General features: G+C 66.3%; 43 protein-coding genes, 2 tRNA genes, 2 pseudogenes and 1 riboswitch. Of the genes and pseudogenes, 27 read left to right on the top strand and 20 right to left on the bottom strand.

Features of this window, described 5'->3' with window-relative positions; genetic code table 11:
• The 3 genes from tssM to E4L96_RS07170 all read left to right on the top strand — a co-directional run.
• Positions 1–3460 (top strand): type VI secretion system membrane subunit TssM (gene tssM / locus E4L96_RS07180; protein WP_135206527.1); only part of this gene is annotated, 3460 nt, incomplete at its 5' end.
• Positions 3457–4416: a type VI secretion system-associated protein TagF gene (gene tagF / locus E4L96_RS07175; protein WP_135206526.1), complete on the top strand. Its 960-nt coding sequence runs from the start codon at positions 3457–3459 to the stop codon at positions 4414–4416. The genes tssM and tagF, both read left to right, overlap by 4 nt.
• Positions 4413–5180, top strand: a complete 768-nt coding sequence (locus E4L96_RS07170; RefSeq protein ID WP_135206525.1) for an OmpA family protein — start codon at positions 4413–4415, stop codon at positions 5178–5180. The genes tagF and E4L96_RS07170 overlap by 4 nt, the downstream gene beginning before the upstream one ends.
• A 72-nt stretch (positions 5181–5252) precedes the next feature.
• Here E4L96_RS07170 and E4L96_RS07165 read toward each other — a convergent pair whose 3' ends face one another.
• Positions 5253–6155, bottom strand: coding sequence for a LysR family transcriptional regulator (locus E4L96_RS07165; RefSeq protein WP_135206524.1), 903 nt, complete (start codon positions 6153–6155; stop codon positions 5253–5255).
• Between the two features lie 113 nt (positions 6156–6268).
• Here E4L96_RS07165 and E4L96_RS07160 point away from each other — a divergent pair, with 113 nt between their 5' ends.
• Together E4L96_RS07160 and E4L96_RS07155 are read left to right on the top strand one after the other, a co-directional pair.
• A complete protein-coding gene (locus tag E4L96_RS07160) occupies positions 6269–7495 on the top strand; it encodes an SGNH/GDSL hydrolase family protein (protein WP_135206523.1) in 1227 nt (408 codons plus the stop codon).
• Positions 7496–7498: 3 nt separating this feature from the next.
• On the top strand, positions 7499–8620 hold the full coding sequence (locus tag E4L96_RS07155) for an alkene reductase (RefSeq protein WP_135206522.1): 1122 nt from the start codon (positions 7499–7501) through the stop codon (positions 8618–8620).
• Here the strand turns inward: E4L96_RS07155 and icmH are convergent.
• Positions 8607–9368, bottom strand: a complete 762-nt coding sequence (gene icmH, locus E4L96_RS07150; RefSeq protein ID WP_135206521.1) for a type IVB secretion system protein IcmH/DotU — start codon at positions 9366–9368, stop codon at positions 8607–8609. The genes E4L96_RS07155 and icmH overlap by 14 nt on opposite strands.
• Positions 9365–10696: a type VI secretion system baseplate subunit TssK gene (tssK, locus tag E4L96_RS07145; RefSeq protein WP_135206520.1), complete on the bottom strand. Its 1332-nt coding sequence runs from the start codon at positions 10694–10696 to the stop codon at positions 9365–9367. Before tssK ends, icmH begins: the two co-directional genes overlap by 4 nt.
• Before the next feature lie 180 nt (positions 10697–10876).
• On the opposite strand from tssK, the gene E4L96_RS07140 reads away from it, so the two are divergent.
• From E4L96_RS07140 to tssA, 7 genes are all read left to right on the top strand, one after another.
• On the top strand, positions 10877–11434 hold the full coding sequence (locus E4L96_RS07140) for a tetratricopeptide repeat protein (RefSeq protein WP_167758622.1): 558 nt from the start codon (positions 10877–10879) through the stop codon (positions 11432–11434).
• 10 nt (positions 11435–11444) lie between these two features.
• A complete protein-coding gene (gene tssB, locus E4L96_RS07135) occupies positions 11445–11951 on the top strand; it encodes a type VI secretion system contractile sheath small subunit (protein ID WP_135206519.1) in 507 nt (168 codons plus the stop codon).
• Positions 11951–13444: a type VI secretion system contractile sheath large subunit gene (gene tssC / locus E4L96_RS07130; RefSeq protein WP_135206531.1), complete on the top strand. Its 1494-nt coding sequence runs from the start codon at positions 11951–11953 to the stop codon at positions 13442–13444. The genes tssB and tssC overlap by 1 nt, the downstream gene beginning before the upstream one ends.
• A 41-nt stretch (positions 13445–13485) precedes the next feature.
• A complete protein-coding gene (locus E4L96_RS07125) occupies positions 13486–13977 on the top strand; it encodes an Hcp family type VI secretion system effector (protein ID WP_135206518.1) in 492 nt (163 codons plus the stop codon).
• Between the two features lie 76 nt (positions 13978–14053).
• Positions 14054–14539 (top strand): type VI secretion system baseplate subunit TssE, encoded by a 486-nt coding sequence (gene tssE / locus E4L96_RS07120; protein WP_135206517.1) that lies wholly within the window; start codon positions 14054–14056, stop codon positions 14537–14539.
• Entirely contained in the window at positions 14499–17123 is a 2625-nt protein-coding gene (tssH, locus tag E4L96_RS07115; RefSeq protein ID WP_135206516.1) for a type VI secretion system ATPase TssH, read from the top strand. Before tssE ends, tssH begins: the two co-directional genes overlap by 41 nt.
• Positions 17124–17132: 9 nt before the next feature.
• Positions 17133–18038 (top strand): type VI secretion system protein TssA, encoded by a 906-nt coding sequence (gene tssA / locus E4L96_RS07110; protein ID WP_135206515.1) that lies wholly within the window; start codon positions 17133–17135, stop codon positions 18036–18038.
• Here tssA and phaP read toward each other — a convergent pair.
• A complete protein-coding gene (gene phaP, locus E4L96_RS07105) occupies positions 18032–18598 on the bottom strand; it encodes a TIGR01841 family phasin (protein ID WP_135206514.1) in 567 nt (188 codons plus the stop codon). The genes tssA and phaP overlap by 7 nt on opposite strands.
• 127 nt (positions 18599–18725) lie before the next feature.
• On the opposite strand from phaP, the gene cueR reads away from it, so the two are divergent.
• Positions 18726–19127 (top strand): Cu(I)-responsive transcriptional regulator, encoded by a 402-nt coding sequence (cueR, locus tag E4L96_RS07100; RefSeq protein WP_135206513.1) that lies wholly within the window; start codon positions 18726–18728, stop codon positions 19125–19127.
• A 4-nt stretch (positions 19128–19131) separates the two neighbouring features.
• Here the strand turns inward: cueR and E4L96_RS07095 are convergent, their stop codons facing one another.
• The 4 genes from E4L96_RS07095 to E4L96_RS07080 all read right to left on the bottom strand — a co-directional run bounded on the left by E4L96_RS07095 (position 19132) and on the right by E4L96_RS07080 (position 20518).
• Positions 19132–19512, bottom strand: coding sequence for a VOC family protein (locus tag E4L96_RS07095; RefSeq protein ID WP_167758621.1), 381 nt, complete (start codon positions 19510–19512; stop codon positions 19132–19134).
• A 90-nt stretch (positions 19513–19602) separates the two neighbouring features.
• Positions 19603–20061: an Lrp/AsnC family transcriptional regulator gene (locus E4L96_RS07090; protein ID WP_135206530.1), complete on the bottom strand. Its 459-nt coding sequence runs from the start codon at positions 20059–20061 to the stop codon at positions 19603–19605.
• 221 nt (positions 20062–20282) lie between these two features.
• Positions 20283–20367 (bottom strand) — tRNA-Leu (locus E4L96_RS07085).
• A gap of 66 nt (positions 20368–20433) precedes the next feature.
• Positions 20434–20518 (bottom strand) — tRNA-Leu (locus tag E4L96_RS07080).
• A 244-nt stretch (positions 20519–20762) separates the two neighbouring features.
• On the opposite strand from E4L96_RS07080, the gene rnr reads away from it, so the two are divergent.
• From rnr to E4L96_RS24285, 5 genes and pseudogenes are all read left to right on the top strand, one after another.
• Positions 20763–23249: a ribonuclease R gene (rnr, locus tag E4L96_RS07075; RefSeq protein WP_135206511.1), complete on the top strand. Its 2487-nt coding sequence runs from the start codon at positions 20763–20765 to the stop codon at positions 23247–23249.
• 107 nt (positions 23250–23356) lie between these two features.
• Positions 23357–24100, top strand: coding sequence for a 23S rRNA (guanosine(2251)-2'-O)-methyltransferase RlmB (gene rlmB / locus E4L96_RS07070; RefSeq protein ID WP_135206510.1), 744 nt, complete (start codon positions 23357–23359; stop codon positions 24098–24100).
• Between the two features lie 94 nt (positions 24101–24194).
• Positions 24195–24932, top strand: coding sequence for a serine O-acetyltransferase (gene cysE, locus E4L96_RS07065; RefSeq protein WP_135206509.1), 738 nt, complete (start codon positions 24195–24197; stop codon positions 24930–24932).
• 9 nt (positions 24933–24941) lie between these two features.
• On the top strand, positions 24942–25613 hold the full coding sequence (locus tag E4L96_RS07060; RefSeq protein WP_135206508.1) for a YceH family protein: 672 nt from the start codon (positions 24942–24944) through the stop codon (positions 25611–25613).
• Positions 25614–25748: 135 nt separating this feature from the next.
• Positions 25749–26033: pseudogene (locus E4L96_RS24285) on the top strand (cupin domain-containing protein); the annotation flags it as partial.
• Between the two features lie 108 nt (positions 26034–26141).
• On the opposite strand, the pseudogene E4L96_RS24280 reads toward E4L96_RS24285, so the two are convergent.
• Positions 26142–27005, bottom strand: a pseudogene (locus tag E4L96_RS24280) (LysR family transcriptional regulator); the annotation flags it as partial.
• Positions 27006–27020: 15 nt separating this feature from the next.
• A complete protein-coding gene (locus E4L96_RS07045) occupies positions 27021–27368 on the bottom strand; it encodes a GFA family protein (RefSeq protein WP_135206507.1) in 348 nt (115 codons plus the stop codon).
• Positions 27369–27466: 98 nt separating this feature from the next.
• A riboswitch (FMN riboswitch) is annotated at positions 27467–27637 on the top strand.
• A gap of 92 nt (positions 27638–27729) precedes the next feature.
• Between E4L96_RS07045 and ribB the strand changes: the two genes are divergently transcribed.
• Positions 27730–28410, top strand: coding sequence for a 3,4-dihydroxy-2-butanone-4-phosphate synthase (gene ribB / locus E4L96_RS07040; protein ID WP_135206506.1), 681 nt, complete (start codon positions 27730–27732; stop codon positions 28408–28410).
• A 171-nt stretch (positions 28411–28581) separates the two neighbouring features.
• Here the strand turns inward: ribB and E4L96_RS07035 are convergent, their stop codons facing one another.
• The gene (locus tag E4L96_RS07035) at positions 28582–29004 is read right to left on the bottom strand and encodes a nuclear transport factor 2 family protein (protein ID WP_135206505.1); all 423 of its coding nucleotides are present in this window, start codon (positions 29002–29004) and stop codon (positions 28582–28584) included.
• Positions 29004–29468, bottom strand: coding sequence for a VOC family protein (locus tag E4L96_RS07030; protein ID WP_135206504.1), 465 nt, complete (start codon positions 29466–29468; stop codon positions 29004–29006). The genes E4L96_RS07035 and E4L96_RS07030 overlap by 1 nt, the downstream gene beginning before the upstream one ends.
• Positions 29469–29516: 48 nt before the next feature.
• Here E4L96_RS07030 and E4L96_RS07025 point away from each other — a divergent pair, with 48 nt between their 5' ends.
• A complete protein-coding gene (locus tag E4L96_RS07025; RefSeq protein ID WP_135206503.1) occupies positions 29517–30176 on the top strand; it encodes a TetR/AcrR family transcriptional regulator in 660 nt (219 codons plus the stop codon).
• Here the strand turns inward: E4L96_RS07025 and E4L96_RS07020 are convergent.
• Genes E4L96_RS07020 through E4L96_RS07010 form a run of 3 tightly spaced genes read right to left on the bottom strand, consistent with a single transcriptional unit; the run spans position 30173 to position 32360 of the window.
• Positions 30173–31138 (bottom strand): hypothetical protein, encoded by a 966-nt coding sequence (locus tag E4L96_RS07020; protein ID WP_135206502.1) that lies wholly within the window; start codon positions 31136–31138, stop codon positions 30173–30175. The two genes, E4L96_RS07025 and E4L96_RS07020, sit on opposite strands and share 4 nt — an antisense overlap.
• Positions 31135–31995, bottom strand: coding sequence for an ABC transporter ATP-binding protein (locus E4L96_RS07015; protein WP_135206501.1), 861 nt, complete (start codon positions 31993–31995; stop codon positions 31135–31137). Before E4L96_RS07015 ends, E4L96_RS07020 begins: the two co-directional genes overlap by 4 nt.
• A complete protein-coding gene (locus E4L96_RS07010) occupies positions 31992–32360 on the bottom strand; it encodes a GntR family transcriptional regulator (protein WP_135206500.1) in 369 nt (122 codons plus the stop codon). The genes E4L96_RS07015 and E4L96_RS07010 overlap by 4 nt, the downstream gene beginning before the upstream one ends.
• 245 nt (positions 32361–32605) lie before the next feature.
• Here E4L96_RS07010 and E4L96_RS07005 point away from each other — a divergent pair, with 245 nt between their 5' ends.
• Genes E4L96_RS07005 through E4L96_RS06995 form a run of 3 tightly spaced genes read left to right on the top strand, consistent with a single transcriptional unit; the run spans position 32606 to position 36017 of the window.
• Positions 32606–34009, top strand: a complete 1404-nt coding sequence (locus E4L96_RS07005; RefSeq protein ID WP_135206499.1) for an aminotransferase-like domain-containing protein — start codon at positions 32606–32608, stop codon at positions 34007–34009.
• A complete protein-coding gene (locus E4L96_RS07000; RefSeq protein ID WP_229414276.1) occupies positions 34009–34749 on the top strand; it encodes a c-type cytochrome in 741 nt (246 codons plus the stop codon). Before E4L96_RS07005 ends, E4L96_RS07000 begins: the two co-directional genes overlap by 1 nt.
• Positions 34746–36017, top strand: coding sequence for a cytochrome c (locus E4L96_RS06995; protein ID WP_135206498.1), 1272 nt, complete (start codon positions 34746–34748; stop codon positions 36015–36017). The genes E4L96_RS07000 and E4L96_RS06995 overlap by 4 nt, the downstream gene beginning before the upstream one ends.
• A 3-nt stretch (positions 36018–36020) precedes the next feature.
• On the opposite strand, the gene E4L96_RS06990 is transcribed toward E4L96_RS06995, so the two are convergent.
• Both E4L96_RS06990 and arr read right to left on the bottom strand, forming a co-directional pair.
• Complete coding sequence (locus E4L96_RS06990; RefSeq protein WP_135206497.1) at positions 36021–36446, bottom strand: DoxX family protein; 426 nt, start codon at positions 36444–36446, stop codon at positions 36021–36023.
• Between the two features lie 66 nt (positions 36447–36512).
• A complete protein-coding gene (gene arr / locus E4L96_RS06985) occupies positions 36513–36968 on the bottom strand; it encodes an NAD(+)--rifampin ADP-ribosyltransferase (RefSeq protein WP_135206496.1) in 456 nt (151 codons plus the stop codon).
• 167 nt (positions 36969–37135) lie between these two features.
• Between arr and E4L96_RS06980 the strand changes: the two genes are divergently transcribed.
• Entirely contained in the window at positions 37136–37960 is an 825-nt protein-coding gene (locus tag E4L96_RS06980; RefSeq protein ID WP_135206495.1) for an alpha/beta hydrolase, read from the top strand.
• A gap of 375 nt (positions 37961–38335) precedes the next feature.
• Here the strand turns inward: E4L96_RS06980 and E4L96_RS06975 are convergent, their stop codons facing one another.
• The 3 genes from E4L96_RS06975 to E4L96_RS06965 are packed head-to-tail and all read right to left on the bottom strand — an operon-like array spanning position 38336 to position 40218.
• The gene (locus tag E4L96_RS06975; protein ID WP_135206494.1) at positions 38336–39094 is read right to left on the bottom strand and encodes a UDP-2,3-diacylglucosamine diphosphatase; all 759 of its coding nucleotides are present in this window, start codon (positions 39092–39094) and stop codon (positions 38336–38338) included.
• 24 nt (positions 39095–39118) lie between these two features.
• Entirely contained in the window at positions 39119–39607 is a 489-nt protein-coding gene (locus E4L96_RS06970; protein ID WP_135206493.1) for a peptidylprolyl isomerase, read from the bottom strand.
• 44 nt (positions 39608–39651) lie between these two features.
• Complete coding sequence (locus E4L96_RS06965; protein ID WP_135206492.1) at positions 39652–40218, bottom strand: peptidylprolyl isomerase; 567 nt, start codon at positions 40216–40218, stop codon at positions 39652–39654.
• Positions 40219–40463: 245 nt separating this feature from the next.
• On the opposite strand from E4L96_RS06965, the gene cysS reads away from it, so the two are divergent.
• The 3 genes from cysS to E4L96_RS06950 form a co-directional block, all read left to right on the top strand.
• Complete coding sequence (gene cysS / locus E4L96_RS06960) at positions 40464–41849, top strand: cysteine--tRNA ligase (RefSeq protein ID WP_135206491.1); 1386 nt, start codon at positions 40464–40466, stop codon at positions 41847–41849.
• Positions 41846–42508 carry a DNA-3-methyladenine glycosylase family protein gene (locus tag E4L96_RS06955; protein WP_370660731.1) on the top strand — a complete coding sequence of 221 codons (663 nt, stop codon included), beginning with the start codon at positions 41846–41848 and terminating at the stop codon, positions 42506–42508. Before cysS ends, E4L96_RS06955 begins: the two co-directional genes overlap by 4 nt.
• A 76-nt stretch (positions 42509–42584) precedes the next feature.
• The coding region (locus tag E4L96_RS06950) for a sensor histidine kinase (RefSeq protein ID WP_135206490.1) at positions 42585–44357 on the top strand (1773 nt) is incomplete at its 3' end.

Here is a 44357-nt window from a genome sequence, read left to right as displayed (position 1 = left end):
CCGCCAGGGCCGCCTGCTGGGCGAGACCGTCGCCGCCGCGCCGCCGGACGCCAGGCCCGATGTCGCCGCGCTGCGCCAGGGCTTGGCCGACGCCATCACCACCATCAAGACCTCCAAGCTCGGCCTGGCGCGCGGCGCCGCCGCGCTTTACGAGCTGCCGTGGTACATGGTCATCGGCCACCCGTCCGCAGGCAAGAGTAGCGCGATCGCCAGCTCCGGCCTGCAGTTCCCGCTCGCGGGCAACGCGGCCATGCGCGGCGTGGGCGGCACCCGCAATTGCGACTGGTTCTTCAGCACCGAAGGCATCCTGCTCGATACCGCGGGCCGCTATTCCGTGCAGGAAGAGGATCGCGCCGAATGGTTCGGCTTCCTGTCCCTGCTGCGCCGCTACCGCCGCCGCGCGCCGATCAACGGCATCATCATCGCGGCCAGCCTGTCGGACCTGATGAAAGGCCCGCCCGACACCAACATGGAACTGGCCCGCCACCTGCGCACCCGCGTGCAGGAACTGACCGAGCGCCTGGGCGTGCACGCGCCGGTGTACGTGGTGTTCACCAAGGCGGACCTGATCGCCGGCTTCACGGACTTCTTCCACGACGCAGATCCCGTGGAGCGCGACCGCATCTGGGGCGCGACCATCCGGTACAACCGCCGCCGCACGCCGCAGGATGTGCTGTCCTTCTTCGACGAGCACTTCGACGAGCTGCACGATGGCCTCAAGGAGATGAGCCAGGCGAACCTCGGCCTGTCCGGCGCGCGCAGGCCGGGCGTGTTCACCTTTCCGCTCGAATTCGCGTCCGTCAAGCCGCAGCTGCGCGCCTTCCTTGCCACCCTGTTCGACGAGAATACCTGGCAGTTCAAGCCGGTGTTCCGCGGCTTCTACTTCACCAGTGCGCTGCAGGAAGGGGAGGTGCACAACCTCTCGTCCGAACGCGTGGCGGCACGCTTCAACCTGACCTTCACCGATGGTGCGCTGACGGGTACGGAGCAGCAGGGCGGTTTCTTCCTGCGGGACCTCTTCCGCAACGTGATCTTTGCGGACAAGGAGCTGGTGACGCGCTTTGCCAATCCCCTGCACGACCGCCTGAAGCAAGGTGCCTTCGCGCTCTCCGCGCTGGCCCTGGGCGTGCTGCTGGCCGGGTGGACCTGGTCCTTCACCAACAACCGCCAGCTGATCGCCAGTGTGCGTGCGGACTTGGACAAGGTGGCGCACCTGCAGGCACGCGCCACCGGCTTGCAGGCGCGCCTGGAAGGCCTCGACATCCTGCAGGCCCGCATCGAGCAGCTTGAGACCTACCGCGACAGCACGCCTGCGATGCTGTCCTTTGGCCTGTTCCAGGGCGATGCGCTGGAGCGCAAGCTGCGCGAGGAATACTTCGCGGGCGTGCGCGAGGTGATGCTGCAACCCACCGCCGCGGCAATGGAGGCCATGCTGGCCGACGTGAACGCCCACGCCAGCGATCTCGATCCCGCCGCCAAACCCGCCGCCGCCGCGCCCTCCGCCACCAATGTCACGGACGCGTACAACGTCCTCAAGGCCTACCTCATGTTGGGCGACAAGGAGCATGTAGAGACCGGGCACCTGAACGACCAGCTGGCGCGCTACTGGCGTGGGTGGCTGGAGGCCAACCGTGGCGCCATGCCCAAGGAGCAGATGATCCGCAGCGCCGAGCGCCTGATGACCTTCTACCTCGCGCACGTGAGCGACCCCGCCTGGCCCCAGCTGCAGCTCAAGCTTGGCCTGCTGGACACCACGCGCGAGAACCTGCGCCGCGTGGTGCGCGGCGGCTCCGCGCGCGACCGCGTGTACGCCGATATCCGCGCGCGTGCCTCGACTCGCTTCCCGTCCGTGACGGTGGCGCGCCTGCTCGGTGAACAGGATCAGGCCCTCGTCGCGGGCAGCCACGCCGTGCCAGGCGCCTTCACGCGCGTCGCGTGGGATGGCTACGTGCAGGGCGCCATCCGGGATGCCGCCAGCAAGGAGCTGCAAAGCACGGACTGGGTCCTCAAGACCGCCACCAATGACGATCTGACGCTGGAGGGCAGTCCAGACCAGATTCGCAAGGCTCTCACCGACCTGTACAAGACCGATTACGTGAAGGAATGGAGCGCCTTCGTGCAGGGCGTGACGGTGCTGGAGATGCCCAGCTTCGACGCCAGTGTGCGCGCGATGAACCGCCTCGGCGATCCGCAAGCCTCACCGCTGGCCACGCTGATGAAAACCGTGTACGCCGAAACCGCGTGGGACGGCCCCGGTGGCGGCAGCGCTGTCGCCGCCAAGGCGGAGCGGGGGGTGATGGCCTGGTTCCGTGAAAAGATCCTGCGCCGCACGCCATCCGTGATGCAGTCCGAGGTGCCGCAGTTGGCCGGCGGCGACAAGGGTCGCATCGCGCAGGAATTCGCCGGCGTCGCCAAGCTCCTGTCGGCCGAGAAGGATGCATCGCTGATGAACGCCTATCTCGGCCAGCTATCGCGCCTGCGCTCGCGCCTTAACCAGCTCAAAAACCAGGGCGATCCCGGTCCCGGTGCGCGCCAGTTCATGCAACAGACTTTGGAAGGGAGCGGTTCCGAGCTCTCCGAGGCGCTGAAATTCGTGGACGAGCAGATGCTGGTGGGGATGAGCGACGCGCAGAAGCAGGCCTTGCGCCCCCTGCTGGTGCGCCCGCTGATGCAGACCTTTGCCGTGATCGTGCAGCCCTCCGAGGCGGAAATCAACAAGACCTGGCTGGCGCAGGTGGTCACGCCGTTCCGCTCCACGCTGGCGGGCAAATACCCGTTCGACCCGTCCTCGCGTATGGAGGCCAGCAGCGTGGAGATCGGGCAGGTGTTCGGGCCGGAAGGAGCCGTTTCCAGGTTCGTGGCCACGGCCCTCGGCCCGCTGGTGGTACGGCGCGGCGACATGATCGAGGCGCGACGCTGGGCGGACATCGGTATCTCGCTGTCGCCGCAGGTCATCTCGGCTTTCCCCGGATGGGTGGCACCGCTGGCCAACAACGGCGTGGCCGCCAGCGGCGGGCCGCAGACGGTGTTCCAGCTCCTGCCAGCCATCGTGCCGGGTGTGCAGGAGTACACCATTGAAATCGACGGGCAGCAGCTGCGCTACAAGAACACGACGCCGGTGTGGACCAACATGGTGTCGCCCGGCCCGGGCACGCGCAGTGTGCGCATCTCCGTTGTCACCTCGGACGGCCGCACGGTGGAGGTGTTCAACGAGGCGGGCGAATCGGCGCTGGAACGCATGATCACGGAGGCCGAAAAGCAGAAGAAGGCCGCCAACATCTGGAGCCTGCGCTGGACGAAGGGCAGTGTGTCTCTCAGCGTGGACCTCAAGAAGGTCAGCAGCCCCGATAGCAGCGGCAGCGGCGATGCGGGCCGCCGGGGCTTCGCTGGCCTGCGGCTGCCGGAGACCATCGTCGGCCGCCCTGACACCCGCGTCGCGGCGGCGGGAGGTGTGCAATGAAGCCGCACCGGATCGGCTACTTCGGCAAGCTCCCCAGTCGCACGGACTTCGTCAAGTCCACCCACGACGGAGCGGTGCTGGGCATCCTGGATGAATGGCTGGCCTCCGTGATGGCCGCGCTGCCTGCGGACGCGCGCTGGAAGTTTCACTACGACGCTATGGCGCCGCTGCATTTCGTCTTCGTCGGCCCGCAGCGCAGGCACGCCATCGCGGGCCACATCGTGGGCAGCAGCGACCAGTCGGGCCGGCGCTTTCCGTTCCTGCTGATGCGCACCGTGGACGTGGCGGAGCCGCGCACCTTCCTGCGCGAGTGCCCGCTGGTGTTGGCGCCGCTGTGGACGGGGATGGCCACGCTGGCGCATAGCGTCACCGCGGCCACCGACCCGACCGCACATCTGGCGTTGGCGCACGAGCAAAGCGGTGCGCTGGCGGAGCATTGCGGCACGGCGCTGGATGCCTTCCTGGATACTGGGACTATCAGCTCGCTGGCGGCCCTGCTGGGCCGCGCGGACACCCACCGGCTGATCCTCGCGCTTGGGCTGGTGCTGCGGCCCGTGCTGGCGCACGCGCCGGAGGATCTGGAAAAGAGCCTGGTGCTGCCGCTGCCGGAGAATGCGAGCGCGCGCTTTGCGGTGGCGGCGTTCTGGATGACGCTTGTGGCGCCGTTCCTGCGCGGACGGGATGTGGAGCTGGCGCTGTTCGTCACGCGGATCGGGCAGGAGCCGGTGCTGGTGATCGGGTTCGCCGGGGCGAGCGCGCGGACCATGCAGGCGATTATCGATCCGTTGCTGGCGCGCGACCTGCAGGTGGACTTTGGCGATACGGCATGGGTGGATGAGCAGCAGGGCGCAGGCATCGACTTTCGGGTGCTGGCGAGCTACCTGGAGCAGCCGCAGATGCCGCTGCGGTTGACACGTGATTTGTTCCTGCAGACCTTTGTGGGGGAGGCATCATGACGATCAAGCGACTCGTGCTGGCCGCGCTGGCGGCTTTCTTGCTGGCTGCGGCGCCAGCGCCCGCGGGCGAGACCGCGCCGGTGGTCGCCAGCGGCACCGTGCCGGATGAAGCCACGCGCGCGGCCCTGATCGCGCGCTTGAAGGAGGTCTATAGGGCCGATCGCGTAGTCGACCAGCTGGCGGTGGGCAGCGTATCAGCACCGCCGGGGTGGAGCGAAGCGGTGCGGCGGCTGGTGGCGACGGACCTGAAGCTCATCTCGCACGGCCAGCTCAAGGTGGATGGCAACACCGTTGCCGTACGGGGCGAGGTGGCCAGCGACGCGCATCGCCAGCAGGTCGCCGCACGGATGGCGGCGTCGCTGGATCCGAGCTACACGGTCAGCGATGGTTTGCGGGTCGCGGCGCAGGACCAGCAGGTCTTGGACTCCGCGCTGGCGAACCGCATCATCGAATTCGAGTCCGGCCAGGCCACGCTGACCGAGTCCGGGAAGGCGATTCTCGACCAGATGGCGGCGGCCATGCAGCAGGTGAAGGGCAAGCGCGTGCAGGTTGCGGGCCACACTGACAATGTCGGCTCCCGCGCCAGCAATCTCGCGCTTAGCCAGGCCCGCGCGCAAGCCGTGGTCGCGTACATCCAGTCCAAGGGAATCCCGGCCGACCGCATGACCGCGGCCGGCGAAGGCCCGGACCGCCCGGTCGCCGACAACTCCACCGCCGAAGGCCGGGCGCGTAACCGGCGCATCGAGTTCCGCATCGCTGACTGAGTAGAGCCGGAGCCGGGACGGCACCGGCGCATTGGCACATTGGCTTGTGGCCCCGGTGACGCTCCGCCGGTGTCAGCGCGCCGGCGAGACGCCGGGCAGCGCCGCCAGCCTGGCCGCGAGGAAGTCAAGGAACAACGCTGTGCGGGCCGGGCGGAAGCGCCGCGACGGCGTAAGCAGGTGGATTTCCTGCGCCTGGCCGGTCCACCGCGGCAGCACACGCTTCAGTGTTCCTCTCTTCATTTCCTCCGCCACCAGCCAGCGCGGACACAACCCCACCCCCGCACCCTCCAGCACCGCGTCCCGAATCGCGATCGCATGATTGACACGGTAGCGTCCCGGCGCCATCACGGTCTCGGTCCGGCCATCGGCCTTTAGCACCAGCTCCGCCGGAGACCATGCAAAGCGCACGTACTGGTGATCGGCCAGATCGCGCGGCTGGCGCGGTGCCTTGTGCTGCGCGAGATAGACAGGGGAGGCCACGAGGACGCGCTCCGATGCGCCGATGCGCCTGCCGATTGCTCCCGGCGGCAAGTCCGGCCCCAATCGCACCGCGACGTCCACGCCTTCATCCACCAGGTTGACCATGCGGTCATTGAAGATCAGCTCGACCTCTACCCCGGGATGTACGTCCAGGAACTCCCGCACGAAGCGGCTCACGTGCAGCTGCCCCAGGGCCACTGGCGCGTTGACACGCAACAGTCCCTCCGGTTGGTCGCGCAGCCCTTTCGCATCGGCGATGGCCTCGTCGTACTGCTCCAGCATTGGCTTGATGCGTTCATAGAAGCGCATGCCCTGGCTGGTCGGCATCACGCTCGTGGTGCTGCGCTCCAGCAGGCGCACGCCCATGCGCTGTTCGAGAGCGGCGAGCGCCTTGCTGACGGTCGGCTGCGACGTCGAGGCCTCGCGGGCGGCAGCAGAGAAGTTCCCCAGTTCGACGCAGCGGACGAACAGGTGCAGCGTGCGGATGTGGTCCATTCCGTTTGGAGCTCCATTCCGTTTTCGAATAAGAGATAGTCTATTTTGACAGCTTCTGGGCGACGATGGAATGACTTAAGGTGGCGGCTCATTCGTCAATTTCAGGAGACGTCATGTCGAATTTTTCAGCAGCCGCAGGCTTGGCAGCGGCCGCACTTCTCACGCTGGCGCCCGCTCAGGCACAGTGGATGCCGTCCTGGTACGCCAGCCCGCAGCCCGCATGGGACAGGAGTTTCGTCCTGCCGATGAATGTCCCTTCCGAGTTACGGGACGAGACGGTGTTCGAGCGCACGCGCGTCAGCGTGGGCGGGCCGGCGCTGCGGGTGGTCTACAGCAATCGGTATGGTGCACAGCCACTCAGGATCGGAGGCGCGTCCGTACGCGTGGACGGGCAGACTTCCGTGCACCGCGTGCTGTTTGGTGGCCGCCGCGCGGTCGAGATTGCGCCGGGCGCCGAGGCCGTGAGCGACCCTGTCCCGGTCGCGGTAGCGCCGCTGGCGAGCGTGTGGACGGCGGCCTGGTTCCCTGCTGCGACTCCGGTGACCACTTTCCATTGGGGCGCGCAGCAGACGGCCCTGGTGCAGGACGGCGACCACACCGGCCAGGTACCCGGCCGTAAAGCGCATGCCTTTGGCGGGCGCATGTTCCTGTCAGCGCTCCTGGTGTCGGCGCCGCGCAAGCCTGTGGTGGTAGCGCTGGGCGACTCGATCACCGATGGGAACGGGTCGACGCCGGAGCGGGACCGGCGCTGGCCGGACCAGCTGGCAGATCGCCTGTCCCCAACAGGCATCCCGGTCATCAATGCCGGAATCTCGGGCGGGCAGCTGCTGGCCGATGGCATGGGGCGCAGTGCGCTGGCACGGCTGGAGCAGGATGTGCTGGCGCAGGCCGGCGTCAAGACCGCCGTGATCCTGATCGGCACCAACGATATCGGCTGGCCGGGCGGCCCGTTCGCGCCGAAGGCACTGCCAATGACGCTGGAGCGGCTGGTGGAGGGTTACCAGCAGCTGGTCGCACTTCTGCGCAGCCACGGTGTACGTGTGGTGCTAGGCACCGTGCCGCCGTTCGAGCACGCCCTTGCGGGGACGCCATTGGAGGGGCACTACAGCGTGTCCAAGGACCAGGTGCGCAAGGCGCTGAACGACTGGATTCGAACCCGCGGCGGCGCGGATGCGGTGGCGGACTTCGACGCACTGCTGCGGGATCCGTCGCATCCAGCGCGGCTGCTTCCCAAATACGACTCCGGCGATCATCTGCACCCTGGCGATGCGGGTTACGCGGCGATGGCGCGGCTGCTGGATGACCGCCTGCTGTTCGGCGGTCCTGCAGGGACGGAGTGAGCCATGCTGTTCAACGCATATGAACTGGGCGGACTCACGCTGCGCAGCCGCGTCGTCATGCCGCCGATGACGCGGGCGCGGGCAAGTGTGGACGGAGTCCCGACCGCGGCCATGGCGCAGTACTATGCCCAGCGGGCTTCGGCTGGGCTGATCATCACGGAAGGTACGCAGATCAGCCAGCAGGGGCAGGGGTATGCGTGGACGCCAGGACTGCATACGCCGGAGCAGGAGCAGGGCTGGCGGCGGGTGACGGCCGCGGTGCATGCGGCGGGTGGACGGATCTTTGCGCAGCTGTGGCATGTGGGGAGGGTGTCGCACGCGTCCCTGCAGCCGCGCGGCGGAGCGCCGGTTGCGCCATCGTCCGTGGCGGACGAGCGTTTGCGCGTGTTTGTCGATGCGGACCGGCGTGGGCCGGTGGCGGGGAGAGTAGAGATGGTGTCTGCGACGCCGCCGCGGGCGATGACGGTGGACGAGATCGAATCGGTGCGGCTGGACTATGTGCATGCGGCGCGGCGGGCGTTGGCGGCCGGCTTCGATGGGGTCGAGCTTCATGCGGCCAATGGTTACCTGCTCAACCAGTTCATTGCGTCCAGCACGAACCTGAGGACGGACCGGTATGGCGGCTCGCTCGCCAATCGGCTGCGGTTGTTGCTGGAAGTGACGGATGCGGTGGTGGCCGCGGTGGGCCGGCAGCGGGTCGGCGTGCGGATTTCGCCACTCGTCACCTTGCAGGGAACGGCCGACGCCGCGCCGCTGGCCACCTACACGGTGGCTGCCGCGCAGCTGAGCCGGCGTGGCATCGCCTATTTGCATATTGCGGAAGCGGATTGGGACGATGCGCCGGACATGCCGACGGCGTTTCGCGAGGCGCTGCGGATGTCGTTTGATGGCGCGATCATCAGCGCTGGGCGCTATACGCTGGAGCGGGCGGAGGAAACCTTACGGCGCGGTTGGGCCGACCTGGTGGCCTTCGGCCGCCCCTTCGTCGCCAACCCGGACCTGCCACTGCGTCTCCAGCGCGGGCTCCCGCTGAATGCCCCCGATCCCGCGACCTTCTTCGGGGGCGACGGGCGGGGTTACACGGACTACCCGTTTTGGGATGACGAAACTGTCATGGAAGGGTGATGGTGACGCTGGCGGCCTTGGGCGGCAGCTTGACCAGGTCGTTGTAGCCGGCCAGTGAGTTGTCCGCGTCGCGGGAGAGGGTGTAGCGGAAGGCACCGAAGGCGCACAGCGCGGACGCCGCGAACAGTGCGGCGAGGATCATCAGCGAGCGGTCGCTGCGCAGCTTGTTGGAGACATTGTCCGGCCGCGCGGCATGCGGTGCGAAGGCGCGCGTCCGCCCGCGCATGCGGGCAATCTCCTCACCCAGGTGCGCGGTGAGGTACTTCAGCTTCTCCTGGCCCGACAGCGCGTACTTCCCCTGGAACCCCAGCAGAAGACACATGTGGTACACCTCCAGCACTTGCAGATGCGCCGACCCGCGGTGCCGCAGGTCGTCCATCTTTTCAAAGAAGTGTTCTCCCGCCAGCTGGTCACCGAAGATCCGCAGCTGCAAAGGCCTGGTCTCCCAAGCCTCGCGGACTGGGAACGGGGAGCGCAGCACGATCTCGTCCGCCGCCGCGCAGAAGGCATAGCGCGCCAACTCCACATCCTCCGCCGGAATCCCCGCCACGCGTGCCTTCTGGTCCACGTCCAGCAAGAACTGGGTGAGCTGCTGGTCGAAGCCCTCGCTGTCCTTGGGCGCGCACCCGCTGCGCAGCAGGAACAGCGCATAGAAGCCTTCGTACAGCAAGTCCGTCAGCGTACCCGCCACCGGCCGCGGTGCGGAGAGCAGGGAGGGCGCCGCGCGCCGTTCGATGTTCTGGGTCATGAGGCCACCGCTATCAGTTCGAGTTGGAGATCGCGGATCCCGTTCGGAACATAGATCGAAATCGCCTGCGCCTTCAGCATCGCTTCGTACAGGTTGCCCTTGTTCTCGATGGTGAAGTAGCAGGTCTCGGGCCGCACCGGCACCGCGGAGGGCACCTGCGGTGCGTGCCGCAAGCGGATACCGGGGAGCGCGGACAGCACCAGCTTGTCCACGTCGTCCGGCGCGCCGACTTTGAAGCGCAGCGGCACGATCTCCACCAGCTCCAGCGCCGGCATGTCCGCGCCGACGGCCAGGTACAGCGTGGTGGCCGCATCGATGCGGCCCGAGTCCAGTGCGCCCGTGTGATAGCCCGGCTTTTCCGAGGACAGCGCGATGGCGAAGTAGCGTGCCGATATCACGGTATCCAGCAGCTCGCGGATGATGGCGTCCAGCTTTGCGAAGGATTCCCCCGCCTTCTCGTGCTCGTACTTGGGCAGGTCCTCCAGCTTGTAGCTGCGCGAGTAGGCCATCAGCCCGCCGGCCACGCCCAGCATGGTCTGGAACAGGCGCTCGGGATGCAGGCCGGGATTGTGCAGCTCATGCAGCAGCGCCGCGTAGCCCGCGCTGGCCGTGTGCAGGAGCCAGAACGACGAAACATCGGTACCCCGCAGTTCGACCACGTTGCGGGATGGCTCGCGGTGGTGCCCGTACAGCGCGTGCACCTTGGCCAGCAGCTTTTCCATGAGCCGCGTGAGCTTCAAATGCAGGCTGCCCGCACCCGCGATCGACATGCTGGGTGGGATGTAGTCGCGGTCCTGCTCCCAGCCGCCGGTGGACAGGCGGCGCAGCCGGACCAGCGGGATCGATTCGTAGCCCTCCAGCGGTTCGAGATGTGTCACCAGCCTGACTTGCGGGCGCAGGTTGGGCGCCGGGGCGTCGGTGGCTTCGGTGTAGAGGTCCTGCACGGAGCGGCTCTCGCAGGTGTAGCGCGCTTCGGCGCCATCCGCGTTCTGGCCCTGTGGTTTGAGACGCGGGAGCACGGCATGCACCACCACTTCGGTGATGGTGGCCGGGACCTCGGCGAGCCTGAGCGGATGGGGCAGGGCATCGGGCAGCGGGGCGCGCACGATCTCGCCGTCGCGGAATACCAACGACAGTTCATCGAGACTCAGCACGTTGTCGCGCAGGGAATCGGCGTGCACGGTCACGGCGCGCACGCCCCATGCGTATGGGTGCAGGCTGGCGGCCATCTGCTGCACGCGCAGCTCGTGGTAGAGGTCCTGCTGCTGGAAGTGCTGGGGGCGGAGGAACAGGCCTTCACTCCAGAGGATTTTTCCGGGGGTGCTCACCAGTGGTCTCCAGGGGATGTCAAGAGAACCGACAGCATCGGCGGGTTTGGAATTCTGAACTTTGAGGTAGCTCAAGCAGTTTCCCCGCGTAACGGCGGGCTCGCAATGCTTGATCTGTCGCAAATTGGCGGTTTATTCGATCGCAATAATGACCTCTCGGAAATCGAACGGGAGGCACAAATGAAGCACATCAAGATGGCTGCGGGCGGCCTGTGTCTGGCGGCGCTCGCGGCCTGCCAGGCTCCGCAGGTGCAGGCACCGCCACCGGCCGTCCAGCCGATCGAGAAGTACCTTGGCGATGCCGACAATGCCCTGCGGGCCGGCCGCACCGAAGAAGCGATCAGCATCCTGCGCAAGGCCACCGAGCAGCATGACACGGACAAGACGGCGTGGCTGCGCCTCGCCCAGATCCGCTTCGACCAGTCCAACTACGGCGAGGCGATCACCTACTCCACGGAAGCGCTCAAGCGCGAGCCGGACAACCTGCTGGCCAGCAGCATCATCGCCGTGAGCGGCCTGCGCGTGACCAGCAAATCCCTGGCGGACCTCTCGAACCGCAACAACCTGACCGGCAACGTGAAAAGCGAAGCCGAGGAACTGGCGGAACTGCTGCGCGGCGCGATCGGCGAGCGCCGGCTGGTGGAGAAGCCCAAGACCACGGGCGGTCCGCGCATGAAGACCACCACGGCCGCGAATCCGCCTGCGAAGGGCGGCAGCGCACTCGATATCCTCAAGTAAGGAGCCCACCATGGCCAAAAGCGAAAGCGCCCAAAAGCGCCTGCAGAAGGTTCGTCCGCCGCGCGTGCAGATGACCTATGACGTGGAAATCGGCGACGCGATCGAGAACAAGGAACTGCCCTTCGTGGTTGGCGTGGTCGGCGACTTCGGGGCGAACGCGGAGACCGGCCGCAAACGCCTGAAGGAACGCAGTTTCGTCAACGTCGATGCCGGCAACTTCGACGAAGTGCTGGAAGGCGTAGCCCCCACCACCAGCTTCAAGGTCAAGAACGAACTCACGGGCGAGGGCGAACTGGCCGTGGACCTGGAGTTCAAGAAGATGGAAGACTTCCGTCCCGAAGCGGTGGTCGAGCAGGTCGACCCGCTGCGCCGCCTGCTGGAAGCGCGTACCAAGCTCGCCGACCTGCGCAACAAGATCGCCGGGAACGACAAGCTGGAAGACCTGCTCGCCGAAGTCCTGGCCAACACCGAGCAGCTGGACCAGCTGCGCATCGACACGCCCAAAGAGGAGAAATGATGTCCGCTCACGCATCCGCCGCCGTGGCGGCTCCCGCTCCCAACGCCGCACAGCATGACGATCTCCTGGACCGCATCGTGGAAGAGAGCCGCGTCGCGCGCTCGTCCAGTGAGCATGAACGCGCCCGCGACATCATCGCGGAGCTGGTGCGCCAGGCCACCGAAGGCAGCATCGTCTACTCGGGCAACCTGTCGGCCACCATCGATGCACGCGTCGCGGAGCTGGACCGGCTGATCTCCGCCCAGCTCTCTGCCATCCTGCACGCGCCCGAATTCCAGAAACTGGAGCGCAGCTGGACCGGCCTGCAGTACCTGGTCAAGGGCAGCGCGGGCGAGCAGGGCGTCCAGGTCCGCATGTTCAACGCCACCAAGCGGGAATTGGTGAAGGACTTCCAGGCCGCGCTGGAGTTCGACCAGAGCGCGATCTTCAAAAAGGTGTACGAGGAGGAGTTCGGGACCTTCGGCGGCGCGCCCTACGGTACCCTGATCGGCGACTTCGAGATCACGCGCCAGCCCGAGGACCTGTACTTCGTCGAGCAGATGTCGCACGTGGCGGCGGCCGCGCACGCGCCTTTCATCACCTCTGCCTCGCCCGAGCTGTTCGGCATCGACAGTTTCAGTGACCTGGGCAAGCCGCGCGACCTGGCCAAGGTGCTGGACACGGTGGAGTACGCGCGCTGGAAGGCGTTCCGCGAATCGGAAGATGCGCGCTACGTGGGTTTCACGCTGCCGCGCTTCCTGGGCCGGCTGCCCTACAACCCGGTCAACGGCACCGCCGTCGAAGGCTTCAACTTCGTCGAGGACGTGGACGGCACCGACCACTCGCGCTACCTGTGGTGCAACGCGGCCTATGCCTTCGGTGCGCGCCTGACGCATGCCTTTGGCGAATACGGCTGGTGTGCGGCGATCCGCGGCGTGGAGGGCGGCGGCCTGGTGGAAGACCTGCCGACCCACACCTTCAAGACCGACGAGGGCGAGATCGCGCTCAAGTGCCCCACCGAGCTGGCGATCACGGACCGGCGCGAGAAGGAGCTGTCGGACCTCGGCTTCATCCCGCTGGTCCATTGCAAGAACACCGCGTACGCCGCCTTCTTCGGCGCGCAATCCGCGCAGAAGGCGCGCAAGTACAGCAGCGAAGCGGCCAACGCCAACGCGGTGCTGTCCAGCCAGTTGCAGTACATCTTCGCGGTCTCGCGTGTGGCCCACTACATGAAGGCCATGATGCGCGACAAAATCGGCAGCTTTGCGGCGGCCAGCAATGTCGAGGACTACCTCAATCGCTGGATCATGCGTTACGTCCTCCTGGACGACAACGCGAGCCAGGAGCAGAAGGCGCAGTTCCCGCTGCGCGAAGCCAGCGTGCAGGTGTCCGAGGTGCCGGGCCGGCCGGGCGTGTACCGCGCCGTCTCGTTCCTGCGGCCGCACTTCCAGCTGGACGAGCTGTCCGTGTCCCTGCGGCTGGTCGCCGAACTTCCGCAGGGTTCGAAGTCCTGAGCACTTTGCATTCCCTCCCCACATACCCATAGGAGAACACCATGGCAATTGACGTGTACATGCAGATCGACGGCATCAAGGGCGAGTCCAACGACGACAAGCACCGCGACTGGATCGAATGCACCTCGGTGCAGTTTGGCGTGATCCAGCCGAAGTCCGCGACGGCGTCCACCGGCGGCGGGCACACGGCGGAGCGCTGCGAGCACGAGGACATCACCATCACCAAGCTGGCCGACCTGTCCTCGCCGATCCTGCTGCAGACCTGCTCCTCCGGCAAGACCATCCCGAAGGCGAAGCTGGAGTTCATGCGCGCGGACGGGCAGGGGGAACGCATCAAGTATTTCGAGGTGGAGCTGGAAAATGTGCTGATCGGCGCGATCCACCCCGCCGTCAATGAAGGGAACATCCTGCACGAAAGCGTCGGCATCAAGTACTCGAAGGTGAAGTGGAAGTACACGCAGCAGAAGGTTGGCGGCGGCTCGGGCGGCAACACGTCCGGCGGCTGGGACCTGGCGGCCAACAAGATCGCATGATGTATTTTGCGGCCACCGCGCGCCTATGCTTCAGTGATGGCGCCGGTGGCTCTCCCGAAACACACAGCCGCAGAGCATGAACTCCCTCCGACCCAGCCTGTTCGACCGCCTGTTCGGCTCCGCCTCGGACCAGCTCACGCTGGAGCAGTACAAGGACAGCGTCGCGCGCGACCTGGAGGCGCTGCTCAACACCCGCCTCGCCATCCTGCCCGAGATGCTGGCGCCGTTCCCGCATTGCCAGAACTCGGTGCTGCACTATGGCCTGGTGGACTTTGCGGGCCTGTGCCTGTCCAGTGACGACGACCGCAAGAAGGTCTGCGCGAGCCTGAAGGACGCCATCGAGCGCCACGAGCCGCGGCTGGACAACGTGCAGGCCACGCTGGAAGCGCAGGAAGGCTCGGTCAACCGTCTCAGTTTCGTCATCACCGCCACGCTCAAGGACACGGGGCTGGCCGAGCCGGTCAACTTCAACGCCGTGCTGCAGCCATCCTCGCTGCGCTACTCGATCACAAGGAGCCGCCATGGACATCAACATGAAAACCCTGATCGGCAAGCTCAATGACGTGACCCGCACCGCGGCCACGCGCGCGGCCAATATCTGCGTGGGCCTGGGGCAGTACGAAGTCGACATCGAGCATGTGTTCCTGGCGCTGCTGGAGCACCAGAATTCGGACGTGGCCTGTATCGCCCGCGGCTGCGGCATCAGCCTCGCGGTGCTTGAGAGCGACCTGCGCGACGAAGTGGGGCGCTTCGCCAGCGGCAGCGGGCGCACGCCGGTGTTCTCGCGCCACCTGCCCACGCTGTTCGAACACGCCTGGCTGCTGGCGTCCCTCGATGCGGACGCGCCGCACCGCATCCGCAGCGGCCATCTGCTGCTCGCTTTGCTCACGGAGCCCGACCTGGCGCAGCTCGCGCAGCGCGGTTCCAGATTGTTCGCCCAGTTCCCGCGCGAGAAGCTGAAGCACGACTTCGACAAGCTGACGGAAGGCTCCGTCGAAGCCGAACCACCGGCCGCAGCGCAGGCGAGCCGCGACCCGGTGACGGAATTTCGGGCCGCCGCCGGCACCCCGGCGCTGGACCATTACACCACCTGCCTCACCCAGCGCGCCCGCGACGGCAAGGTGGATCCGGTGATCGGTCGCGATGCCGAAATTCGCCAGGCGATCGATATCCTGATGCGGCGGCGCCAGAACAACCCGATCCTGACAGGCGAGGCAGGTGTCGGCAAGACCGCCGTGGTGGAAGGCCTGGCGCTGCGCATCGCGAGTGGGGACGTACCCGCGGTGCTCAAGGACGTGGAGCTGCACACGCTGGACATGGGCCTCCTGCAGGCCGGCGCCTCGGTCAAGGGCGAATTCGAAAATCGCCTGAAGAACGTGATCGACGAAGTGCGCCGCAGCCCGAAGCCGATCGTGCTGTTCATCGACGAGGCGCACACCATGATCGGCGCAGGCGGTACAGCGGGCCAGAACGATGCCGCCAACCTGCTCAAGCCCGCGCTGGCACGCGGCGAGCTGCGCACCATCGCGGCCACCACGTGGAGCGAATACAAAAAGTACTTCGAGAAGGATGCCGCGCTGGCGCGGCGCTTTCAGGTCATCAAGGTCGAGGAGCCGGACGAGGACACCGCCTGTGCGATGCTGCGTGCCATGGCGCCGCTGATGGAGGAGCACTTCGGTGTGCGCGTGTACGATGAGGCCATCGTGGACGCGGTACGCCTGTCGCACCGCTACATCGGCGGGCGCCAGTTGCCGGACAAGGCAATCAGCGTGCTCGATACGGCCTGCGCCCGCGTGGCGCTGGGACAGGACGCGACACCCGCCGCCATCGAAGATCTGCGCCGCCGGCTGGAGCGTATCGACGCCCAGCTGGAAGCGCTGACGCGCGAATCCAATACGGGCGGCGAACATGGGCAGCGCATCGCCTGCCTGCGGGCCGATCGCTTCGAGCTCACAGAGCGCTATGCCGCTTTGGAGAAGCAGTGGCAGCGCGAACGCACCCTGGCCGCGGAGGTGGCGCGCCTGCGCCAGCTTGTGGAATCCGGCAGCGCCGGCGCCGATGCCAAGGCGCTGCAGGCCACCATTCACGAGCTGCACACGCTGCAGGGCGAGACGCCGCTGGTGCCGCTGCAAGTGGACGGGCACGTGGTGGCGGACATCGTCTCTGCATGGACCGGTATTCCGCTCGGCCGCATGGTGAAGGACGAGATCGACCAGGTGGTGAAGCTGGAAGAGACGCTGGGCCAGCGCGTGCTGGGCCAGTCCCACGCCATCGCTGCCATCGCCCAGCGCGTGAAGACGGCGCGTGCCAACATGGAAGACCCATGCAAGCCGCGCGGCGTGTTTCTCTTCACCGGGCCCTCGGGCGTCGGCAAGACCGAGACCGCGCTGGCCTTGGCTGAGCTGCTGTATGGTGGCGAGCGCAAACTTGTCACCATCAATATGAGCGAATACCAGGAGGCGCACAGCGTCTCCGGCCTCAAAGGCTCGCCGCCAGGTTATGTGGGCTACGGTGAGGGCGGGGTGCTGACCGAGGCGGTGCGCCGCAACCCGTACAGCGTGGTGCTGCTGGATGAAGTGGAGAAGGCCCACCCGGACGTGCTGGAACTGTTCTACCAGGTGTTCGACAAGGGTGTGCTGGACGACGCGGAAGGCCGCACCATCGACTTCCGCAACACGCTGATCATCATGACCTCCAACGCCGGTTCCTCGCTGGTGATGCAGGCCTGCCTGAACAAGGCGGCGGAAGACATGCCGAACGCCGACGCACTGGCGACCATCGTGCGTCCGGCGCTGGCCAAGCACTTCAAGCCCGCCTTCCTGGGCCGCGTGACGCTGGTGCCGTTCTATCCGGTCGGCGACGATGTGCTGGCCGAGATCATCGTCCTCAAGCTCGATCGCATTCGCGAACGCGTGCTGACGAACCACCAGGCCGCATTCATGTACGACGACGCGCTGGTGGAGGCCGTGCTGGCGCGCTGCACCGAGGTCGATTCCGGTGCGCGCAATGTGGATGCGATCCTCAACGGCACGCTGCTGCCCGCCATCGCGGACACCGTCCTCGCGCGCATGGCGACCGGGGAGCCGATCGAACGCATCGCCGTCAGCGCGAGCGAGGACGGCCAGTTCGTATTTCACATTGCCTGAGCAGCGGCCATGAGCAAAGTTCTGGGCATCGATGAGCTGCTCCAACCCATCCCCGGAGACCACCCATGCGGCGAGGACATCGCGTTCAGTCCCGAAGTGGACGCCATCGCGCGGGCGCGCGAGGCGGACGACCCGACGCTCGCACAAGGCGACTGGGAGACCTCGCTGCGCGAGGCCGACTGGCCGTTCGTGGCGCGCGAGTGCGCGCAACTGATCGGCGCGCGCAGCAAGGACCTGCGCCTCGCCGTGTGGCTCGCCGAGGCGGCGGCCAGGACGAACGGTATGCGAGCCCTGGGCGACGCGCTGCTGCTGGCCGCGGGCCTGTGTACCCGCTACTGGGACGGCGTGCATCCTTTGCCGGACGAAGGTGGCTACGAGCAGCGCGCCGGGAACATCGGCTGGCTGGCCGCGCGCCTGCCCCAGCTCATCGGCGAGAGCCCGCGCGGTGAGGGGCAGGGCTGGCTAGACGACCTGCGGCATGCGCAGCACGCGGTGCTGGAGCTGGAGAAGGCCATCGATGAAAGGCTGGGTGCGGACGGGCCCGGGCTGACCGCGTCCAAAGCGCTGCTGCGGGATCTGGTGAGCGACGCGGCGCGCGGGGTGGATACCGGCGAAGGCGGGACCGGGAGTCCGGATAGCTCGTTCACCGGCGCCGTGAATGGCTCCGGACTACGGCCCGAACTTCCCGGCGGCGCAGGTCCGCTGCAGTCACGCGCACAGGCGCTGGCCCAATTGCGCGCGGTGGCGGATTTTTTTCGTCGTACCGAGCCGCATAGCCCGGTGGCCTACCTGGCCGACAAGGCCGCGGAGTGGGGCGCGCAGCCGCTGCATGTGTGGCTGCGCGGGGTGATCAAGGATGATGCGGCGTATGCCCACCTGGAGGAGATGCTGGGCATACGCACGCCGGGTCACTGATTGGGCGGGGTGCCTGGGCCCTGCTGCTGGTTGACCATGTCGCTGGCCTTGGCGATCTGCTCCTCGACCTGCTTGACGGCGGCGCGGGTGGCCTTGGTCACCTGCTCGTAGCCGAGGAAGGCGTTGTCGATGGCCGCCTTCACGATCTGCACGGCGTTCTCGCTGCCCGGCTTCACGTTCTGCGTCACGTCGTAGATCAGGGCGGAGAGGGCGTTCTTCGCTTCCGCCATGTGCGCATCGGCCGCGGTGTGGAACTCGCGGTTGATGTCGTCGATGATCGTCTTCAGGTCGCTCCCGTACTGGACCGCCGCATTGGCGCCCGCGCCCGCCCTGGCCTGCTGCGAGGCGGCAGCCATGGCGGCTTGCGGATCCGATGCCTGGCTGATCTCCTTGCCGGCGGCGAGCGTGTTCTCGACCGAGTTCCTCGCGGTCTGCACGTTCAGGTTGACGACTTGCTGCACCCCCTGCACCGCCTTGCTGGCCAGCGTGTTGAAGGTGTTCATCTGGAGTTCAAACAGCGTCTTGGTGGCAGCAGCAAATTGCTCGGGACTGGTGAACATCGGCTCCTCCTGCTCTGGTTATCGTGAATGAGGGGTGATCAGGCACGAGCATATCCGCTTCCGATGCTGTGTCAAGTGTGCGCGGAAGGGTTATGATCGACGCGGTGTCCAGCAGGGAGTGAGCGGAATGGGGTACAACATCGGAGAAGCGGCCAAGTCCTCGGGCGTATCGGCCAAGATGATTCGTCATTACGAGTCGATCGGCCTGATCGAGGCGGCGGCGCGCACGGACTCGGGCTACCGCGTGTACACGGAGCAGGATGTGCGCGTGCTGCAGTTCATCCACCGTGGCCGCGCGCTGGGCTTTTCGCTGGAGCAGATCGGTGCGCTGCTCGCGCTGTGGCGGGACAAGCACCGCGCCAGTGCGGACGTGCGCGCGCTGGCGCAGCAGCACATTGCGGAGCTGGACCGCAAGATCGGCGAGATGGAATCGATGAAGCGCACCCTGGAGCAGCTGTACCGCTCCTGCCATGGCGACGAGCGCTCCGCCTGCCCGATCCTGGACGATCTCGCGTCGGCCTGCCACTGACCTCTTACGCCGCCGGGCGCCAGTAGACGACTTCGATGGTGTGCCCATCCAGGTCGCGGATCATGGTGCCGTAATAGCGCTCGTTGATGTCCGGCCGTGGACCGGGGGCGCGCAGGCTTTCGGCGCCTTGTGCGACCGCTTCCTCATAAAACCCCTGGGCGGCTTGCTCCGACGGTGCGGCAATCGCGAAATGCACGCGCTGGCCCACCAGCGGCGCCTCGCCTTGGGCTGGGTACAAGGCGAAGCTCCAGTGCCCGTCCTTGCCCCAGATGACCTGCTGGGCATCTTCCATCTGCACGCTGTAGCCGAGTGGCGCGAAGCAGCGCTTGTAGAAGGGGACGGACTGGGACGGGTTGCGGCTGCTGATGGATACGTGGTCGATCATGTGTGCTCCTGCTATGGAAAAGGAACCCATCATGATAGGCAGGTGGCACGGGACGGCGTCTCGTTCTGACGGGGCGCGGCGGGACAAAAACTACAAGGGAACGCGGGTCTCGAACTTTGCGCAGTTCATCGCGAACTGGCTCTTGTAGTTGGCGACGTTGTTCAGGGAGGTGAACACGCGGCGCGTGAACTGCTGGTAGTGCTCCATCGAGGGCGCGGTCATCACGAGCAGGAAGTCGTACTCGCCGGCGACCTCGTAGCAGGCGCTGACATCGGTTTCGGCGCGCATGGCGGATTCGAAAGCCTTCAACAGCGCGGTGTTCTGCGCGGTGAGCTGCACGGAGACGAAAATGGTGAGCGGGCGGCCGACTTTCACGCGGTCGACCAGGGCCACGTCCTTGAGCAGCACGCCGGACGCACGCAGCTGCGCGATGCGGCGCTGGACGGTGGCGGTGGAGGAGTGGATGCGGTCTGCGATGGTACGCAGGGGCGTGCTGGCGTCGTCCTGCAGCAGATTCAGGATCTGGATATCGATGCGGTCGAGTTCCACGGCCATTACGATGCAGGCTCCGGATATGAAAAAAGCCAGCACGAAGCTGGCTCTTTTACGGAATTTTTGGTGCCCACGGAGGGACTCGGTCACGTTCCGCGACCCCGCCGGGGCGAGTACGCCCCGGCTTTCGAGTCCCTCCCGCGAGGCGCGCAGGCGCCTCGCTCGTGGGCAGTTAAAAATGAGAATAGCCAGCAAAGCTGGCTATTCTACGGAATTTTTGGTGCCCACGGAGGGACTCGAACCCCCACACCTCGCGGCACATGGACCTGAACCATGCGCGTCTACCAATTCCGCCACGTGGGCAATGTACTGCGTTACTGCTGACTGCTATTTCTTACTGCGGGTGCTGCTGGATACTACGGTAGATTTTGGTGCCCACGGAGGGACTCGAACCCCCACACCTCGCGGCACATGGACCTGAACCATGCGCGTCTACCAATTCCGCCACGTGGGCACTGCGTCTGCTATAATAACCGTCTTTGCAGTTTTGCGCCAGATTAACTTCCGTTTCTCTCAACGCGCTGCTTGACTGATTTCGCTCAACGATTTTCCGTTTCGCGAAAGACCAAGATTATAGCGGAGAATTTGCGATTGTCAAAGCCTCCTCCGCGCCTGCACACGGAAGCGCGCACGTTAGGTGTTTCGCAAGCTCTCCGTTACACTTAATCCCGCCTCATACGACAAGAATAAAGATCGACTTGAACCAACCTACACATACCATTCCGAGCCGCGAAGAGATTCTCGGCCTGTTCCGCAACGCCGGCGAACCGCTCGACATCCCGTCCATCGCCAAGGCCCTGCGCGTGAAGCCCGCCGCGTACGACGTGCTCACGCGCCGCCTCGCCGCCATGGAGCGCGATGGCCAGGTCCGCATGGACCGCGCCGGCAACTTCGTGCTGATCGAGCACACCGGCTTCATCTCCGGGAAGATCAACGCCCACCGCGACGGCTACGGCTTCCTGATCCCCGACGACCCCACGCAGGAAGACCTGTTCCTCAGCGACCGTGAAATGGCGAAGGTCATGCATGGCGACCGCGTGATGGCCAAGGTCACCGGCGTGGACCGCCGCGGCCGTCCCGAAGGCACCATCGTGGAAGTGGTCGAACGCGGGAACAGCCATATCATCGGCCGCCTGCTGAACGAGAACGGCGTATGGCTGGTGGTGCCGGAAGACAAACGCATCGGCAAGGACATCCTGGTCGCCGGCTCGCCGGGCAAGGCCAAGGCCGGGCAGGTGGTCAGCGTGGAGCTGATCGAGCAGCCGGCCCGCTTCACGCAGCCCTCCGGCCGCATCGTGGAAGTGCTGGGCGAGCTCGATGACCCGGGCATGGAAATCGAAATCGCGGTGCGCAAGTTTGGCGTGCCGCACGTGTTTTCGGCCGCGGCCCTCAAGCAGGCCAACAAGCTGCCGAACGAGGTGCGCGCCGCGGACCTGAAGGACCGCGTGGACCTGCGCGATGTACCGCTGGTGACCATCGACGGCGAAGACGCGCGCGACTTCGACGACGCGGTGTACTGCGAACCGGTGAAGATCGGCCGCACCAATGGCTACCGCCTGATCGTCGCGATCGCGGACGTCAGCCACTACGTCAAGCCGAACGACGCGTTGGACGAGGATGCGCTGGAGCGCAGCACCTCGGTGTACTTCCCGCGCCGCGTGATCCCGATGCTGCCGGAGAAGCTGTCCAACGGCCTCTGTTCGCTGAATCCGAATGTCGACCGCCTCACGCTGGTGTGCGACGCCGTGATCACGGCCAAGGGCGAGGTCAAGGCCTACCAGTTCTACCCGGCCGTGATTCATTCGGCGGCGCGCCTGACCTATACCGAAGTCGCGGCGGTCCTCGGCAACACCAAGGGCCCGGAGGCGATGCGCCGCCAGTGGCTGGTGCCGCACCTGCTCAATCTCTACGACGTGTTCCAGGCGCTGCTCAAGGCGCGCCACGAACGCGGGGCCATCGACTTCGAGACCACCGAGACTTACATCGTCTGCAATTCGCTGGGCAAGATCGAGAAGATCCTGCCGCGCACCCGCAACGACGCGCACCGCCTGATCGAGGAGTGCATGCTCGCCGCGAATACCTGCGCGGCGGACCTGTTGATCCGCCACAAGCACCCGGGCACCTACCGCATCCACGCGGGGCCGACCAAGGAAAAGCTCACCCAGGTGCGCAACTTCCTGAAGACCGTCGGCCTGTCGCTGGGCGGCGCGGATTCGCCGAGCGCCTCGGACTACGCGGAGCTGATGAAGAAGGTGAAGGACCGGCCGGACGCGTCGCTGCTGCAGACCATGCTCCTGCGCTCGATGCAGCAGGCGGTCTACAGCCCGGACAACATCGGCCACTTTGGCCTGGCGTATGAGGCGTACGCGCACTTCACGAGCCCGATCCGCCGCTATCCGGACCTGCTGACCCACCGCGCCATCAAGGCGATCCTGCTCGGCAAGCGCTATGAGCCGACCGGCATCAACATGGCGGCGCTGAACACCACGATCTCCAATGCCCAGCGGCGCCAGGCGGCGGTTAACCGCTCCGAGGGCAAGGAGAAGGACGAGAAGGACCTGACCATCTGGGACGCGCTGGGCGTGCACTGCTCGGCCAACGAGCGCCGCGCGGACGAGGCCTCGCGCGACGTGGAGGCGTGGCTCAAGTGCTGGTTCATCAAGGACAAGCTGGGCGAGGAGTTCACCGGCACCGTCGCGGGCGTGACCAACTTCGGCCTGTTCGTGCAGCTTGACCAGCTGTTTGTCGAAGGCCTGGTGCACATCACGGAGCTGGGCGCCGACTACTTCCAGTACGACGAAGCGCGCCATGAGCTGCGCGGCGAACGCACCGGCAAGCGTTACCAGCTGACCGACCGCGTGGCCGTGCAGGTGAGCCGCGTGGACCTCGAGGCGCGCAAGATCGACCTGGTGCTCGCGGGTGCGGACAGCCAGCCGATGGCGCCGCCGCGCGCGGGCGGCCGGGGCAAGTCCGCCAAGGGCGCGAACGGTGCGAATGGCGGCAACGGTGCCGCTGCCGCTCCGGCAGTGGAAGGCAAGCGTTCGCGCACCACCACCACGTCGCGCTACGAAGTCGAGGAAGTCGAATACAAGCCGCGCCGCAGCAAGGGCGGCACCGCAGCCAAGAAGGCCGCAGCGCGCGCGGGCAAGAAGACCAGCGCGAAGACCAGCCGCAAGAAGCGTTAAGCGATTTGCGCAGGCGGCCGCCAACCGGAGGGCCGCCAGAATTTTAAAAAGGCGGCCGCCCACGAGCGCGCCGCCATGGAACCAGAACCAGGGAAAAGCAGCAGCACATGAAGAACAAAATGATTTTCGGCTTCCACGCCGTGACCTCGCGCCTGCGCCACGAAGCTTCGTCGGTGGAAGAGATCTTTGTCGACGCGGCCCGCAATGACCGCCGCATGCAGGACCTCATCGCCCATGCCAAGTCGCACAATGTGCGCGTAATGCCGGTGGAATCCGAGCGCCTGGATCGGATCGTCGGCACCCGCCGCCACCAGGGGGTGATCGCCTTCGCCCAGCAGATCGCGCTGGCGCGCAACCTGGACGAGCTGCTGGATGCCGTGGACGGTCCGCCGCTGCTGCTGATCCTGGACGGCATCACCGATCCGCACAACCTGGGCGCCTGCCTGCGCGTGGCCGACGGCGTCGGTGCGCACGCAGTGATTGTGCCGAAGGACCGTGCGGTGGGCCTGAACGCCACCGCGGCCAAGGTGGCCAGCGGCGCGGCAGAAACCGTCCCGTACATCACCGTCACCAACCTCGCGCGCACCATGCGCGACCTGAAGGACCGCGGCATCTGGCTGATCGGGACCTCCGACGACGCCGACAAGACCCTGTACCAGGGCGATTTCACGGGGCCCACGGCACTGGTCATGGGTTCGGAAGGCGAGGGCATGCGCCGCCTGACGCGCGAGACCTGCGATGTGCTGGTCAGTATTCCGATGTTCGGCTCGGTCGAGAGCCTGAACGTGTCGGTGGCTTCCGGCGTGTGCCTGTACGAGGCGCGCCGCCAGCGGCTGGCCAAGGAAGGCTGAGCCCCCGGGCGGGCGGGCAGCGCCGCAAGCACAGCGCTGGCGAATGCGCTACCATGAATGTCCCTGTCACTCATAGCGCACATCGCCACTCATCATGTTTTCCCGACTCCGCGAAGATATCAGGAGCATCATCGAACGCGACCCCGCCGCCCGTAACGGCTGGGAGGTGCTCACCTGTTATCCCGGCTTCCAGGCCATCATGATGCACCGCTGGGCGCACTGGTGCTGGGGGAATGGATTGAAGTGGCTGGGCCGCTTCATCTCCTATCTGGCGCGCATCGTCACGGGCATCGAGATCCACCCTGGGGCCGTGATCGGGCGGCGCGTGTTCATCGACCATGGCTTCGGCGTGGTGATCGGTGAAACGGCGGTGGTGGGGGACGACTGCACCATCTACCAGGGCGTGACGCTGGGCGGGACGTCGCTGCACACGGGCGTCAAGCGCCATCCGACGCTGGAGCGCGGCGTGATCGTCGGCGCGGGCGCGCAGGTGCTGGGCGCGTTCACGGTGGGCGAATTTGCCAAGGTCGGCTCGAATGCGGTGCTGCTCAAGCCTGTGCCGCCAGGGGCGACGGCGGTCGGCAACCCGGCGCACATCGTGCAGAAGTCCGACCAGGCGCGAACCGCGCAGCTGTTCGCGGCGTATGGCGTGACGCCGAATGGCGACGATCCTTTGTCCAAGGCGCTGCAGAACCTCATCGCCCACGCGGCCCGGCAGGACGAGCAGATCGAGCGCCTGATGCAGACCATGCGCGCGCACGGGATCAGCTGCGCCAGTGTGCCGGAGTGCGACAAGCTCGATGAAGAGCAACTCAATCGCATGGTTGAATAAATAAGAACGATGACTGACACCGACAATATTCTCGATCCGTTTGAAATCCGCGTGCTGGCCGTGCTGGCCGAGAAGGAAGCCCTCACGCCGGATAACTACCCGCTGTCCCTCAATGCGCTGACCAATGGCTGCAACCAGCTGTCCTCGCGGGACCCGGTGATGCAGCTGTCCGAGGACACGGTGGCCGATGTGCTACAGCGCCTCAGCGCCCGCAAGCTGGTCAACGCCACCACGCAGGCCGGCGCGCGTGTGACCAAGTACGAGCACCGCATGCGCATCAAGTGGAACCTGGAGCAGGATAAGCTGGCCGTGCTCACGGTGCTGATGCTGCGCGGGCTGCAGACGGCGGGCGAAATCCGCACCCGCACCGGGCGCCTGCACGAGTTCAAGTCGGTGCCGGACGTCGAAACCGCGCTGCAGTTCCTGATCGATAAGTATCCGCCGCTGGTGGCACGCCTGGCGCTGGCGCCGGGCACCAAGGAGCCGCGCTATGGCCACCTGCTGGCCGGAGATGCCGCGCTGGCGCAGCAGGAATCGGCTGCGGCTTACGGTGGCGCGGCGACTGCCTCGGCACCGCAAGGCTCGCGCGTCGGCCAGCTGGAAGCCGAAGTGGCCGAGCTGCGCGCGCAGGTCGCCGCACTCACCGCGCAGTTCGAAGAATTCCGCAAGCAGTTCGACTGAACGCGCAGGAACGCCGGGGCCAGACGGCAGCTCCGGCGATTGAGGAATTCAGTTCATCAATGTTGTGCCAATTTATGCCGTTCACGGGATGAGTGGAGCGGCATAGACTGCGGTCTTCTTTCAACGGAGATCGCCATGACCATCCTTCAGCACAGTGAGCTGCCGCGCGCATCCTTGCCCGGCATCGAGCACATCACCCTGGCCGGCAGCGCGCACGGCATTACCCAATTCTCGGTCTGGAAGCAGAGCGTGGCGCCCGGCGGTGCCACGCCGCCGCACCGGCACGACTGCGATGAAATCGTCATCTGCCTGCGCGGCAGCGGCGAGCTGCATATCCACGGCAAGGTCCTGCCGTTTGGCGCGGACAGCACCATGATCATCGACCGCAATGCGCTGCACCAGATCTTCAACACCGGCGATGAGCCAATGGAGAGCATCGGCATCTTCGGCATGACGCCGGTGGAAGTCTATCTGCCGGACGGCGAACGTCTCGATCTGCCCCTGGTCCAGCTGAGCGCTGGCCAGCGCGTCCACCAGCGCGCGCACGCGCGGCGAGAGCTGGCGCCCGCTGGGGTAGACGACGTAGATGTTCATCGCGGGCGGGCGCTTGGAGGGCATGAGCTCCACCAGCCGCCCGGCGTTCAGCGCGGCCTCCACCATGTAGTGCGGCAGCTGCGCGATGCCCAGGCCTTCCTGCGCGGCGGCGGCCATCGCTTCGCCGTCGTTGCAGCGCACGGCGAACGTGGGTGTCAGCTCCGTGGTGGTGGTGCCGTCCTTGAGCACCCATGGCCGGTCGCGGCCACTGGTCGGCATGCGGAAGACAATCGCGCGGTGGGCGGCGAGGTCCGCGATGCGGCGCGGGGTGCCTGCTCCAGCGAGATAGGTCGGGCTGGCGCACAGGATCAGCTGCTGGCTGCCGATGCGGCGCGCCACCAGGCTGGAGTCGCTCAGGGCGCCGGTGCGGATGGCGGCATCGAAACCGCCACGTACCAGGTCGCAGTAGCCATCGTCGAACTGGACATCCAGCTGGATCTGCGGGTGGCGCCGCACCAGCTGCGCAAGAACGGGGAGGATGACCTGGCGGCCATAGGTGATCGGGACCGAGATGCGCAGCAGGCCATGGGGCTCACCGCGCACGCCGGCGGCGGAGGTTTGCAGGTTCTCGAATTCGGCCAGCAGGCGCTGGCAGTTCTCCAGGACCGCATCGCCTTCCGGCGTCAGGCTCACCTGCCGTGTGGTGCGGTGGAATAGCCGCACGCCGAGATGTTCCTCCAGGCGCTGGATGCTCTTGGCGACCGTGGACGGCGTGAGCCCATGCTCGCGTGCGGCCTGCGCAAAGCTGCGTAGCCGCGCCGCGCTGGCGAAGATCAGGTACTGCTGCAGGTTCTGCATGCGGCGTGCGGGCGGTTACTTCGAGCGGCCGTCGTACTTCTGCACCTGGAGCGCCTCCAGGTCCACGTTCTCCAGCGCACGCGCGTTCACGGCGGCCATCGCGTTGCCCTTGGGGTCCGTTCCCTCGCCGTACACATGGATGCCGCACGCGGGGCAGAAGTGGTGCTTGATCACGTGCTTGTTGAAGGTGTAGGTGGACATCGCATCCTCTGGTGTCTTCAGCGTGAGCGCGGAGCGCGGCACGAACCAGTGCAGGGCGCCCTTGCGCTGGCACATCGAACAATTGCAGGACATGACCTGCTGCAGATCGCCTTCCACTTCGATGGCCACGCGGCCGCAATGACAGCTGCCTTGATAGTTCATGCGAGTCTCCCTGAGGTTGAAATGTCGGAGAATTATGCCACCGCCAGCAGCGTTCACGCGGCGGTGCTACACTGCGCGTCGCTGGCCGCCTGGCCGGCATACGTCTTCAGGGCAGGGTGGAAGTCCCTACCGGCGGTAGGGTCGCGGTGGAGCATGCGTCACGCCACGAGCGACCGAGCCCGCGAGCGCCTGCGCGTTCCCGCGCAGGGACAGCAGATCCGGTTCAAGGCCGGAGCCGACGGTCATAGTCCGGATGAGAGAAGATGTGATGATGTCTTGCGCGGTCCGCGAGGGCCGCTGCATTGTGTTGTCGCGCCCTGGAACCCTTTATCGCCCATGCTTCCTAGCGAGGAGAGTTTCAATGTTCACCGAAGTCCCTTCCGAAGTCACTTCAATTTCCACCTACGTCCCACAGGACCCGGTCGTCCGCGTGCAGCAGGCGCTTGCCGCGATGCGCGAAGGCCGCCCGGTCATCCTCATGGACGACATCGACCGCGAGAACGAAGCGGACCTGATCGTCGCCGCCGAGAAGATCACCACTGAGTCGATGGCCATGCTGATCCGCGATTGCAGCGGCATCGTGTGCCTGTGCCTCACCGATGAGAAGCTGCGCGCGCTCGACCTGCCGCCGATGGTGGCCCACAACGAGAGCCGCTACGGCACCGCCTTCACCGTCTCGATCGAAGCGAAGCAGGGCGTCACCACCGGCGTCTCGGCCGCCGACCGCGTGACCACGATCCGTGCCGCCATCGCGGACCATGCCAAGCCGGATGACCTGGCGCGCCCCGGCCATGTGTTCCCGCTGCGCGCCCAGCCCAATGGCGTGCTGGATCGGCGCGGCCACACCGAAGGCTCCGTCGACCTGGCGCGGCTCGCAGGGCTCAAGCCCGCGGCGGTGCTGTGTGAATTGATGAACGACGATGGCACGATGGCGCATGGCGAACAGGTGGTCCAGTACGCGATGCGCCATCGGCTACCGGTGGTGTCGATCGCGGACCTGGTGGCCTTCCGCTCGGCCGAAGGTATCAAGCGCGCAGGTTAAACCGGCGCTGGCGGCCGCTGACGCATCCCCTGTCTGGCATAGCCGGTAGCGGAGGTCGCCTTGAGCACGCGCTGGACCGCGCGGGCGCGTGCCCAGACCTTGGGCCAGGCTGGCCTGCGCGCCGGGGCCAGTAGCCATCCAGCGACATCGACGTGTTGATGACCACTCCGGTCATGCATCCTCCGAGCGAGGCGCAGCCCCCGAGGGCGACGCGGGCGCCGGCGTCAGGTGGGTCAAGACGCAGCGCCAGCGCCCGTCCACAAGCCGATACACGTCGGTGATCCACTCGTCGGCCTGGATCGGCGCACCGCGAAAGGTGCCGGTGTTCTGGCCGCGGCCAGTCACGAGCGCCACATCCCCGTAGCGCTTCACGCGCGCAATGGTCTTCACCATCCAGTCGTGTGTCAGGACTCCGTTGCCGATCACCCCCAGGATGGCGGCGCGGCTGACCGGGCCTTTTTCCGGCGTGACCAGGATCCAGTCATCGGTGATATGGTCCGCGATGCGCTTCACGTCGTTGCTGACCATCGCCTCGTTGAAGGCGTCTTCGAGGGCCTGGAATTCGGCCAGCTCCGCGGCCTCCGGGCGGTCCATCAGGCGGCTCCCTGGGCCATGGCGTTCCAGCGGCGCTGGGCTTCCTCGGCGCTGACATCCTCGGTCTTGCAGCTCACGAACCAGCTGAATCCAAACGGGTCGGCGAGCAGGCCGCTGCGCTCGCCGTGAAAGGCCAGCTTGACGGGCCGCAGGATCGTGGCACCATGGCGCACTGCTTGCGCAACGAAGGCGTCGGCGTCCGCCACTTGCAGGTGGAACTTGACGGGCGATCCGCCGAGAGTGTCCGGCCCGACCGCACCGAAATCCGGATACTCATCGGCGAGGAACAGGCGGGTGGCGCCGAAGGTGAGCTCGGCGTGTCCGATGCGCCCGTCGGCGGGGTCGGTCAGGCAGTAGTCGAGCCGGGCGCCGAAGGCGCTCGTGTAGAAGTCGATGGCAGCTCGCGCGCCCTTGACGCAGAGGTAAGGGCATAGCTGCTGCGGTGTAAGTGGGGCCGTAGACATGATCGCTCCTTGCGGTGAAGTCGCAATTAGAATACGATACGTAAAGTAATGAGTCAACCAGAATCCACGCCGCCCAAGCGCCGTCCCGGCCGCCCGCCCAGCGAACACAGTCGCCGGCAGGTGCTGGACACCGCCTATCGCATCCTGATGACCGAGGGCCTGGGGCGCCTGTCGATCGAACGCGTGGCCGCGGAGGCGGGGGTGAGCAAACCCACCATCTACCGCAGCTGGACCAATGCGCAGGAACTGGCAATGGCGGCGTTGATGGCGCAGCCGGGTGGCGAGGCGAGCGCGCCGCTCGCAGGCGCTGCCCGAGCGGCCCTCGAGACCCACCTGCGGGCGGTGATCGACACCTTTGCCACCCAGCGCGGCCGCCAGATCGCCCTCACCATGGCGTCGGCGGATCCGGACAGCGAACTGGCCAAGGCCTTTCGCAACCAGGTTATCCTGAAGAGCCGGGAGACCGGCCGCACGCTCATCGAGCAGGCCATTGCCGACCGCGAGATACGTGCGGACGTGGACGTCGAAGTGGTGCTGGATATGTTGTTCGGACCCCTGTTCTTTCGGCTTCTGGTGGGCCATTTGAGCTTGTCCCCGGCGCTGGCCGGCGCGCTGGTGAACACTGTCTTCGACGGACTGGCGGAGATGGAAAACACCCCGGCGGCGGCGCGCGGCCGCCGCACGGGGCATGTGAAGCAGGGCGCTTAGCCCTCGTCGCGCCAGCGGCGCAGCCGGATCGCGCCGTAGATCATGCTCGCGCCCACAAGCGCGCCGACCCAGGCGGATGGGCGGGCCAGCACGGCATACGATTCATAGGCCACGTGCGAGAGACTGACGATGTGGGTCTCGGAGTCCATCAGCAGGAACGGATCCACCTTCTCGAATGCGAACCAGATGCCCGGCACGGTGCTGCTCAGCGAACGCAGGATCACGTTGTCCACGAACCAGTCCACATCCATGTCCAGGCCATAGAAGCGGTTCAGGAACTTGAGCACGATGGTGACCATGATGGGCACGCCGACCGCCCACAGGAACACCTTCGACCGCGCCCAGCTGGACACCAGCATCAGCCAGCCGATGGTCGGCAGCGCCCACACGATATACACGGGCAGCATCGCAATCACCTGCAGCGGCGCGAGGTAGAAGCTCGGGCTCGTGAGCAGAAGGGGGAACACGTTCACGCCCTTGGCGGCACCGACACCGGCCAGGATGAACAGCGTGGCAAACGACAGCGCGAACGAGATGCCGATGTACACCAGCGGCAGCACAACCAGCGCCGAGGCGACCTTGGACAGCACCGTCTCGCCATCCGACACCGGCAGCGATTTCCAGAACAGGATGCTGCGGTCGCGGCGCTCGTCGTACAGCGCGCCGAGGCAGTAGAAGAACACGATCAGCGCGAGCATGAACATCAGCGGCGCGGCCGTGCCCATGTAGCCGGCGGAGAGGGCTTGCGCCATCTTGGTTTTCATCCCCGGCGGCAGGCCGTTGACACTGGCGGTGAATTCGACACCGTTGATCTGGGCGTGCCCGATCTTCTCGGACACCATGCGGTAGGAGGCGCCGGCGATCAGCACCAGCACGGAAAGCGCCACCGCGACCGGCGCCCACAGATACATGCCGCGGTGCTCCCAGTATTCGCGGCGCAGCAGCCACTTCATGGTATTCATGCGTAGAGTCCTTTCATGGTGGCGACGAAGAGGTCCGCAACGCTCGGGTTGCGCGTCTCGCCGAGTACTTCGAGCTGGGTGCGCGGCACGCCGTCGAACAGCATCACCGATTTGCCGAACACGGTGCGCTTGTCGATCGGACCGAGCGCGTTGGCGGCGCCCACCTTGTCCGGGTTGACCATCAGCTCCGTGTAACGCTCGCCCACTTCGTCCATCGAGGCGGAGAGCACGATCTTGCCGTCGCGGATGAACATCAGGTCCGAGAGAATGTGCTCGACTTCTTCCACCTGGTGGGTGGTGATGACGATGGTCTTGTTCTCGTCAAAGTAGTCCTCCAGGAGGTTCTGGTAGAACTGCTTGCGGTAGATGATGTCCAGGCCCAGGGTCGGCTCGTCCAGCACCAGCAGCTTGGCGTCGATGGCCATGATCAGGGCGAGGTGCAGCTGCACGATCATCCCCTTGGACATGGCCTTCACCTTCATGTCGGGCGTCAGCTTGGTGTGGGCGATGTAGCGCTCGGCCTTCTCGCGGTTGAACTTGGGGTGCACGCCGGCGCAGAAGTCGACGGCGTCCTTCACCTTCAGCCAGCGCGGAAGGATGGCCACGTCGGCGATGAAGCAGACGTCCTGCATCAGCTGGTCGCGCTGGGTGCGTGGGTCCAAGCCGAGGACCGTCAGTTCGCCGTCGAACGGGATCAGGCCGAGGGCGGCCTTCAGCGTGGTGGTCTTGCCGGAGCCGTTCGGGCCGATCAGGCCCACGATGCGGCCGGGCTGGATGTCGAAGCTGACGTTGTCGACGGCGGCGGTGGCCTTGCCGTAGCGCTTGGTCAGGTTGCGGGCGGAGATCACGGCGCTCATTGGGCGGCTCCCGGCTGGGTCCCGCGCAGCAGCAGGTCGAGGTCGAGGCCGAGGCGGCGGATGCGCTCGAGCAGCGCCGGCCACTCTTCGCGCAGGAAGCGTTCGCGTTCGCTGGCGAGCAGTTTTTCGCTCGCGCCTTCAGTGACGTACATGCCAATTCCCCTTCTTTTTTCCACGAGGTGATCGTCCACCAGTTCTTGGTAGGCGCGGGACACGGTAATCGGATTGAGCTGATACTCCGCCGCCACCTGGCGCACGGAGGGCAGGGCATCGCCAGCCTTCAGGACGCCATCGAGCATCATGCCGATGACGCGGTCCTTTAGCTGGAGATAGATGGGCGTGTTGTCATTCCAGCCGGATGTCATGACTGCTCCTTCGCATGGTTGGGTCTCCTATCGAACTAGTGTTGTAGCGAACTATAACACCGCTGCGGTGGAAATCAACAACTTTTTCGTCTGCACGTCTGAGGATAGCCACGCCACCGCGCAGCGCCGCAGGGATAGCTGCACGAGGGGTTGACGAATGATGCGCTCGGGCGGCATCAAATGTATGGATTATTTGCGGGCAGCGGTGCATACTACTGCGAACAAGCATCCATGCATGAGTCAAATTGTCCCAGACAAAATCCATACAAGAGGCCACAGCCAAGCATCCCTGGCTGGCAGGAGTCGACGCTGGCAGCGGGCCACGCTACCTGCGGATTGCCGAAGCCATCGAGCAGGCGCTGTTTGACGGCATCCTGAAGCCGGGTGACCGCCTGCCGCCGCAGCGGGAGCTGGCGAGCGACCTCGGCATGGACCTGACCACCGTCACGCGCGCCTATGACGAAGCCAAGCGCCGCCATCTGCTGGAAGGGAAGGGCGCGCGCGGCACGTTTGTCGCCACACCCCGCATCGAGCTGGCGCAGGTGCTGGACCTGAGCATGAACATCCCGCCGCCGCCCGCCGGGCTGCGCTTCGACGAGCTGCTCAAGCAAGGGCTGACGCAAGTGCTGCTGCGCGCCGATACCGAGATGCTGATGGCCTACCACCTCGGCGGCGGCTCGCAGACGGACCGCACCGCCGGCGCCGCATGGCTGGAGCCGATGCTGGGCCGGCTGCATCCCGACCATGTGATCGTCTGCCCGGGCGCGCAGGCGGCGCTGGCCGCATTGCTGCTCACGCACACCGCACCCGGCGAGGTGGTGCTGGCGGAAGCGGTGAACTATCCCGGCCTGCGCGCCGCTGCCGCCCAATTCGGCCGCACGCTCGTGACGGTGGAGGCGGATGCCGACGGCATGCTGCCCGATGCGTTGGAACGCGCCTGCCGCGAGCACGGCGCGCGCCTGCTTTACCTGAACCCCACCCTGCAGAACCCGACCACCGCGACGATGCCGTCTGAGCGCCGCCAGCAGATCGCGGGAGTCGCACTGCGCTGCGGCCTGCACATCATCGAAGACGACCCGTACTGGCGCTTTGCCGACCACGCGCCGCCGCCGCTGGCGCTGGCCGCGCCGGACCATGTGAGCTATGTGTCGACGCTCTCCAAGTGCCTGACGCCCGGCCTGCGCGTGGCCTTCGTGGTCATCCGCGCGCAGGAGCAGCGTAGCCGCTTCCTGGCCGCGCTGCGTTCCTTCGCGCTGATGGCCCCCCCGCTGACGGCGACGCTGGCCACGCAGTGGATCCTGGACGGTACCGCGCAGCAGCTGTTCACCGGCGTGCGGGACGAGGCGCGCGCCCGCCATGCGCTCGCTGCGGAATTGCTGGCGGGGCGGGAGGCCTCCGCTGCGCAGGGGCTGCACATCTGGCTGCCGCTGCCCGGCTACTGGTCGTCCACCGAGCTGGCCCGTGCGGCGGCCGGGGAGGGGCTGGCCGTGACGCCGTCCGAAGTCTTCACCCTTGGCGGCCCGCTGCCGAACGCGATCCGCATTTCGCTGGGCAGCACCCCCGACAGCAAGCGCCTGGCCGCAGGATTGCGCCGGCTGTCCCAGTTGCTGGCCCGTGCACCACAGAGCTTTTCTCACCAGGTGATCTGATGACTCTCTTGCTTTCAGCCGCCCGCAGCGCGGCCCGCGCCCGCGCTGCGCTCATGGCCGCGCTGGCGCTGTCCGCCCTTGGTGCGGCGCCTGCATGGGCGGACCGCCCCGCGGTGTTGCCCGACACGCTGCAGCAGCGCATCGCGCCCTGCCTGTCCTGCCATGCGCGCACCGACCGCGACGATGCCTTCTTTCCGCGTCTCGCGGGCAAGCCCGCCGGCTACCTGTACAACCAGCTGATCAATTTCCAGCAGGGCCGCCGCCGCTACCCGTTGATGACCTGGATGGTCGCGCCGCTGCCGGATCCTTACCTGCACGAGATCGCGGATTACTTCGCCAATGCGGATCTGGCCCGTCCGCCCGCGCCTGTAGTGACCGCCAGTCCCACCGAACGCGCACGCGGCGAACAGCTGGTGCAGCGCGGTGACCCGGCGCTGAAGGTCCCGGCCTGCGTGGCCTGCCACGGTGCCGCTTTGACCGGTGCGCAGCCTGCCATCCCGGGCTTGACCGGGCTGCCGCGCGACTACATCAACGCCCAGCTGGGCGCATGGAAGAACGGCGACCGCCATGCGCTGGCGCCCGATTGCATGGCCGAGATCGCGCGCCGCCTGCCGCTGCAGGATGTGACGGCGATCTCCGCCTACCTTGCGGCCCAGCCTGTCCCGCAGCACGGCGCTGTCGCCACTCCGATCCACCGTCCGCTGCCGCTGGCTTGCGGCAGCGCTCCCGATCAGCCATGAAACGCAAAATCACCCTGGCGCTGGCCGCCATCCTGGTCCTCGCTGTGATTGGTGTGGTGGCCGCCTGGCCGCGCGCCCAGCACGTGCCGTCGCGCTCGCCTGAGGACTGGGCCGCGACGCCAGCCAACATCCAGCGCGGCGCCTACCTCGCGCACGTGGGCGACTGCGCCGCCTGCCACACCGTGCGCGGCGGCGCCGAATATGCGGGCGGCCGTGCCATCGAAACACCGTTCGGGCGGCTGTATGCGCCCAATATCACGGCGGACCGCACCCATGGCCTCGGCAACTGGAGTGCGGACGATTTCTGGAACGCCCTGCACAACGGGCGCTCGCGCGACGGCCATTTGCTGTACCCCGCGTTCCCGTACCCCAATTACACGCGAGTGACCCGCGCTGATTCCGATGCGCTGTACGCCTACCTGCGCAGCGTGCCACCCGCGGCGGTGCCGAACCGCGCGCACCAGCTGACCTTCCCGTACAACCAGCAGGTGGCGCTGATGGGCTGGCGGCTGCTGTACTTCCGCCCGGAGGTGTATCAGCCGGTGCCCGAGCGCGGCCCGGTCTGGAACCGCGGCGCCTACCTGGTCGAGGGACTGGGGCACTGCAGCGCCTGCCACAGCGCGCGCGACCGCTTTGGTGGCAGCGCGGCGGGGCTGGAGGGTGGGCTGATCCCGATGCTGGGTTGGTATGCGCCCTCGCTGAACTCCCCGCGCGAGGCCGGGCTGGCGGAATGGCCAGTGGAGCACATCGCCCAGCTGCTGCGCACGGGCGTCGCGCCGCGTGCCACCGTGGTGGGGCCGATGGCGGAGGTGGTGCGCGCCAGCCTGCAGCACCTGTCCGACCAGGACACAATCGCGATGGCGATGTATCTGAAAGCATTGCCACCACGCGAGGCGCCTGCGGGCGCAGCGCCTGAACCGGTGCCTGAGGTGGTGCTCCAGCAGGGCAAGCAGATCTATGCCGACCGCTGCCTGGACTGCCACGGGGCCGACGGCCGCGGCCTGCCGCCGCATTATCCGCCGCTCGCCGGGAATGCGGCGCTGACGGTCGCGAACCCGGTGAATGCCATCCGCATTGTGCTTAACGGCGGCTTTGCGCCGGGTACGGCGGGCAACCCGCGGCCATATGGGATGGTGCCCTACGGCCCGGTGCTGAGCGACGCGGAAGTCGCGGCGGTGCTCACTTATGCGCGCAACAGCTGGGGCAACCGGGGCGAGATGGTCGACCCACGCGAGGTCAACCGCTACCGCAACGTGCCGCTGGACTGAGTCTCAGTTGAACTTGCCGTTCGCGCCGCCCAGGCTGTAGCGGCCCGCCCCGAGCAAAGCGATGGCGATCGCGGTGCCGAAGTAGAGCATCTGCAGCTCGATGGCCCAGCCCCCGGTGTCGTTGCGGGTGAAGATCTGGCTGGTGTGGACCAGCATCAGGGCCACGATCATGTTGATCGCCACGACCAGCGCGGCCGCGCGCGTGTAGACGCCGATGAGAATCAGCAGCGGCGCCACCACCTCGCCGATGTAGACGCCGTAGCCCAGCACGCCGGGCAAGCCCATCTTCTCCAGCATGCCGGCGATGAAGCCAAGGCCGCCCATCAGCTTGGAGACGCCATGGAACAGGATCAGCACGGCCAACAGCACGCGCAGGATCAGCTTGCCGCGGTCGTCCGTCGTGTTGGTGAGCTGAACAGTCTGGTCCATGGTGCCTCCTGTTGTTGGTTGGGCTGGAATTGAAGCACAGTGTATCCCTGCCCGCGCCGCTTGGGTTCAATCGAGGATGATGTGGCGTCCGCTGCGGCGCAATTCGGCCAGGCCGTCGAGCATCTTTTGGATCGTCTCCGGCGGATGAGGTTCCCAGTCCGCCAGTTCGGCGACGATGCGCAGCGGGGCGCGGGTGCGGTAGGACTCCGTGGGATTGCCGGCGAACTTCTTGTTGGTGAGGTTGGGGTCGTCCTCGAAGCTGCCCGTGGGTTCGACCACATAGATGTGCCCGCGGCCCGCCAGCCCAGCCAGCGCCACAGCCAGTTCCGCGCCCCACATGGCCGGCTCCAGTTTGGCGCTGAAGTAGACGTGGTTGGACACGCGGCCCCCCTCGTAGTTGGAGGGGCGGCCGGGGACGAGCAGGTCGCCCGGCTGCAGCGGGTGCCGGGTGCCGTGGTAGAAGGGGCCGGTGACGTGGTGGCACTGCTCATGCGTGACGGGAGTCCATTCGGTGCTGTCCATATGCTTCCTTTCAATGCGGGGAGAGGCGGCATGGTAGCCAATTTTTTGAGGCCGGAAAGAATGTTTTTGGCGCTGAAAATTGCCGCTGAGGCCGGTTTATAATGGAGGCCAGCGGAGCAGATTTTTACGCGCGCCGCGTTTCCCTGCCGAGCGCCGACGTCTCAGACATGTCCCTGTTGCGATCCTTCCTGCTGGCCGCGTTCACGGGCCTGGTTTCCACCGCGGCCGCCGCCGCTCCCACCGTACCCGTATCCGTTTCCGCTCCGGCCGCACCGCTGGCCATCGGCGACACCTGGCTGCTGCCCTCGACCGTGCTGGGCGAACAGCGCCGCATCAATGTGTACGTGCCGCCGGGCGTTACGCCGGGCACGCGCTTGCCGGTGGTGTACATGCCCGACGGTGGACTGCAGGAAGACTTCCTGCACGTGGCGGGACTGCTGCAGGTGGGGGCCGGGAACGGAACGACCCGTCCGTTCCTGCTGGTCGGCATCGAAAACACGGAGCGGCGGCGCGACCTGACCGGCCCGACCGAAAACGCCAAGGACCGCACCATCGCGCCGCGCGTGGGCGGGTCGCAAGCCTTCCGCGATTTCATCCGCAAGGAACTGATGCCGGACATCGCGCGGCGCTATGCCGTCACGTCCGAACGCGTAATCGTGGGCGAATCGCTGGCCGGGCTGTTCGTGGTCGAAACGCTGCTGCGCGAGCCAGACCTGTTCGATACCTACATCGCGATCGACCCGAGCCTCTGGTGGAATGATGGGAAGCTGGTGCAGCAGGCGCGCGCCGCGCCTCTCACGGTGCCGGGCCGCAGACGCCTGCACATCGCGACCAGCGCCGACGGGCGCCCCGGTTTGAACCTGGCAGCACTGCAGGCCATCTTCCCGGAGTCATCCGGCGTGACCTTCACCTTTGATGACTGGCCCGCCGAAACCCACGCCACCATCTATCACCCTGCGGCATTGAAAGCGTTTCGCACACTCTTGAAGTGAGGGTGCAGAGCACAGCGTGACCGTGCGTCCTGGGCTCCCGGTGTTGCCCGATGTAACCAGAGTAAGCAAATGTTCGAGTGTGCGTAACCACACGGAAATTCTTGCACTCTCAGTCTACTGTGATCGGAAGGCAACTTCGATTCGGAGGCTGAATATGGAGGTTTCGAATCCCCAATGGTATTGGTACGGCCCGCCTGCCCTGCGCTGGCGCGGACGGCTGGTGAGTGTCGACGTCAGATGCAAGCGGTGCGGCAATCAATGGACGGCAACGCCCGGCGACAACCCGGCTCAATTTTCCTTCGTTGGTAAGAAGATCGCCGTGACGTGCCGCTGCGGGGTCACGAGTGTCGGGACCTTGCCGCGGAACGAGGCGCCTTAGACGAGCGCGCCGTCGTAGCGGTGGCGGGTGATAGTGCCGTCGGAGGCGATGGCAATCCAGCCGCCGCGCGGCTCGGGATTGTCCAGGTCCCAGTCGGGCAGGACGTAGCGGCGCTGGCCAGCGGACTCATGCAGGGCAGGGCGGTGGGTGTGGCCGTGAATGATGATGCCGGTGCCGGTGGCGCGGTACAGGTCGGCCACCGCGGACGGCGTGACGTCCATGATCTCGTAGGACTTGCCCGCCTGCGCTTCCTTGCTGCCTTCGCGCAGCCCGGCGATGATCTGCTTGCGCTGCGCCAGCGGCATGGCCAGGAACTTGGCCTGCCATTCCGGATCGCGCACCTGGTGGCGGAAGGCCATGTAGCGCACGTCGTCCGTGCACTGCGCGTCGCCGTGCACGAGCGTGATGCGGTGCCCGCCGATCTCGGCTACATACGGCTCGGGCAGGATGGTCAGCCCGGCTTCCTCGGCAAAGCGCGGGCCCACGAGAAAATCCCGGTTGCCGCCGATCCAATAGACGGCCACGCCGGCATCGGACACGGCGCGCAGTGCACGCGCCACCAGCTGGGGATGCAGGGTGTCCAGGTCGTCGTCGCCCGCCCAGTACTCGAACAGGTCGCCAAGAACATAGAGCGAGGACGCCGCCATCGCCCGCTCGCGCAGGAAGGCGAAGAACGCCTCCGACGTGGACGGGTGCGATGGCTGCAGGTGCAGGTCGGAGATGAACAGCGCGAGCGTGCGCGCGGGCAGGGTCATGTCCGAACCCGAGGCGGCCAAGGCTTAAACGACTTCCGCCTTTTCGATGACGACCGGCTCGACCGGCACGTCCGCATGCATGCCCGAACGCGAAGTGCGGACCTTGCGGATCTTGTCGACCACGTCCGTGCCGTCGGTGACCTTGCCGAACACGGCATAGCCCCAGCCATCCTGGCCCGGGTAGTCCAGGAAGGAGTTGTTCTTCACGTTGATGAAGAACTGCGCCGAGGCCGAGTGCGGATCGGAGGTGCGCGCCATGGCGATGGTGTACTGGTCGTTCTTGAGGCCGTTCTTGGCTTCGTTCTCGACGGTCTGGTCGGTGGCTTTCTGCTTCATCTGCGCGTCGAAGCCGCCGCCCTGGATCATGAAGTCGCTGATCACGCGGTGGAAAATGGTGCCGTTGTAGTGGCCCTGGTTCACGTAGTGCAGGAAGTTCTCCACCGTCTTCGGCGCCTTCTCGGCGTCCAGTTCGAGGGTGATGTTGCCCATATTGGTAGTCAGCAGAACGGCCATGTTCGTGTCCTTTTCTTGATTCAGTTGTAACGAAGTCCGCTATTTTACTTCTTAACGACGGTGGCCGAGGTGATCACCACAGGCACGACAGGGACGTTCTGGAAGCCCGGCTTGTCGTCCACGACCACACCCTTGATCTTGTCCACCACCTCCTGGCCTTCCACCACCTTGCCGAACACGGTGTAGCCCGCGTCGACCCGGTTCGCGCGGTCCAGCCCGGCGTTGTCGGCCACGTTGATGAAGAACTGCGAAGTGGCGCTGTCGGCGTCGTCCTGGCGCGCCATCGCCAGCGTGTATGCGGCGTTGGACAGGCCATTGCCCGCTTCGTTCTTGATCGGCTTGCGGGTCGGCTTCGATTTCAAATTCTTGTCGTAGCCGCCGGCCTGGATCATGAAGCCGTCGATCACGCGGTGGAATACGGTGCCGTTGTAGAAGCCGCTCTTCACGTACTTCAGGAAGTTGTCGGTGCTGATGGGCGCGTGTTCCTGGTCCAGTTCGACGACGATGTCGCCCATGGTGGTCTTGAGCTTGACCTGCGGATCGGCGGCAAAGGCCGCGGCGCTGAGGACCAGGCCGCCCGCGGCAGCCAGCAGTTGGGGAATGAGTCGCATCGGTATGTCCTTGTTGTTGAACGCTGTCGGGCCTGTCAAGCGGGGTGCGGAAAAATAATCCGGCATGGCCGCATGTCAGTCGGGTTTTTATCAATGCTATACTCCGGCGGAGCTGTCCCCATTCTACCAATAAGAACACTCCAAGGGTCCTGACGATCCCTGCGCACCCCTCTGCTTGGCGCCTCACGGAGCCGCGCCAGGAGGGGATTTGCGCCGGTCGCGGGCCGGAGAAGACCCACTGCCCGATGAGTAAGTTGAAGATCTATAACACGCTCGCGCGTGAAAAGCAGGAATTTGTCCCGAACCAGCCAGGCAAGGTCGGCATGTACGTGTGTGGCATGACGATCTATGACTACTGCCACATCGGGCACGCGCGGATGGTGATGGCCTTCGACGTGATCTACCGCTGGCTCAAGGCCTCCGGCTACGACGTGCGCTATGTCCGCAACATTACTGACATCGATGACAAGATCATCAAGCGCGCGGTCGAGAACAACGAGAGCATCGGCTCGCTGACCGCCCGCTTCACGCAGTACATGGATGAAGACCTGGGCGCGCTCGGCATCCTGCCGCCGACCGACGTGCCGCGCGCGACCCAGTACGTGCCGCAGATGCTGTCCATCATCGAGCAGCTGGAAGCGAAGGGCCTGGCCTACAAGGCCGCCGATGGCGACGTCAACTACGCGGTGCGCGGTTTCCCGCAGTACGGCAAGCTGTCCGGCCGCTCGCTGGACGAGCTGCGCGCCGGCGAGCGCGTGGACGTCAACACCGGCAAGCGCGACCCGCTCGACTTCGTGCTGTGGAAGGCCTCCAAGGAGTCGGAACCGGCGGAAGTGAAGTGGGACTCCAAGTGGGGCAGCGGGCGCCCAGGCTGGCACATCGAGTGCTCGGCGATGTCGTGCGCGCTGCTGGGCGAGAATTTCGACATCCACGGCGGCGGCCAGGACCTGCAGTTCCCGCACCACGAGAACGAGATCGCGCAGAGCGAAGGCGCGACCGGCAAGCCGATGGTGAACTACTGGGTGCACAACGGCTTCCTGAATGTCGACAACGAGAAGATGTCCAAGTCTTTGGGCAACTTCTTTACCATCCGCGACGTGCTCAAGGAGTACGACGCCGAGGTGGTGCGCTTCTGCATCGTGCGCACCCACTACCGCAGCCCGCTCAATTATTCGGACGCGCACCTGAACGACGCCAAGGCCGCCTTGACGCGCCTGTACACGGCGCTGGCCGAGGTCGATCCCGGTGCCGGCCCGTACGAAGTGGACTGGAATGAAGCCCACGCCGCGCGCTTCCGCGAGGCGATGGATGATGACTTCAACACCGCGGTCGCGCTGGCCGCGCTGTTCGACCTGGTCACGGAAGTGAACCGCACGAAATCGATTGCCCTGGCGCGCCAGCTGAAGGCGCTGGGCGCCGTGCTGGGTCTGCTGGAGCGCGCCCCGCAGGCCTTCCTGCGCGGTGGCGCCACCGATGACGATGCGCGCATCGACGGCCTGATCGCCGACCGCATCGCCGCCAAGAAGGCGCGCAACTTCGCCGAGGCCGACCGCATCCGCACTGAGCTGCAAGCGGCCGGCATCATTCTCGAAGACAAGCCGGACGGCACGACGAACTGGCGCCGCGCATGATGCCGCTGTCGAAATCCACGGGCGCGAGCGCCGCGGGCGCAGCCGTGCCCCCGGTGCCGCCGTACTGGGAAGAAGCCAAGGCCGAACTCATGAAGCGCGACCGGATCATGAAGAAGCTGATCCCCCAGTTCGGCGACCTGCACCTGGTCGGCAACGGCGACCCGTTCCTGACCCTGGCCCGTTCCATCGTCGGTCAGCAGTCCTCGGCCAAAGCGGCCGAGACCGCGTGGACGAACCTGATGGAGGCGGTGCCCAAGTTCACCCCCGCCCAGGTCATCAAGACCGGGGCCGAAAACCTGGCGGCCTGTGGCCTGTCCAAGCGGAAGACCGAGTACATCCTGGACTTGGCCGAGCACTTCAAGGCCAAGCTGGTGCACGTGGACAAATGGGGCGCGATGGACGACGAAGCCGTCATCACTGAGCTGATCCAGATCCGCGGCATCACCCGCTGGACCGCCGAGATGTTCCTGATTTTTAACCAGTTGCGCCCCAACGTCCTGCCCCTGGACGATCCCGGTCTCATCCAGGGCATCAGCCGCAACTATTTCTCGGGCGAGCCGGTCTCGCGCAGCGATGCGCGCGAGGTGTCGGCCAACTGGGAGCCGTGGCGGACCGTGGCGACCTGGTACCTGTGGCGCAGCCTGGACCCGGTGGCCTGACTGTCGTTTTGCGGCAAACGCGTGACTTTTGCTTTGACGAAATATGTATTGACATGCTACGGTAGGGCCGTTTTTCTTGTCTGGCCCCTTCGTGCGCTACCGCTTCCGTTCCCATAATCTCGCGCTGCTCCTGGGTGGCCTGCTCATCGGCGTCATCCTGGCGTCGCTGCTGACTTCGCTCCACGTAACGCGCGCGCAGGAGATCGACGCCTGGCGCAACCAGCTCGGCAATCTGTCGCTGGTCCTGGCCGAGCAAACCCGGCAGGAGATGGCGTCCGCCTATCTCATCCTTGACAGTGTGACCCAGGAGGCGCAGGCCGAGGGCGTGCAGAGCGGCGCCGATCTGCGCGCGCGGATGGGCACCCGCGCGGTGTTCCAGAGCATGCGCGACAAGATCGGCGGCCTGCCGGTGATCGATGTGGCGACCATCGTGGCCGCCAATGGCGACATCGTCAATTTCACGCGCAGCTATCCGGCCCCGGCGATCAACCTGGCCGACCGCGATTACTTCAGCGCGCACAAGAGCGACCCTGGACTGGGGGTGTTCATCAGCAAGCCAGTGCGCAACAAGGGCACCGGCGCCTGGACCTTTTACCTGAGCCGGCGGCTGAGCGGCCCGCATGGCGAATTCCTCGGCCTGTGCCTGGTGGGTTTCTCCAGCAGCTTCCTGTCCGATTTCTACCGCAAGATCAGCCTCGGTCCGGGCTCCAGCGTCACGCTGTACCGGCAGGACTTCGTCCAGCTGGCCCGCTGGCCGCATGCCGATGCGCTGATGGGCAAGGCGAACCGGAGCGGTTCCACTTACCAGCTGCTGGGTGTCGAAGGGCGGCAGGCCGGGGTGACGATTACCTCCGCCCCGCGGCTGGCCGACGGGGGCGCCGCTGTCCAGCGCATGGGCGCGGCGCGCCGGGTCGAGGGCTACCCGCTGCTGGTGAACGTGACCGTGGTGGACGACGTCTTCCTGCGCCGCTGGCGCAACAGTGCGTGGCAGAGCGGTCTGGTGGCCACGCTCAGCGCGCTGGGGGTTGGCATCGCGTTTGCCTTGCTGCTGCGGTCGCTGAACCGGCGCGAGGCCGCGCTGGCGCTCACGGAGCGGCTGCGCCTGGAGGCCGAGTCGGCCAGCCGCGCCAAGTCCGAATTCCTGGCCATGATGAGCCATGAGATCCGCACGCCGCTGACCGCCATCATCGGCTTTGCCGAGATGCTCGGCAGCAGTGCGGACGCGGCGGTGCGCAGCGACGGGGCGCAAATCATCGTCCGCAACGGCCAGCACCTGCTGCACGTGATCAACGAGATCCTCGATATTTCCAAGATCGAGGCCGGGGGGCTGCATCTGGAGCAGTCGCCGTTTTCACCTGTGGACGTGGTGGCCGGCCTCGAGACGATGATGAGTGCGCAGGCGGCCAGCAAGGGCATCAGTTTCAGCGTGGCGGTCGAGTACCCATTTCCCAGCCAGGTGATGGGGGACTCCACGCGCTGGAAGCAGATCCTGTTCAACCTGTCCAGCAACGCGGTGAAGTTCACGGAGCTGGGCTCGGTGCGCCTGATCCTGGCCTACCGCGAGGATACCGCCCGCCTGTCCTGCACCGTGGTCGATACGGGCATCGGAATCTCGGATGCGCACCGCGAGCGGCTGTTCGCCCCCTTCGAACAGGCCGACCGCGCCGTGGCGCGCAAGTACGGCGGCACCGGCCTCGGCCTGCATCTGGTCAAGCGCCTGGCCGAGCGGATGGGGGGCACGGTGCAGGTGGCCAGCGTGCCGGGGCAGGGCTCGGTTTTCGAGGTGGAAGTGGCGGCGGCGCTGCCGCCGGAGCATAGCTGGCTGACCGAGGCGCCCGTGCACGCGGCC

It is taken from the genome of Zemynaea arenosa, from assembly GCF_004614185.1.
Lineage (GTDB): Bacteria > Pseudomonadota > Gammaproteobacteria > Burkholderiales > Burkholderiaceae_D > Telluria > Telluria arenosa.
Note: the sequence above shows the minus strand (reverse complement) of the source record. Positions and strands in the feature narration are given on the sequence as shown.

Bases quoted from the DNA above. Each gene is read 5' to 3' on its own strand.
- tagF (WP_135206526.1), top strand. From the start codon at position 3,457: ATGAAGCCGCACCGGATCGGCTACTTCGGCAAGCTCCCCAGTCGCACG.
- E4L96_RS07170 (WP_135206525.1), top strand. From the start codon at position 4,413: ATGACGATCAAGCGACTCGTGCTGGCCGCGCTGGCGGCTTTCTTGCTG.
- E4L96_RS07165 (WP_135206524.1), bottom strand. From the start codon at position 6,155: ATGGACCACATCCGCACGCTGCACCTGTTCGTCCGCTGCGTCGAACTG.
- E4L96_RS07160 (WP_135206523.1), top strand. From the start codon at position 6,269: ATGTCGAATTTTTCAGCAGCCGCAGGCTTGGCAGCGGCCGCACTTCTC.
- E4L96_RS07155 (WP_135206522.1), top strand. From the start codon at position 7,499: ATGCTGTTCAACGCATATGAACTGGGCGGACTCACGCTGCGCAGCCGC.
- icmH (WP_135206521.1), bottom strand. From the start codon at position 9,368: ATGACCCAGAACATCGAACGGCGCGCGGCGCCCTCCCTGCTCTCCGCA.
- E4L96_RS07140 (WP_167758622.1), top strand. From the start codon at position 10,877: ATGAAGCACATCAAGATGGCTGCGGGCGGCCTGTGTCTGGCGGCGCTC.
- tssB (WP_135206519.1), top strand. From the start codon at position 11,445: ATGGCCAAAAGCGAAAGCGCCCAAAAGCGCCTGCAGAAGGTTCGTCCG.
- tssC (WP_135206531.1), top strand. From the start codon at position 11,951: ATGTCCGCTCACGCATCCGCCGCCGTGGCGGCTCCCGCTCCCAACGCC.
- E4L96_RS07125 (WP_135206518.1), top strand. From the start codon at position 13,486: ATGGCAATTGACGTGTACATGCAGATCGACGGCATCAAGGGCGAGTCC.
- tssE (WP_135206517.1), top strand. From the start codon at position 14,054: ATGAACTCCCTCCGACCCAGCCTGTTCGACCGCCTGTTCGGCTCCGCC.
- tssH (WP_135206516.1), top strand. From the start codon at position 14,499: ATGGACATCAACATGAAAACCCTGATCGGCAAGCTCAATGACGTGACC.
- tssA (WP_135206515.1), top strand. From the start codon at position 17,133: ATGAGCAAAGTTCTGGGCATCGATGAGCTGCTCCAACCCATCCCCGGA.
- phaP (WP_135206514.1), bottom strand. From the start codon at position 18,598: ATGTTCACCAGTCCCGAGCAATTTGCTGCTGCCACCAAGACGCTGTTT.
- cueR (WP_135206513.1), top strand. From the start codon at position 18,726: ATGGGGTACAACATCGGAGAAGCGGCCAAGTCCTCGGGCGTATCGGCC.
- E4L96_RS07095 (WP_167758621.1), bottom strand. From the start codon at position 19,512: ATGATCGACCACGTATCCATCAGCAGCCGCAACCCGTCCCAGTCCGTC.
- rlmB (WP_135206510.1), top strand. From the start codon at position 23,357: ATGAAGAACAAAATGATTTTCGGCTTCCACGCCGTGACCTCGCGCCTG.
- cysE (WP_135206509.1), top strand. From the start codon at position 24,195: ATGTTTTCCCGACTCCGCGAAGATATCAGGAGCATCATCGAACGCGAC.
- E4L96_RS07060 (WP_135206508.1), top strand. From the start codon at position 24,942: ATGACTGACACCGACAATATTCTCGATCCGTTTGAAATCCGCGTGCTG.
- E4L96_RS07045 (WP_135206507.1), bottom strand. From the start codon at position 27,368: ATGAACTATCAAGGCAGCTGTCATTGCGGCCGCGTGGCCATCGAAGTG.
- ribB (WP_135206506.1), top strand. From the start codon at position 27,730: ATGTTCACCGAAGTCCCTTCCGAAGTCACTTCAATTTCCACCTACGTC.
- E4L96_RS07035 (WP_135206505.1), bottom strand. From the start codon at position 29,004: ATGGACCGCCCGGAGGCCGCGGAGCTGGCCGAATTCCAGGCCCTCGAA.
- E4L96_RS07030 (WP_135206504.1), bottom strand. From the start codon at position 29,468: ATGTCTACGGCCCCACTTACACCGCAGCAGCTATGCCCTTACCTCTGC.
- E4L96_RS07025 (WP_135206503.1), top strand. From the start codon at position 29,517: ATGAGTCAACCAGAATCCACGCCGCCCAAGCGCCGTCCCGGCCGCCCG.
- E4L96_RS07020 (WP_135206502.1), bottom strand. From the start codon at position 31,138: ATGAATACCATGAAGTGGCTGCTGCGCCGCGAATACTGGGAGCACCGC.
- E4L96_RS07015 (WP_135206501.1), bottom strand. From the start codon at position 31,995: ATGAGCGCCGTGATCTCCGCCCGCAACCTGACCAAGCGCTACGGCAAG.
- E4L96_RS07010 (WP_135206500.1), bottom strand. From the start codon at position 32,360: ATGACATCCGGCTGGAATGACAACACGCCCATCTATCTCCAGCTAAAG.
- E4L96_RS07000 (WP_229414276.1), top strand. From the start codon at position 34,009: ATGACTCTCTTGCTTTCAGCCGCCCGCAGCGCGGCCCGCGCCCGCGCT.
- E4L96_RS06995 (WP_135206498.1), top strand. From the start codon at position 34,746: ATGAAACGCAAAATCACCCTGGCGCTGGCCGCCATCCTGGTCCTCGCT.
- E4L96_RS06990 (WP_135206497.1), bottom strand. From the start codon at position 36,446: ATGGACCAGACTGTTCAGCTCACCAACACGACGGACGACCGCGGCAAG.
- arr (WP_135206496.1), bottom strand. From the start codon at position 36,968: ATGGACAGCACCGAATGGACTCCCGTCACGCATGAGCAGTGCCACCAC.
- E4L96_RS06980 (WP_135206495.1), top strand. From the start codon at position 37,136: ATGTCCCTGTTGCGATCCTTCCTGCTGGCCGCGTTCACGGGCCTGGTT.
- E4L96_RS06975 (WP_135206494.1), bottom strand. From the start codon at position 39,094: ATGACCCTGCCCGCGCGCACGCTCGCGCTGTTCATCTCCGACCTGCAC.
- E4L96_RS06970 (WP_135206493.1), bottom strand. From the start codon at position 39,607: ATGGCCGTTCTGCTGACTACCAATATGGGCAACATCACCCTCGAACTG.
- E4L96_RS06965 (WP_135206492.1), bottom strand. From the start codon at position 40,218: ATGCGACTCATTCCCCAACTGCTGGCTGCCGCGGGCGGCCTGGTCCTC.
- cysS (WP_135206491.1), top strand. From the start codon at position 40,464: ATGAGTAAGTTGAAGATCTATAACACGCTCGCGCGTGAAAAGCAGGAA.
- E4L96_RS06955 (WP_370660731.1), top strand. From the start codon at position 41,846: ATGATGCCGCTGTCGAAATCCACGGGCGCGAGCGCCGCGGGCGCAGCC.